General features: G+C 52.7%; 49 protein-coding genes and 1 tRNA gene (1 of these 50 running past the window's edge). 10 read left to right on the top strand and 40 right to left on the bottom strand.

The window, feature by feature from the left end; translation table 11 throughout:
* Positions 1-137: 137 nt before the first annotated feature.
* Genes ESZ91_RS10690 through ESZ91_RS10675 form a run of 4 tightly spaced genes read right to left on the bottom strand, consistent with a single transcriptional unit; the run spans position 138 to position 2,837 of the window.
* The gene (locus tag ESZ91_RS10690; protein WP_129227108.1) at positions 138-599 is read right to left on the bottom strand and encodes a nucleoside deaminase; all 462 of its coding nucleotides are present in this window, start codon (positions 597-599) and stop codon (positions 138-140) included.
* On the bottom strand, positions 584-1,411 hold the full coding sequence (locus ESZ91_RS10685; RefSeq protein WP_129227106.1) for a M14 family zinc carboxypeptidase: 828 nt from the start codon (positions 1,409-1,411) through the stop codon (positions 584-586). Before ESZ91_RS10685 ends, ESZ91_RS10690 begins: the two co-directional genes overlap by 16 nt.
* A gap of 44 nt (positions 1,412-1,455) precedes the next feature.
* On the bottom strand, positions 1,456-1,893 hold the full coding sequence (locus ESZ91_RS10680) for a 23S rRNA (pseudouridine(1915)-N(3))-methyltransferase RlmH (protein ID WP_129227104.1): 438 nt from the start codon (positions 1,891-1,893) through the stop codon (positions 1,456-1,458).
* The gene (locus ESZ91_RS10675) at positions 1,893-2,837 is read right to left on the bottom strand and encodes a CPBP family intramembrane glutamic endopeptidase (protein ID WP_129227102.1); all 945 of its coding nucleotides are present in this window, start codon (positions 2,835-2,837) and stop codon (positions 1,893-1,895) included. Before ESZ91_RS10675 ends, ESZ91_RS10680 begins: the two co-directional genes overlap by 1 nt.
* 92 nt (positions 2,838-2,929) lie before the next feature.
* Between ESZ91_RS10675 and ESZ91_RS10670 the strand changes: the two genes are divergently transcribed.
* Entirely contained in the window at positions 2,930-3,769 is an 840-nt protein-coding gene (locus ESZ91_RS10670; protein WP_129227100.1) for a fumarate hydratase, read from the top strand.
* Between the two features lie 58 nt (positions 3,770-3,827).
* Positions 3,828-4,352 (top strand): Fe-S-containing hydro-lyase, encoded by a 525-nt coding sequence (locus tag ESZ91_RS10665; RefSeq protein ID WP_129227098.1) that lies wholly within the window; start codon positions 3,828-3,830, stop codon positions 4,350-4,352.
* A gap of 231 nt (positions 4,353-4,583) precedes the next feature.
* Here ESZ91_RS10665 and ESZ91_RS10660 read toward each other — a convergent pair whose 3' ends face one another.
* The 9 genes from ESZ91_RS10660 to ESZ91_RS10620 form a co-directional block, all read right to left on the bottom strand.
* The gene (locus tag ESZ91_RS10660; RefSeq protein ID WP_129227096.1) at positions 4,584-5,471 is read right to left on the bottom strand and encodes a sensor histidine kinase; all 888 of its coding nucleotides are present in this window, start codon (positions 5,469-5,471) and stop codon (positions 4,584-4,586) included.
* A 36-nt stretch (positions 5,472-5,507) separates the two neighbouring features.
* Entirely contained in the window at positions 5,508-6,326 is an 819-nt protein-coding gene (locus ESZ91_RS10655) for an ABC transporter permease subunit (RefSeq protein ID WP_129227095.1), read from the bottom strand.
* The gene (locus ESZ91_RS10650; protein WP_129227093.1) at positions 6,323-7,237 is read right to left on the bottom strand and encodes an ATP-binding cassette domain-containing protein; all 915 of its coding nucleotides are present in this window, start codon (positions 7,235-7,237) and stop codon (positions 6,323-6,325) included. The genes ESZ91_RS10655 and ESZ91_RS10650 overlap by 4 nt, the downstream gene beginning before the upstream one ends.
* An 80-nt stretch (positions 7,238-7,317) precedes the next feature.
* Positions 7,318-7,989, bottom strand: a complete 672-nt coding sequence (locus tag ESZ91_RS10645; protein WP_129227091.1) for a response regulator transcription factor — start codon at positions 7,987-7,989, stop codon at positions 7,318-7,320.
* A 52-nt stretch (positions 7,990-8,041) separates the two neighbouring features.
* Complete coding sequence (locus ESZ91_RS10640; protein WP_129227089.1) at positions 8,042-8,548, bottom strand: dihydrofolate reductase; 507 nt, start codon at positions 8,546-8,548, stop codon at positions 8,042-8,044.
* Positions 8,549-8,607: 59 nt separating this feature from the next.
* Positions 8,608-9,438: a thymidylate synthase gene (gene thyA / locus ESZ91_RS10635; RefSeq protein ID WP_129227087.1), complete on the bottom strand. Its 831-nt coding sequence runs from the start codon at positions 9,436-9,438 to the stop codon at positions 8,608-8,610.
* Complete coding sequence (locus ESZ91_RS10630) at positions 9,435-9,908, bottom strand: hypothetical protein (protein WP_129227085.1); 474 nt, start codon at positions 9,906-9,908, stop codon at positions 9,435-9,437. Before ESZ91_RS10630 ends, thyA begins: the two co-directional genes overlap by 4 nt.
* A 1-nt stretch (position 9,909) precedes the next feature.
* Positions 9,910-11,397, bottom strand: a complete 1,488-nt coding sequence (gene glpK, locus ESZ91_RS10625) for a glycerol kinase GlpK (RefSeq protein ID WP_129227083.1) — start codon at positions 11,395-11,397, stop codon at positions 9,910-9,912.
* Between the two features lie 12 nt (positions 11,398-11,409).
* Positions 11,410-12,219 carry an SDR family NAD(P)-dependent oxidoreductase gene (locus ESZ91_RS10620; RefSeq protein WP_161971149.1) on the bottom strand — a complete coding sequence of 270 codons (810 nt, stop codon included), beginning with the start codon at positions 12,217-12,219 and terminating at the stop codon, positions 11,410-11,412.
* 165 nt (positions 12,220-12,384) lie between these two features.
* Here ESZ91_RS10620 and ESZ91_RS10615 point away from each other — a divergent pair, with 165 nt between their 5' ends.
* The 3 genes from ESZ91_RS10615 (at position 12,385) to ESZ91_RS10600 (ending at position 14,671) form a co-directional block, all read left to right on the top strand.
* Positions 12,385-13,203, top strand: a complete 819-nt coding sequence (locus ESZ91_RS10615; protein WP_129227079.1) for a pyridoxamine kinase — start codon at positions 12,385-12,387, stop codon at positions 13,201-13,203.
* A gap of 351 nt (positions 13,204-13,554) precedes the next feature.
* Positions 13,555-13,629: transfer RNA gene (locus tag ESZ91_RS10605), tRNA-Glu, on the top strand.
* A gap of 73 nt (positions 13,630-13,702) precedes the next feature.
* Complete coding sequence (locus tag ESZ91_RS10600; protein WP_129227077.1) at positions 13,703-14,671, top strand: ROK family protein; 969 nt, start codon at positions 13,703-13,705, stop codon at positions 14,669-14,671.
* A gap of 32 nt (positions 14,672-14,703) precedes the next feature.
* On the opposite strand, the gene ESZ91_RS10595 is transcribed toward ESZ91_RS10600, so the two are convergent.
* The 3 genes from ESZ91_RS10595 to pgmB form a co-directional block, all read right to left on the bottom strand.
* A complete protein-coding gene (locus ESZ91_RS10595) occupies positions 14,704-16,062 on the bottom strand; it encodes an FAD-dependent oxidoreductase (RefSeq protein ID WP_129227075.1) in 1,359 nt (452 codons plus the stop codon).
* Between the two features lie 17 nt (positions 16,063-16,079).
* Positions 16,080-16,502: an RrF2 family transcriptional regulator gene (locus tag ESZ91_RS10590; protein WP_129227073.1), complete on the bottom strand. Its 423-nt coding sequence runs from the start codon at positions 16,500-16,502 to the stop codon at positions 16,080-16,082.
* A 131-nt stretch (positions 16,503-16,633) separates the two neighbouring features.
* Entirely contained in the window at positions 16,634-17,272 is a 639-nt protein-coding gene (gene pgmB, locus ESZ91_RS10585; protein WP_129227071.1) for a beta-phosphoglucomutase, read from the bottom strand.
* Between the two features lie 132 nt (positions 17,273-17,404).
* On the opposite strand from pgmB, the gene ESZ91_RS10580 reads away from it, so the two are divergent.
* The 3 genes from ESZ91_RS10580 to ESZ91_RS10570 are packed head-to-tail and all read left to right on the top strand — an operon-like array spanning position 17,405 to position 19,530.
* Entirely contained in the window at positions 17,405-18,010 is a 606-nt protein-coding gene (locus tag ESZ91_RS10580; RefSeq protein WP_129227069.1) for a recombinase family protein, read from the top strand.
* A 54-nt stretch (positions 18,011-18,064) separates the two neighbouring features.
* Positions 18,065-19,009 (top strand): L-lactate dehydrogenase, encoded by a 945-nt coding sequence (locus tag ESZ91_RS10575; RefSeq protein WP_129227067.1) that lies wholly within the window; start codon positions 18,065-18,067, stop codon positions 19,007-19,009.
* Between the two features lie 35 nt (positions 19,010-19,044).
* Positions 19,045-19,530, top strand: a complete 486-nt coding sequence (locus ESZ91_RS10570; protein WP_129227065.1) for an amidase domain-containing protein — start codon at positions 19,045-19,047, stop codon at positions 19,528-19,530.
* A 38-nt stretch (positions 19,531-19,568) separates the two neighbouring features.
* Here the strand turns inward: ESZ91_RS10570 and ESZ91_RS10565 are convergent, their stop codons facing one another.
* From ESZ91_RS10565 to ESZ91_RS10535, 7 genes are all read right to left on the bottom strand, one after another.
* On the bottom strand, positions 19,569-19,790 hold the full coding sequence (locus tag ESZ91_RS10565; protein ID WP_129227063.1) for an acyl carrier protein: 222 nt from the start codon (positions 19,788-19,790) through the stop codon (positions 19,569-19,571).
* Positions 19,791-19,794: 4 nt separating this feature from the next.
* On the bottom strand, positions 19,795-20,934 hold the full coding sequence (locus ESZ91_RS10560) for a diaminopimelate decarboxylase family protein (protein WP_129227061.1): 1,140 nt from the start codon (positions 20,932-20,934) through the stop codon (positions 19,795-19,797).
* Positions 20,931-22,442, bottom strand: a complete 1,512-nt coding sequence (locus ESZ91_RS10555) for an amino acid adenylation domain-containing protein (RefSeq protein WP_129227059.1) — start codon at positions 22,440-22,442, stop codon at positions 20,931-20,933. Before ESZ91_RS10555 ends, ESZ91_RS10560 begins: the two co-directional genes overlap by 4 nt.
* Positions 22,439-23,413, bottom strand: a complete 975-nt coding sequence (locus ESZ91_RS10550; RefSeq protein ID WP_129227057.1) for a hypothetical protein — start codon at positions 23,411-23,413, stop codon at positions 22,439-22,441. Before ESZ91_RS10550 ends, ESZ91_RS10555 begins: the two co-directional genes overlap by 4 nt.
* A 13-nt stretch (positions 23,414-23,426) precedes the next feature.
* Positions 23,427-24,980 carry an MBOAT family O-acyltransferase gene (locus tag ESZ91_RS10545; RefSeq protein WP_161971148.1) on the bottom strand — a complete coding sequence of 518 codons (1,554 nt, stop codon included), beginning with the start codon at positions 24,978-24,980 and terminating at the stop codon, positions 23,427-23,429.
* Between the two features lie 160 nt (positions 24,981-25,140).
* Positions 25,141-26,442 (bottom strand): replication-associated recombination protein A, encoded by a 1,302-nt coding sequence (locus ESZ91_RS10540; RefSeq protein ID WP_129227053.1) that lies wholly within the window; start codon positions 26,440-26,442, stop codon positions 25,141-25,143.
* A gap of 7 nt (positions 26,443-26,449) precedes the next feature.
* Positions 26,450-27,241 (bottom strand): patatin-like phospholipase family protein, encoded by a 792-nt coding sequence (locus tag ESZ91_RS10535; RefSeq protein ID WP_161971147.1) that lies wholly within the window; start codon positions 27,239-27,241, stop codon positions 26,450-26,452.
* A gap of 31 nt (positions 27,242-27,272) precedes the next feature.
* Between ESZ91_RS10535 and ESZ91_RS10530 the strand changes: the two genes are divergently transcribed.
* The gene (locus tag ESZ91_RS10530; RefSeq protein ID WP_129227048.1) at positions 27,273-28,256 is read left to right on the top strand and encodes a nucleoside recognition domain-containing protein; all 984 of its coding nucleotides are present in this window, start codon (positions 27,273-27,275) and stop codon (positions 28,254-28,256) included.
* On the opposite strand, the gene ESZ91_RS10525 is transcribed toward ESZ91_RS10530, so the two are convergent.
* From ESZ91_RS10525 to ESZ91_RS10495, 8 genes are read right to left on the bottom strand one after another with little or no spacing between them, the layout of a single operon-like run.
* Entirely contained in the window at positions 28,250-29,047 is a 798-nt protein-coding gene (locus ESZ91_RS10525) for a prephenate dehydratase (protein WP_129227046.1), read from the bottom strand. The two genes, ESZ91_RS10530 and ESZ91_RS10525, sit on opposite strands and share 7 nt — an antisense overlap.
* Positions 29,048-29,050: 3 nt before the next feature.
* The gene (locus ESZ91_RS10520; RefSeq protein ID WP_129227044.1) at positions 29,051-30,073 is read right to left on the bottom strand and encodes a 3-deoxy-7-phosphoheptulonate synthase; all 1,023 of its coding nucleotides are present in this window, start codon (positions 30,071-30,073) and stop codon (positions 29,051-29,053) included.
* Positions 30,074-30,562 carry a pantetheine-phosphate adenylyltransferase gene (gene coaD, locus ESZ91_RS10515; protein ID WP_129227042.1) on the bottom strand — a complete coding sequence of 163 codons (489 nt, stop codon included), beginning with the start codon at positions 30,560-30,562 and terminating at the stop codon, positions 30,074-30,076.
* Between the two features lie 9 nt (positions 30,563-30,571).
* Positions 30,572-31,102 carry a 16S rRNA (guanine(966)-N(2))-methyltransferase RsmD gene (gene rsmD / locus ESZ91_RS10510; protein ID WP_161971146.1) on the bottom strand — a complete coding sequence of 177 codons (531 nt, stop codon included), beginning with the start codon at positions 31,100-31,102 and terminating at the stop codon, positions 30,572-30,574.
* Positions 31,099-31,689, bottom strand: coding sequence for a hypothetical protein (locus tag ESZ91_RS11675; protein WP_161971145.1), 591 nt, complete (start codon positions 31,687-31,689; stop codon positions 31,099-31,101). The genes rsmD and ESZ91_RS11675 overlap by 4 nt, the downstream gene beginning before the upstream one ends.
* 7 nt (positions 31,690-31,696) lie before the next feature.
* On the bottom strand, positions 31,697-32,230 hold the full coding sequence (locus tag ESZ91_RS10505) for a 5-formyltetrahydrofolate cyclo-ligase (RefSeq protein WP_161971144.1): 534 nt from the start codon (positions 32,228-32,230) through the stop codon (positions 31,697-31,699).
* A 2-nt stretch (positions 32,231-32,232) separates the two neighbouring features.
* Positions 32,233-33,279, bottom strand: coding sequence for an alanine racemase (gene alr, locus ESZ91_RS10500; protein ID WP_129227036.1), 1,047 nt, complete (start codon positions 33,277-33,279; stop codon positions 32,233-32,235).
* A gap of 55 nt (positions 33,280-33,334) precedes the next feature.
* Positions 33,335-33,934, bottom strand: coding sequence for a helix-turn-helix domain-containing protein (locus ESZ91_RS10495; protein ID WP_129227034.1), 600 nt, complete (start codon positions 33,932-33,934; stop codon positions 33,335-33,337).
* A gap of 302 nt (positions 33,935-34,236) precedes the next feature.
* Here ESZ91_RS10495 and ESZ91_RS10490 point away from each other — a divergent pair, with 302 nt between their 5' ends.
* Positions 34,237-34,956, top strand: a complete 720-nt coding sequence (locus ESZ91_RS10490) for an SGNH/GDSL hydrolase family protein (protein ID WP_129227032.1) — start codon at positions 34,237-34,239, stop codon at positions 34,954-34,956.
* Positions 34,957-34,989: 33 nt separating this feature from the next.
* Here the strand turns inward: ESZ91_RS10490 and ESZ91_RS10485 are convergent, their stop codons facing one another.
* The 9 genes from ESZ91_RS10485 to ESZ91_RS10445 all read right to left on the bottom strand — a co-directional run.
* Complete coding sequence (locus tag ESZ91_RS10485; RefSeq protein WP_129227029.1) at positions 34,990-35,496, bottom strand: hypothetical protein; 507 nt, start codon at positions 35,494-35,496, stop codon at positions 34,990-34,992.
* Positions 35,497-35,506: 10 nt separating this feature from the next.
* Entirely contained in the window at positions 35,507-35,788 is a 282-nt protein-coding gene (locus ESZ91_RS10480; RefSeq protein WP_129227027.1) for a YerC/YecD family TrpR-related protein, read from the bottom strand.
* The gene (locus ESZ91_RS10475) at positions 35,785-36,660 is read right to left on the bottom strand and encodes an amino acid ABC transporter ATP-binding protein (RefSeq protein ID WP_129227025.1); all 876 of its coding nucleotides are present in this window, start codon (positions 36,658-36,660) and stop codon (positions 35,785-35,787) included. Before ESZ91_RS10475 ends, ESZ91_RS10480 begins: the two co-directional genes overlap by 4 nt.
* 3 nt (positions 36,661-36,663) lie before the next feature.
* The gene (locus ESZ91_RS10470; RefSeq protein ID WP_129227023.1) at positions 36,664-37,314 is read right to left on the bottom strand and encodes an amino acid ABC transporter permease; all 651 of its coding nucleotides are present in this window, start codon (positions 37,312-37,314) and stop codon (positions 36,664-36,666) included.
* Between the two features lie 17 nt (positions 37,315-37,331).
* Positions 37,332-38,198, bottom strand: a complete 867-nt coding sequence (locus ESZ91_RS10465) for a transporter substrate-binding domain-containing protein (RefSeq protein ID WP_129227021.1) — start codon at positions 38,196-38,198, stop codon at positions 37,332-37,334.
* 140 nt (positions 38,199-38,338) lie between these two features.
* Positions 38,339-40,288, bottom strand: coding sequence for a fructose-1,6-bisphosphatase (locus ESZ91_RS10460; RefSeq protein WP_201270907.1), 1,950 nt, complete (start codon positions 40,286-40,288; stop codon positions 38,339-38,341).
* 82 nt (positions 40,289-40,370) lie between these two features.
* Positions 40,371-41,195, bottom strand: coding sequence for an amino acid ABC transporter ATP-binding protein (locus ESZ91_RS10455; RefSeq protein ID WP_129227120.1), 825 nt, complete (start codon positions 41,193-41,195; stop codon positions 40,371-40,373).
* A gap of 25 nt (positions 41,196-41,220) precedes the next feature.
* A complete protein-coding gene (locus tag ESZ91_RS10450; RefSeq protein ID WP_129227017.1) occupies positions 41,221-41,925 on the bottom strand; it encodes an amino acid ABC transporter permease in 705 nt (234 codons plus the stop codon).
* Between the two features lie 5 nt (positions 41,926-41,930).
* On the bottom strand, positions 41,931-42,082 hold the final stretch of the coding sequence (locus tag ESZ91_RS10445) for a transporter substrate-binding domain-containing protein (RefSeq protein WP_129227015.1). Its footprint extends 709 nt past the window's final position; 152 of the gene's 861 nt are visible here — the last part of the coding sequence; its start codon lies beyond the right edge, outside the window; its stop codon occupies positions 41,931-41,933.

Raw genomic sequence — 42,082 nt, 5'->3', positions numbered from 1 at the left:
CTCGCAAGGACGGGATTATTGAAGCATAAGGACGGTATTATTAAAAAATTTTGTAGAAATTATTAAAAAGTCATTGACAAATCAGCACAAACGTTTTGCACGCGCTTTCGCCCGTAAAAAATTTATTGTGCATTTTGTCACTTTTCTTTGGAAGCGCTCCGCATGGTTTTGAAAAACCCGCTCAGGATCGCGGAACATTCCTCTTCCAGGATCCCGCCCTCCGCTTCGAGCGTGTGGTTCAAAAGATTGCTCGCCGCAAGTTCCGCCGTCATCGAGCGGCCCTTCTGTTCGTACGCGCCGAAATACAGGTTTCTGATGCGCGCGTTGAGCATGGCGCCCATGCACATGGGACACGGTTCGAGCGTCACGTACAGATCGCAGTCGCAGAGCCGCCAACTTTTCAGTTTTCTGCACGCGCGGTCTATGGCGTACATTTCCGCGTGCGAAGTCGCCATCTGCGTCTTCGTGCGGCGGTTATATCCCGACGCGATGACTTTCCCCTCATATACGATCACGGCGCCCACGGGCACCTCGCCCTGCGAAAGCCCCTTTTTCGCGCGCTTTAACGCCTCGCGCATGAATTTTATCTTTTCGTCCATAACAATTCCTCCGCAAGCGTTGCGGGTACGTATTTATTCTGCGCCGCGATGCGGCCGAGTTGCGACAGTCCCACGGGATGCTCCAACCCGTCCGAACCCACCTCGATGGTGAACGACGGAATATGCAGCGCGCGGATACACCAGTCCTTGTAGCCGCCCGCGCTGCCGGGCGTATATGCGGGCGCGTAGCCCGTCGTGGCGGCGAGCGCCCGCGCAATGCGGAAATCACGCTCGCAGTCGCCGGGCTCCTGTTCGAAATACCAATAGATCTCTTCGCCCTTGGAATGATAACTGACAGTCGCGTCGGGGCAGACGTTTTGGGTAAAGGCTGCGAGCGCGCGCGTTTCAGGCTCGCTCTCGGGCGAACTCCCCACAAAATTTTCGCGCGCGGGAGAAAACACGTTTTTTATCCCCGCACCCCACCGCGCGTCGAAATTCACGTTGAGGTCCACGCCGTTCGCATTGGCTTTCCAGAGAGAAAAATCTTCCCCGCCGTTCAGCCCGCGTAAAAAATCCGCGCGGGATGGCTCTTTTACCGAGGACAGACCGCTAAGAGCCAGCGCCACGCCGTCGGGATTGGTCACGGGCAGAAAATAAAAGGTGCCGCACGACGAAAAATTCGAAATATGCGAAAGCGCCAACAGCGAAGTGATCCACTCCCTGGCGTGTATCGCGTACTGTACGATGACGAAGGGCCGCCCCTCCCCGCATTTCATACAGGGAATGTCCCTTCCCAAAACGCTCGTCCCGACGGAAAACTTTTCGCCCGCAAAGGCCCGGTAAAAATCGTAAACTTCATTGAGCGCGTCCATAAAATCATATATACGCGCGACGGGCCCGATGTGTTCCCGAAATCCTATTTATGATACTCGCTGCCCGCGTTGATCATGAACGCGCGGTAGATCTGTTCGCACAGTATGACGCGCATGAGTTGATGCGGAAAGGTCATGTCCGAAAAGGAAAGTTTCCAGTCCGCCGCCGCTTTCACGCGTGCGTCCAGCCCGCAGGACGAGCCGATGACAAAGGTCAGTTCTTTGCCCGCGTCCAGAAGCGTCCGCATTTTTTTGGCGAGCGACAAACTGTCCGCTTTTTCCCCTTCCACGGCGAGCGCGACGACGTAGCCCTTCAATGCCTTTAAAATGCTGTCGCACTCCTTTTGCGGCGTTTCGCGCTCGCATAGTTCCACAACCGAAACCTTTGCAAAGCGCGACATGCGCTTGATATATTCGTTGACGGCGTCCGTATAAAATTTTTCCTTGATCTTTCCGACGCAGACGATATTGACTTTGTTCATTACGCGAAATAACCCGCCAGAACGGTAAACCACATGACGGCGTTGATGATGATGCCCGCAAGAGCAAAAATGACGAGCGGCTTGATCGCCCCCTGCTTTTTGCGGTTCGTCTTACGGTCGACGAAGATCAGATAGCCGAGGGACAAGACGAGCGCGACGCCCGCCAACACGTACAGGACGATCATTGCGGGATCGCTTGCCTTTGCGAGCCAGCCGAAACGGGTATCGAAAATGATGAACGCGTTGTTTGCGAAATGCACTAAGATGGCGGGAAGAATGGAATCGGCGCGGATGGCGAGCAACGTGAAGACCGCGCCGCATACGAACTGATAGACGGTCTGCATGGGGTTCTGGTGAAAGATGGAAAAGAGCAGTCCGCCCAAAAGGCACGCCGCGACCGTTCCGATATCCTTGATCCCCTCCAAGATGATGCCGCGGAAGATCGTTTCCTCCAAGATCGCGGGGAGAATCGCGACCACAAGAAGAACGCCGAAAAGCCCGCCCCCTTTGAGAGAAGGCAGCGAGATCTCGGGCAGCACGCCGCCCATTTTTTCGATGGCGAGCGCAAAGAGATTGTTCATCCAGTTGAGCCCGAACAGCAGCCCGAATCCCAGAACGATCGCGATGATATAATATTTCCAGTGCGTCTTACGGTAGCCGAATTCGCGCGGTTTATTCTTATAGATGCGCGCAAAGGCGAAAATGATCGCGATATATACGATCTGATACAGAAAGTAGGAAAGATATTTGTACCAATCCGCATCGGCAAAGGAAGCCGAATCCACGCCCAAAAGCCGCGCGACGGCGGCGAGGGTAATGGCAAACAGCAGGCTGATAATGACCATGCCGATGATGGTGCCCGAATAAACGAGACCGCTCACAGCCTTGCGGGGCTGATTCAAAAGCCCGCTTTTCGGCGCTTGATTGTTCGTCTGATTTTCCATAACGCCATTATTATAGCGTAATTTTCGTTTTTAGTAAATAAAAATCTTTTCCTTTTCGAAAATTTTTGCTATAATGAAAGCGAGGTAAATTCATGAGAAAGATACGAACGGAAGAAATCGAACAAGCGGTGTACGAACTGGCGAAAAAGGCGTGTTTGAACCTTACGCCCGACTGCGTGAAGGCGATCGAGAACGCGGCGATCTCCGAAACGGGCGAGAGCGCGAAATTTTCGCTCGACACAATTTTAGAGAACGCGCGCATCGCCGCGCGGGAACATATGCCCGTCTGCCAGGATACGGGCATGAGCGTCATACTTGCCGAGATCGGACAGGAAGTCGCTTTCGAAGGCGGATTGTTTACGGACGCGGTGAACCGCGGCGTGCGGCGCGCGTACGAAGATTTTTGTTTCCGCAAGAGCGTTTGCGATCCCCTCACGCGCGTCAACACGGCGGACAATACGCCCGCCGTCGTACATACGGAATTGGTGCGGGGAGATCGGATCGATCTCACCTTTCTTCCCAAAGGGTTCGGCAGCGAAAATATGTCGCGGCTGTATATGCTCACACCCTCGCGCGGCGTCGAAGGGATCGTGGAGAGCATCGTGGAAACCGTACGGCTCGCGGGCAGCAAGCCCTGTCCTCCCGTGTACGTGGGCGTAGGCATCGGCGGCACGTTCGACACGTGCGCCCTGCTCGCCAAAAAAGCGCTCGCGCGAGAGATCGGTTCCGCTCACCCCAGAAAGGACGTTGCGGACATCGAAAAAATGGCGCTTCAAAAAATCAACGCGCTCGGCATCGGCGCGCAGGGGTTCGGCGGCAAAACGACCGCGCTCGGCGTCGCCTGCGAGATCATGCCCACGCATATCGCGGGGCTGCCCGTGGCGGTCAATATTCAGTGCCACTGCGTGCGCTGCGGGCATATAACCCTTTAAAATCAGCGATTTATGCGTAACATAGTACTTTCTATACAGCGAAAAAACAGGTGATCGTATGAAAAAAATATTTCTTCCTTTACAGGACGCGGACATTGAAAATTTAAGGGCGGGCGAGAGCGTTTTACTCTCGGGAACGCTCCTAACGGGGCGCGACTGCGCGCACAAGCGCATTTGCGAGTTTTTGGACGAGGGGAAAGAACTCCCCTTTTCCCTGCGAGGAGAAACCATTTACTACGCGGGCCCTTGTCCCGCGCCCGAGGGAAAGGCGTGCGGCAGTTGCGGCCCCACGACGAGCGCGCGCATGGACACATTCGCGCCGCGCCTTCTCGATCTGGGACTGAAAGGCATGGTCGGAAAAGGCGAACGCAGCGACGAGGTGACCGAGGCGATCGTTCGGAATAAGGCCGTCTATTTCGCAGCCGTCGGGGGCGCGGGCGCGCTGTACGGAAACGCCATCGTGAAGAGCGAGATCGTGGCGTTTCCCGATCTTTTAAGCGAGGCGGTGTACCGCTTCGAGATACGGGATTTTCCCCTCGTGGTCGCGATCGACAGCCGCGGGGAAAGCGTCTATAAAAAATAATGGAAACGGCGGCCGGAATTTCTTCCGACCGCCTTTGAAAATTCGCTTTTTCAGGCGATTTGTATGGTGCAGACGCCCCGCCGAGTCAAACGGAACATCCGTATTTGATTGTCTATACTATACCCCATCCGTATTACAGCCGCATGACGGATTGTGAAAAGAAAGTAAAAGACGCGAAAAAAATCCGCGTCTTTTACTTTTTTAAGATTTATAAGGAAAAATACTGTGTGATCATTTTATAAATTTCAACTCGATGACCAGTTTGCCCTCTTCATACCGCGCGAAAATCGTTCCGCCCATCTTCTCGGTAAGGATCCTCGCAATCGACAGCCCCAGTCCCGTGCCGCCCCGCGCGCTCTCTACGGTAAAAAATCTGTCGAACAGTTTGCCTACCGTCACTTCGTCCAGCCCGTCCGCGGTATTAAAAAAGACGATCGAGCCGTTTTCTTTCAGCGTCACGCCGAAATCGCGCTCGGCGTATTTGACGGCGTTGTTGATAATATTCCCGAAAATGCGCGACAAAACGTCCCTGTTCAACGTGCGCACGACGGGCTTTTCCGCAATATCGATCTGCGGCTCGATGCCGCGCTCGGTAAAGGCGGTGTAAAACTGCGTGAGCGAATCCTCGAGAGCGTCGCCCAGATTGATCGGTTCCGTCTCCGTCGTACCGTTATCTGAAACGATGACGGAATAGGCAAACAGTTCTTCCGTCAGTTTTTTCATCGCCTCCATGCGCCCCTCGACGACCGCAAGGTATTCCCGCTGTTTGTCGTCCAGCCTGCTCTTTTTCAAGAGCCCGATGTAGCCCGCAGCGGAAGTGAGCGGCGTTCTGAGATCGTGCGAAATGTTCGTAACCGATTCTTTCAGTTCGCGGTTGCCGCGAGCGTACTGCCGTTTCAGTTCGTCCATTCTCGCAAGCGAGCGATTGAGCCGCCGCACGAATCGCCTGACGTCCCTGTCGCCCGACTCCAACAAGATCAAAAGGTTCGTGTCGGTATCCAACTTCCGTTCCGCCTGTTCGTTGACGTCTTTGAGCGAATATTTGATTATAAAAATTTTCAGCGACAATGCGATGATCACGATCGCGGCAACGCCGAGCGCGACAGACAGCCAGACCATATGCCCTCACAATCATTTATTTGATATCCGTACGGATCATTTCAGATCCATTTTGCCGAACGTCCAAGCGCCGAGCGAAGCGGAAAGAACGATCCACAGAGCGGACAGCGGCATCAACTGCCACAGGACCGCTTCGCCCGACTGCAACAAGACCGCCTGCCCCGAAGGGAACAGCCGCACGGCGAATTTCGCCGCGTACTGTAAAAACGCGGGCCATTGACAGGGTACGAAGATCGCCCCGTCGGGATCGTTCGGGTCGTGCACATAGTGTCCCGCAAGCCCGCCTAAGATCATCTGTACCATGAACAGCACGACGAGCGTCCCCACGATGCCGACGATGATGCCCGTCATAGAACTGCGGGAGATCATGACGACCGCGGTGAAGATCGAGGCATACGCGCACGTCATCAAAACGCCGGCAAAAAAATCGCCCGCGACCGTCGCGGCGGACGCCCCTCCCCCCCAGCCGAGGATCGCGGTGCCCAAAGTGAAATTGACGAGATGATATCCCGCATAGATCAGCACGCACAGCGCGCAGGCGGTAACGAGATTGCACCAATACAGTTTCGCGCGGCCGCTGCCGACGATGACTTTGTTCCGCATGGCACCCGAAGTAAATTCCGTACCGACAAAAATACTGACGGTGAGCGCGGACAAAATTCCGATCAGGCTCATTCCGCCGCCGAAACCGCTATAGAATATGCCCAATGCGGATACTTCGTATCCCGAAGGACGCAGGGAATATGCCTGATACAGGCAGCCGATCAGCGCGACGGCGGCGTTGACGATAAGACACGCGAAAAAAATCTTGCTTTTCAGAGCGCGGTACAGAGAAGAACGAAAAAGTCTGATCATTTCGCCCCTCCCACCAGATTGATGAAATATCCCTCCAGATCTTCATCGCGTTCGCTCACCTTCAAAAGGTCGATCGAACCTTCCGTCAAAGCGGCGGCAAGGTCGGAAATCTTGACGTTGCAATACAGTTCCGCTTCTGTTTCCGAAAAGATCTTATAATCGTACAGCATCAATTGCCGTTCGAGAACGAGCGGCAGACGGCTCGTCGAACTGACCGTAATATGAATGCTTTTACGGCACGACCGTTCCAGTTCCTCCGCGGATATCTCCTTGATGAGGACGCCCTTTTCGATAAAGCCGTAACAGGTGGCAAGTTTGGAAAGTTCGCTCAAAATGTGGCTGGAAATCAGTATCGTGATGCCGCGCTCGCGGTTCAGACGCAAAAGAAGTTCGCGGATCTCCACGATGCCCTGCGGATCGAGCCCGTTTGTCGGCTCGTCGAGAATGATGAAATCCGGATTGCTCACGAGCGCCATTGCAATGCCCAGCCGCTGGCGCATGCCGAGCGAAAAATTGCGCGCCGTTTTATTGCCGGTATCGCTCAATCCGACGAAGTGTAACACTGCGTCGATCACCTCGTACGAGGTGACGCCCATGACAAGACATTGTTCGTACAGATTCTGCCGCGCAGTCATCCTGGGATACACGGACGGCGTTTCGATGATGGCGCCCGTACGCCTGCGGCTCAGATTGATCTTGCGTTCTTTATCCTCTATGCCGAACAGGCGGTAAGAGCCGCCGCTCTTTTGCACGAGCCCGCACACAAGGCGCATCACCGTGGTTTTGCCCGCGCCGTTGCGGCCGACGAACCCGTAAATTTCGCCCCTCTTCACGTGCATATTCACGCCGCAGACCACGTCGGTCTGTTTATAGCGCTTATACAAATCGTGGGTTTCGAGTACGTATTCCATTTGATCGCTCCTTTTCCCGAAAGATGAGAGCAGTATACTCCCGCCGATTTAAATTTCGCTTAAAATACCTTTAAGAAAGTTTAAAGATGTTCCCCGTCGAACTGAAAGCCTATGCCCCACACCGTGCGGATATAATTTCTGTCGCTCGCCTCTTTGAGTTTGTTGCGCAGGTTGCTGATATGGACGCTGACCGAGGATTCTTCCCCGTCGGGCGTATAGTCGCTGATATAATCGAGGATCGCCGATTTGGAAAAAACTTTTTTGGGGTTGAGCAAAAACATTTTCAGAATGGCAAATTCCGTCTTTGTAAGTTTCAGAGGCTTTCCCTCCACCGTGACCGAATAAGTATCCGTATCCATTACGATGCCCGCGCGGGATACGACACCGTCCGCGTGTGCCTCGCACCTTCTTAGAGCGACGCCTACGCGGGCGAGAAGTTCGTCGTTGTCAAAAGGTTTTGTAATGTAGTCCACCGCACCCGCATTGAGATTTTTCACTTTGCCGCTCACTTCCGTTTTCGCGCTCAGGATCATAACGGGCGCGAGTTCGGAAATATTTTGCAACACCTCTTCCCCGCTCATGCCGGGGAGCATGAGATCGAGGATCACGAGATCGGGTTTACTCTTTTCCAAAAGAAGCAGACCTTCCGTACCCGAATAGGCGCGGATAACCGAATAACCGCTCTCCGTCAAGAGTTCTTCCAAAACGTTACCGATGTAAATATCGTCTTCGATGACTGCTATCGTCTTCATATTTCCTCCGCAAGACAAGCGCCCCGTATCATGTGAACGGGGCGCGTTTTTATTATACAGGCAACGGCAGCGCCCGATCGTTCCGATAGGTAATAAAACGAATGGTATAGCCGTTAGTCTCCAAAGGTTCGCTTTCGGAAACGATACGGAAATTTTCCATCTCGTCGAGATTTTTAAAAAACACTTCCGCGCCGCCGTTTGCCGCGACCTTCGTCACGATCACTTCGCTGCAATAGCCGAGCATCGTCGCGTACATCATCGCGCCGCCGACCACGTACACGTCGTCCGCGGGATACTTTGCGATCTCTTTAAACACCTCGTCCAACGTTTCGAAAACAAGGCAGTCCTCCCTCTTTTCACCGCCCGGCCAGAGCACGATATTCACGCGCTTGGGCAAGGGTTTTGCCCCCGGAAAGGAAAGCAACGTATTGCTTCCCATCACGACGACTTTTTCCCGCGTCGTTTCCCGAAAATGTTTCATATCCGCAGGCAGGGAAAATAAGAGATCGTTGCTCCTGCCGATGCCCCAGTTCTCGTCCACAACTACGATTGCCTTCATGCCAATCCTCCTCTTTTAATCGAATTATGTCACGCATAGTACTACGAAAATGCCGTTTTTTAGATTGCAACGGGTATTTTGATGTCTAAATCGGTATATTGATAGTTTTCCAAGCGAAAACTATTTTTTGTGAATCGATAGAAATCTTTGACCGTTTCGTCGACGATCAGGCGCGGCGCAGGGTACTGCGGATTGCGGATGATCTTTTCCACGATGGGTACGTGCCGATCGTAAATATGTGCGTCCGCGACCACGTGCACCAACTCCCCCGCTTCGAGCCCGGCGGCTCTTGCAAACATCATCAGAAGAACGCTGTACTGCACCACGTTCCAGTTGCTCGCAGCCAGCATGTCCTGGCTGCGCTGGTTCAAAATTCCGTTGAGCGTATTGCCGCTCACGTTGAACGTCATCGAGTAGGCGCAAGGGTACAGATGCATATCTTTGAGATCTTCCACATTGTACATATGCGCGATGATGCGGCGGCTTGCGGGCGTATGTTTCAAGTCGTACAAGACCTTGTCTACCTGGTCGAAAACGCCTTCGCGAAATTCGTATTTTTTCCCCAACTGATAGCCGTACGCCTTACCGATCGAGCCGCTCCCGTCCGCCCAACTGTCCCAGATATGGCTGGACAGATCGTGAATGTTATTGCTTTTTTTCTGCCAGATCCATAAGATCTCGTCGATTGCGGATTTCAGATAGGTGCGGCGAATCGTGAGGATCGGAAACTCCTCCCGCAAGTCGTAGCGGTTGACGATACAGAATTTTTTGATTGTATGCGCGGGCGCGCCGTCCTCCCAGCGGGGGCGCACTTCCCTGTCCGTATCCCACACGCCGTTCTCTAAAATGTCCCTGCAATTCGCAATAAAAATTTCGTCTGCCCTGCTCATAATATCTCCTTTGGTAATATTTTCACCGTTAATTTGGCTCTAAATGGAAATGCCAAAGTACTATTTGACTTCATCGAAAAACAAATTTCATATGTACCTACTTCAAAAATCCAATTACTTGGTTTATAATTAATTTCCCCTTCTGGAGAAATGTAGTGCATTACATCACAATCTATCCTGTTTTCATCTGTTAAATGTTTTATACTACCATCCTCAAATAAGGCAAGCACCATAAAATGTCTGTATTTTGCGTCAAACTCAATTTCTATCGTCTTATGGTTTTCTTGCTCGGTCAGTTCACAATAAGCATCTTCTCTTTTATCATACTCATGTTCGACGATCAGCATCGTTATATGTTGCCGATTCGGATACGGATCTTTTTCGCAAGCGGTAAAAAGGAGTGCGCTGAAAAATACGATCGACGCGATCATAACCGATCGCCCCGCTGATAAAATTCTTTTTACTTTCATTTTATTTCCCTTTAAACAATTCCCGTTGCAGCGCTTCTTCCCACAGCCGCAGTTTTTCGGTGCGGGCGGCGTCGCTCATGCGGGGGCGGAACGTATGCGCGCCCTCTGCGCAGTCTTTCAGTTCTTCCAGATCGCGGAAATATCCGCTGTACAGTCCTGCCAGATACGCGGCGCCGAGCGCGGTCGTCTCCGCGACGGCGGGACGAACGACCTGCGCGTCGAGAATATCCGACTGAAACTGCATTAAAAAGTCGTTGGCACTTGCGCCGCCGTCCACACACAGGCGGCCGATGCTCTTTCTCACGTCCTGTTCCATGGCATGCACCACGTCGAAAACCTGAAAGGCGATCGCTTCCAGCGCGGCGCGGACGATATGCGCACGGTTGGTGCCGCGCGTGATGCCGTAGATCATGCCGCGGCAGTCGGAATCCCAATGCGGCGCGCCCAGCCCCACGAACGCGGGAACGAAACAGACGCCGCCCGTATCGGGCACAGATCTTGCGATCGCATCCGTTTCCGCCGCGTTGGAAATCAGTTTCATTTCGTCGCGCAACCACTGCACCACCGCCCCGCCGATGAACACGCTGCCTTCGAGCGCATAACTCGGACGGGAAAGCGACGCCGCGAGCGTGGTGATCAGCCCGTTGGAGGACTCCACCGCGCGTCCGCCCGTATTCATTAAGAGGAAACAGCCCGTGCCGTAAGTGTTTTTCACGTCCCCTTCCCGCACGCAAAGTTGCCCGAACAGCGCGCCCTGCTGATCGCCCACCGCGGCGCACACGGGTATTTCCGCGCCCGTGACGCTCCTGACGCTCGTGCCGAAATCGCCCGCCGAGGGCAAAACTTCGGGCAAGACCGCAGCGGGAATATCGAACAATTTTAAAAGGTCTTCGTCCCATTGCAGCGTATGGATATTGAAGAGCATGGTGCGCGAGGCGTTCGTGTAATCGGTCGCGTGCACTTTGCCGCCCGTCAGCCGCCAGATGAGATAGGTATCCACCGTACCGAACAACAGATCCCCTTTTTGCGCGCGCGAGCGCGCGAACGGAACGTTATCCAAAATCCAGGCGATCTTCGATGCGGAAAAGTAGGCGTCGATATTCAGTCCCGTGCGCTCGTACACGAAACGCGCGTGACGTTTTTTCAGTTTTTCGCATTCCATCGAAGTCCTGCGGCACTGCCATACGATTGCGTTGTAGACGGGTTTACCCGTGTATCTGTCCCACACGATGACCGTTTCGCGCTGGTTGGCGACGCCGATGGCGGCGATCTCTTCGGGCGATACGCCGCCCTTTTCGAGCGCAAGCCGAAAACTTTCCAACTGCGAAGAAAAAATATCCTCGCAGTCGTGCTCCACCCACCCCGCTTTGGGATAGATCTGCGGAAATTCCACGTGCGCTTTGGAAACGACGCGGCCCCGCTTATCGAATATAATCGTGCGCGAACTCGTCGTCCCCTGGTCGAATGCGGCGATATAGCGTTTCTCCATTTTCCCCTCCGATCAAAAAGCGTCTTTTTCGAGATTGCGCCAGCGCCGCGCGATAAAACGCATGCGCCAATTCTGCGGAACGATCTTCGGCACGGTCGCCAAAAATTTATTCCAGAATCCTGGAATCAGTTGTTTTCGATTGCGGCGCACGGCTTGAAGACTTTTTTGCGCGATATATTCGGGCGTTTTTGCAGACATTTTACCCCAAAGCCCCTGTCCCTCGATATCCTTGACGATATCGGGGCGGGTATAGACGCCGCCCGGCAATACCGTGGTGATCTTTACGCCGCTGCCCTTAAGTTCAGATCTGAGCGATGAAAAAAAACTGACGAGCGCCGATTTCGTGGCGCTGTACAGCGCGAAATACGGCATGGGATAGACGCCCGACATACTGGAGATCGTGACGATCTCCAACGCGTCCGCGCGGCGCGACAAAACGAACCGCGTCACCGAAAGGGTCGCTTCGAGATTGACGCGGCATTGAAAGACGATCTTTTTCTCCGTATATTTTTCGAAAGCTTTCTGAATATCCGCGCCCGCCACGTTGCAAAGCCTGTCGAACACGACGCCTTGCGCGTCTATTGTTTTATACATTTCGGCGCGGGATCTTTCGTCCGTCAGATCGCAGGCGAAGACGATGAGGCGCAGGGAGGGATATTTGGAAGAAAGTTCTTCTTTCAGAGCGTTCAGTTTATCCGCACTGCGCCCCGTCAGAAACAGATTTTGCCCCTTTGCCGCCAGAGTTTCGGCAAAAGCCCTGCCTATGCCGCCCGTAGCGCCCGTTATCAACGTGTAAAAAAGTTTTTCCGACGAATTTTCCATTGGTTTTATTGTATCATAAAACAGACCTTCTGTAAAGTGCCCGCCGTCATACTTTTTTATTAAGTCGCCCATAAAAAAGCGTTATGTTGCTGCGATGCGGATTTTATTGACAAAAACGCCCGAAAAGTCTATAATCGCAAACAGAAACCTATACGAGGTGCGATCATGAGAATTTTAGCGATCAACGATATTTCCTGCGTAGGAAAATGCTCCCTGACGGTGGCGCTCCCCATCATTTCCGCCGCGGGTTACACCTGCGACATTCTGCCTACCGCCATACTTTCCACGCACACGGGCGGCTTTACGGGGTACACGTTCCGCGACCTGAGCGAAGATATACCTTCCGTTTTAAATCACTGGAAAAGTCTCGGACTGGAATACGATATCATTATCAGCGGCTATCTGGGCAGCGTCGAGCAGGTGGAGATGGTCAAAGAGATCAAGGGCGCCTTTTTAAAGAGAGGCGGCACAATGATCGTCGATCCCGTACTCGGAGACAACGGAAAACTTTACGCGCATTTTGACGAAAACTTCGTCAACGAAATGAAGGGACTGTGCCGCGTGGCGGACGTCATTGTTCCAAACCTTACGGAGGCTTGTTTTCTGACCGATACGCCCTACCGCCCCGACGCCGAATTTCAGAGCGTGCTTGAAAAACTGAACGGACTCTGCCCTCACGCTTCGATCACGGGCTGCGAGGAAGGCGCGTCGAGCACGGTCTATTATACGGACGAAACGGGCGCGCTGCGCCGCTATTCCACCGAAAAAGTGCAGGGACAGTTCCACGGCGCGGGCGACGTGTACGCGGGCGCCTTCGTGGGCGCGCTCGCCAACGGACTAAGTTTAGAGGACGCCGTGCGCGTTTCCGCGGATTTTACCAAGCAGGCCATAGAACAGACTGCGAAAGACAAAACAGAGGCGCGCTACGGGCTGAATTTCGAAAGCAAACTGTTCGGATATCTGAAAGCGCTGGGAAAGAGGTAAAATTTTTCACAAATTTTTTGCCTCGAATCTGTTGTAATTTTCCGAAAGGATTGTTATAATAGAATCAAGATCTGCGGTGTTCGGAGTTCGGATTATCTTAATCCACATTTTTAAACCGGGAGCGCTTTATCGTAAAGTCTTGGCCGATAGGCAAGGTCTGTTTATGAACGGAAAGTCTGACGCGGCGAAGCGGCGCACCCACCTGCGAGAAGCGGGTTAACACTTTTTCGTTCTGCGGCACAGGCGGGTCGATATTTTTGTAATAATGCCGAAAATATTCGGTTTTTCCCCTATAAAAAAGTTGCCAAGATATTTCGATTATGCTATAATATTATAGTAACTTTTTGACACGGCCTCATGGTCAAGCGGTTAAGACGCCGCCCTCTCACGGCGGAAACTGGGGTTCGATTCCCCATGGGGCTACCATTTTAAAGACGGAAATTGCAGTATTTTATACTGGGTTGTCCGTCTTTTCTTTTACGTATTGAAGGAGAAACACATGAAATTAGCGGGTTTTGACATCGGCGGCACAAAGTGCGCCGTGATACTGGGCGAAGAGACCGCGAACGGGTTCGACTTTTTATCCCGCATCGAATTCAAAACAGAAGGCTCGCCCGAAACGGTCATAGAAAAACTCGTCGGGCTGCTGCATGAAGAAATGCGCTTGCACGGCTGTACCGCCGAAGATCTCAAATCCGTCGGGATCTCCTGCGGAGGACCGTTGAACAGCAAGGCGGGCATGATCTTATCCCCGCCCAACCTGCTCGGCTGGGACAACGTCCCCATCGTGAAACTCGTGCAAGACGCGCTCGGCGTGCCGACGTTTTTATGCAACGATGCGGACGCCTGCGCATTGGCGGAATGGACGTACGGCGCGGGAAAAGGCTACGAAGATATGATTTTTCTCACGTTCGGCACGGGGCTGGGCGCGGGATTGATCTTAAACGGCGCACTCTATACGGGCAAGAGCAACTCCGCCGGTGAAGTCGGGCATATCCGCCTCGCCCCGTTCGGTCCCGTGGGGTATGGAAAGAGCGGCTCTTTCGAGGGATTCTGCAGCGGCGCGGGGATCGCCCAACTTGCCCGCATCCGCATTCTCGAACAACTGCAGATCGGCAGACCTATCCCCTATACGATGCAAGACGCCGAAACCATGACCGCCAAAAAACTCGCCGCCGCTGCGCACGGCAAAGAGCCTCTGGCGCTTGAAATTTTCCGCGAGGCGGGAGAATATCTGGGGCGCGGTCTGGCTGTTTTAGCGGATATTCTCAACCCCGAATGCATCGTCATCGGCGGCGTGTTCATGCGCGCGGGGCAATATATGGAAAGCGCGATGCGGGAAAGCCTAAAAAGGGAAGCGCTGAGCGTGAACGCCGATTTAAAAATCGTGCCCGCGGCGCTCGGCGAGCAGATCGGCGATTATGCCGCGCTGACCATTGCAAAGTACAATCTCGAAAGAACAATATAAAAGGGGCGAAGGATTTGCCTTCACCCTTTTTTTTATTTCAGATTTGCAAACAGATCGTTGAACGATTCGCTCATGGTCGGATGAGTATAGATCGCATCTCGCAAAACCGTATACGGCAAGCCTGCGTCGATGGCGAATTTGATCAGGTTCACAAGTTCGTGCGATTCCTCGCAAAAAAGGTCTGCCCCGAGAATGCGCCCCGATTGCTTTTCGACGACGGCTTTCATCAAGCCCCGAGGACTTTTCAGCACATGCGCTTTGGGAATCGCGGCGACGGCGAGCCTCGCCGCAAGCACCTCTTTCCCCGCCGCTTTCGCCTGCGTTTCGTTGAGCCCAACGTGAGAAAACGGAGGGTCGATAAAAACGCTGTATGGGATCGCGCCGCGATTTTCGGCAGTCCTGTCGCCGCCGAATAACTGCGCGCGCACGATCCTTGCATCATCGAGCGAAATATATGTAAATTGCAAGCCGCCCTTGCAGTCGCCCATCGCCCAGATATGATCGGCGGTCGTTTTCAAATGTGCGTCTGTACGGACGGCGCCGTTCGGCAAGGTTTCCACGCCCGCCTTTTCCAGATGCAGATCCGCGGTTGCGGGACGACGGCCCGTGGCGATCAGAATCGCATCGGCGTCCAGCGCGCGCATTTCGCCGTTTTCCAGCCACTCGAGCCGCGTTTTATTCCCTATTTCGCGGATCGACCGGATCTGCGCGCCCAATCGGAAATCGATCTTTTCGGAAAGCACCTTGAAAATTTCAGCGGCGATCTCGCGGTCTTCGCGCGGAATAAATTCGCTTTCCACTTGCAAAACGGTCACTTGCGAACCGAAATTCGCATACATGGAGGCATATTCCAATCCGATGTATCCTCCGCCGACGATCGCAAGTTTTTCAGGCAGTTCTGTGACGTCCATCAAAGTTTCGCTGGTATAAACGCGGGAAGAATGTATGCCTTCTATGGACGGCAAGAAAGCATTCGAACCCGTATTAATAAAAATTTTTTCGCCGTAAAGTTCCTGTTGACCGTCTTTTCCCCGAACCAAAAGCGTGTGGGGCGACATAAACTCCGCATGCCCCGTGATCACCTCCGCATTGGGCGCGTCTGCGATTTTCGCATAATTTTTAGCGCGGAGCATGGCAGTCAGGCGATTTTTTTCCTCGACCGCGCGGGCATAATGCGTACGCTTTTCCGCAAAAGAAGAAAGCCGTTTCGCCTCGGCGGCGCTGTTGACGAGCGATTTTGTGGGAATGCACCCGACGTTGATGCATGTTCCGCCGTACATTTTATCCGACTGTTCGATCACGGCGACTTTTTCGCCCCGCGCAGCCAGTTCTGCCGCCAATGTTTTTGCGCCTTTTCCGAAACCGATCATGACCGCATCGAAACGTTTCATAAAAATCTCCTTTTCATTTAAATATTCGCCCTTTCCGTGAGCGATCTTTCCACATCCGCCACTGTGATCTTTTCAAGTATTATTTTGCACATATCGTCGAGTTCGCTGCACAGCCCCTCGATATACGAGGACATTCCCGAAGCGATGCGGCACTCTTTATCTTCGCCGCCGCTGCGATAACCCGCCTCTACAAGCGTACAAGCCACCGCTTCGGCGATCTGGCGCAAATTCACCGTACGCGTCTTTTCGTAGCGATAGCCGCCACCGCTGCGGCCCGCCCTGGTTTCCGCAAGTCCGCGCTTGCAGAGTTTCGACATCACTCGGCGCACGCATACCGCATTGGTGCAGATATTGTCTGCCAGTTCCTCGCTCGTGACGCGCCCCCCCTTGTGGTGAAGATAGACCATCGCGTGTACGGCCGTGACAAATTCTCCGTTCATGCTTCCTCCGATATTTTGTAACTTATTTGGTTACATTTTATACCGTAATCATACCACTTACGGTTTCTTCTATCAAGCGTTTTCCCAAAAAAAAGCGGGGCTGCAAAATGCGGCCCCGCGATCGGTTTCGGTCAGTCAACAATTTTCAAAAGATCTGAAAATGTAGTTAATTTATAATCGGGTCTGTCGTAATTGGTCGCCTCACCGATGGCGGCGGTGCGAAAACCGCCCGAAAATCCCGCGTCGATGCCCGCGACCGCGTCTTCCACCACGAGGCAATCGGCAGGCGCGAGATTCAGAAACTGCGCCGCTTTTAAAAACACTTCGGGATCGGGTTTGGAACGGGTGATATTGTTACCGTCGCTCACCGCGTCGAAATACTGTTTCATGCCCGTCTTTTCTAAAATGAGCGGCGTATTGCGGCTCGAAGAACCGATGGCAAGCAAAACGCCTCGCGCCCTGAGTTCCGAAAGCGTATCGCGCACTTCTTCGGACACGTCGGACTTACCCATGTTCTCCAACAACGCGCGGTAGGCGTCGTTCTTTTCCGCAGCGAAACTCTCTTTTTCGGCGTCGGAATAGGCGCGCGCGCTCTTTTCAAGGATGATTTCAAGACTAGCCATGCGTGAAACGCCGCGCAGTCTGTCGTTGATCTTTTCGTCAAACTCAATGCCGAGCCTGTCCGCCAGTTTCTTCCACGCCTGATAATGGAATTTATCCGTAAAACAGATAACTCCGTCGAGATCGAAAATAACGCCTTTGAATTTCATAACATTTTTTCCTTATATAATATATTATTATAGGCATTATTATAACAATTTTAGAAAATTTTGTAAAGCGTGTTCGCCGTTTTTGATGACATTACGGAAAAAATCGTTTATGATAATACTATGGAGGATGGAATGAAGATCTATGCATATGCGCGCGTGTCGGCGCGCGATCAAAATCTGGACAGACAACTGAAAGCATTCGCAGACTTCGGCGTGTCGGGCAATCGTATTTATGCGGACAAAAAGAGCGGAAAAGATTTCGAACGGAAAAACTATTCGAAACTTTTAAAGCGGCTGCGCGCGGGCGATTTGCTCGTTATCAAGTCCATTGACCGCTTAGGGCGCAACTACAACGCGATCATATCCGAATGGTCGAAGATCGTGAATACGATCGGCGCGGATATCCTCGTGCTCGATATGCCCCTTTTAGACACGCGGACAAAATCCAACACGCTCGTGGGAAAGTTTATTTCCGACATCGTACTGCAGGTGCTTTCCTTTGTCGCGGAAAACGAGCGTGAAAATATCCGCGCAAGACAAGCGGAGGGAATCGCCGCCGCAAAAAGCCGCGGCGTGCGGTTCGGCAGGCCGCGGACGGTTTACTCGAAAGAATTTCTGGAAACGGTGCGTGCTTTCAAACTGAAAAACATTTCTTTGAAAACTGCCCTCGCCTGCACGGGCATGAAACAGGGAAATTTTTATTATCACCTGCACCAATGCGAGCGGCTTAGCGCGTGAATCCGTATCAAAGCCGCCCGAACGCGCATAATAAACGAAAAGGAGATTTGATTTATGAACGTTAACGTCAGAAAAGTTGCCATTATCGGTTGCGGGTTCGTGGGTTCGACCTGCGCCTACACGCTGATGCAGCACGGGTTGTTTTCGGAAATGGTGCTGCTCGACGCCGACCGCGCCCGCGCCGAGGGCGAAGCGATGGACATCAGCCACGGCCTCTTATTCGCAAAACCCATGAACATTTACGCGGGCGATTACGACGATCTCAAAGACGCCGCCGTCGTCATCATCACGGCGGGCGCCAATCAGAAACCCGGGGAAACGCGGCTGGATCTCGTGCGCAAAAACGCGAAGATTTTCCGTTCGATCATCCCCGAACTCAACGCACGCGGGTTTGCGGGCATTCTGCTCATCGTAGCCAATCCCGTAGACATTCTGACCAGGCTGACGCAACAAATCTCCGATCTGCCCGAAGAGCGCGTTTTCGGTTCGGGAACGGTGCTTGACACGGCGCGGCTCAAATATCTTTTGGGCGAACACCTCTCCGTGGACAGCCGTAGCGTGCACACCTTTATCATCGGCGAACACGGCGACAGCGAGATCCCCGTTTGGAGCAGTTCCAACGTATCGGGCGTGCCCCTGCACGATTTCTGCGAAATGCGCGGCTTTTACGATCACGACGGCGCCATGGAAAAAATCGGAGAATCGGTCAAAAACAGCGCTTATGAGATCATCGAGCGCAAAAAAGCGACCTATTACGGCATAGGCATGGCGGTACAGCGCATCTGCGAGGCGGTCGTGCGTGACGAGAAGTCCATTCTGCCCGTATCCACCGCCCTGCACGGCGAGTTCGGCGTGGACGGCGTCACGCTGAGTATTCCCGCCATCGTGGGTTCGGACGGCGTGGAGCGCATCGTGCCCATCGCTCTCAACGAGCGGGAAAAGGAACTTCTGCAAACATCCGCCGAACTTCTCAAAAAGACAATGCGGGAAATCGAATAGCGTACCTTTTTGAACCGCGGCGCATAGAATATAGCATGAAAATCATTGCGTATGACAGAAAAGCCGCGGTGGAATACGCCCGCAAATGGGCGTACGGGCGCAATCCGCAATATTATAATTTCGACAGGCTGGGCGGCGACTGTACCAATTACGTTTCGCAGTGCCTGCACGCGGGCGGCGCCGTAATGAATTACCGCCCCGTCACGGGTTGGTTTTACCGCTCCGCGAACGACCGCACAGCCTCGTGGACGGGCGTGGAATACATTTACCGATTTCTTACGGAAAACGACGGTTTGGGACCGTTCGGACAGGAATCCCCCGTGGAAGAATTGCAGGAAGGCGATCTGGTACAACTGGGAAGGGATACGGGAGATTTTTACCATACGCCCATCATCGTCGGATTTTCGCGCGGGCCTCTCGTTGCCGCCCACACTTACGACGCGTACAACAAACCTCTCTATACATACTATTTCGAACGGCTGCGCGGGATACACATTCTCGGCGTCCGCGTTCCCGACTGAAAAAGAGGCGTTGAATTTTCAAATTCAACGCCTCTTTTTTACTTTAATTTTTCGATCATCGCCCACAGCGCCGCCGCGGAATTGAAATTCGCGGGCACGATATCGGCGGGAGAAATGCTCACGTCGAAACGGTCGGTGATCTCGGCGACGATCTCCATAATGTCCAGAGAGTCGAGTACGCCCTGATCGATGAGCGCCGTGTTGTTTTCGAAATCCACGTCGGGGCGGATCTCTTTCAAAAGTTGTATCAGTTCTTTCATTTTTTTACTCCTTACTGTTGATTTTATCCGTTGAAACCGCATCCCTGCGCAATACCAGGGAGCCGTCCTCCGTCCTTACATACACGCGGGGCATATCCCTGCTCAAAAAGAGATAGATCCCCTCCGTCACCGAATACGCGCCCGCCTTTTCGAACACGAGTTCGTCGCCGACAGCGGCGCCCGCCAGAGGCAGACTGCGCACGAGCACGTCCGCCGTGGTGCACAGGGAACCGCACACCGTCCATAAATTTTCGGCAGCATCTCCGTTCGTTTTATGATGGCGGATATACGGCAATTTCATCGCCATCGTCTGCCCGTAATAATTGAGATGATTGATACCGCCGTCCACGATGCAATATCGCATACCGTCCGTATATTTGATATCGACGATCTTCGTGTGATATTCGCCGCACGACGCCGCGATAAACCGTCCCATCTCCAGAACGAGCCCGCAGGGCAGATCTTCGAATAGCGCGCAGAAATCGCGAAGCAACGCGGTTTCGTCGACGGGCGCGTCGCTCTGAAAATATCCCACGCCGAATCCCGGGCCGTATTCCAGCCTTTTCGCGGCAAACCCGTAATTTTCTTTCAGTTCGGAAAGAAAGGCTTTGAGCATTTCCGCCTCTTTGCGGATCTTTTCAAACTTTTTCTGGGTACCCGAATAGTATTGAATGCCCTCGATATCGAGCGGCAACTCGTTTCTTTTTTCCACGATGCGTCCGATCGCCGCTTTGTCCATGCCGAACTGATTGCCGCTCGAAAGCCGCAGGCAGACGGGCAGGCGCAGCCCGCAAGCGCGCGCCGCGTCGGAAAGCAGTTCTAACTGCGACGGCGATTCGACCGTATAAGTCGCCTTGTCGCCGCATTGTCCGACGATGCGGAAAATATCGGCCCTTTCCTTATATACGCCCGACAGAACGATCTGCGCAGGCGCGATTTTCAAACGCTCGCAGATCCTGTACTCGCCGGGAGAACAGACCTCGAATAAGTCGACGCAAGAGGCGAGGCTCTCCACCAGAAAGGGATTGGCTTTCATCGCGTAGCATAATTTTGCCGAAGGCAGGTGTTCGCGGAGAAAACCGATCCGCGCGCGCAGCGCCTTTTCGTCGAAAACATAAGCGGGAGTCGGCAGCGCATCTGTCATATGCCGTACTCCTCGCGTAAAAGCCTGCGGTTGATTTTTCCGTTTTCGGTGAGCGGGAATTTTTCCACCGCGATATATTTTTGCGGCACCATGAAAGGAGGCAGTTTTTCGCGGAGGCGCGAGGCGATCTCTCCGCTTTCCGCCGCGCCCTGCGTGAGTGCCCAGATCTTATCGCGCCTCTGATCGAACAGACACACAGCGCGCTCCACGCCGCCGACGGCGAGAATGGCGCTTTCGATCTCATTGAGTTCGATGCGGTGCCCCATGTGTTTGATCTGAAAATCCCTGCGCCCGACAAAGCACAGTTCGCCCTGCCCGTCGTAATAGCCCAAGTCGCCCGTGCGGTACATCGTCTCGCAATACGCGCCGACGAGCGGATTGCGCACGAACGCTTTCGCCGTTTCCTCTTCGTTGTTATAATATCCGAGCGAGAGCGCCGAGCCAGCGACGCAAATTTCGCCCGTGACGTTCTTGTCCTTCACGAGCGTTCCGTCGTCGCCCAGCAAAAACACGCGCTCGTTGGGAAACGGCCGCCCGATCGGGAGCGTATCGCCCGTAAATTCGCCTTTTTCCAATTTATAATAGGTACAGTTGCAGGTGATCTCCGTCGGACCGTACAGATTGACGAACGTCGCTTCGGGCAGATACTTTTTCCATTCGTTGAGTTGCCTGATCGGCATCACTTCGCCGCTGAACAAAACTTTTTTTACGTCCGCAGGCACTTTATAACTGAACGCGCGGTAAGAGGAAAGTATGCAAAGCGCCGAAACGGCCCAGATGAGCGTGGTGATTTTCCGTTCGATCAGATAGTCGATGAGAATGGTGGGAAAGGAAAATTTTTGTTTGGGAATGATCTGCATGGTCGCGCCCGCCGAGATCGTCGAGTAAATATCCTTGACGGATACGTCGAAATCGAAAGGCGCCTGATTGCCGATGATCTCCTCCGCACCGATCTCGAAAATGTCCGTAAATTTGTCGATAAAGTCGAGAACGGAGCGGTGCGCCACGGCTATACCTTTCGGCTCCCCCGTCGAACCCGAGGTAAAAAGCACGTACAAAGGATCGGTATCCGCATGGTTTTGGCGTATGTCCGCAAGCAACGCGGCGTCCTCTTCCTCTTCCGCCTCATCGAATAAAATCGCATCGCTGATTCCCGAAGGAATCAGCGAAACGCATCCTTTTTGCACAAGGATGCGCGGATCCCCCAGCGTTTTCAAAATTTGTTTGCGCCGCTCTTCGGGGTGCAGCGGATTGAGCGGCACGTAAAAACAGCCCGCATATACGCACGCGAAAAAGGCCGTCACCGTTTCCACGCTCTTTTCGCCGAGCACCGCCACGGGACTTCTCGGCGGGCAACGCTTTGCAAGCCCCGTCGCCATGCGCCGCGCGCGCCGCACGAATTCGCGGTATGTGATTTCCTGCGTCTCGTCCGCAAAGACGGCTTTATCGGGATATTTCGCCGCGCTTTCCTCTAAAAATTCCAGAACATTATCCATTCTACGGTTCATTTTTTGTTGACCTCTCTCTCGATCATCTTTTCGTACTTACAAAGGTCCTCTTCCCAGGAAGCGTATTTTTCGTCGCCCTTGCGGCTGACGAGCCCGTACGTATCCTGCAAATATTTGCCGAGATAATCGGAAACTTTGACCGCGCCCGAATAATTGAGATGATCGCCCTTATCGCGCGAATCCGTTTCCCAATCGAAACCGAACTCTTCCAGGATCTGGTTCATATCGATAAACGGCAGCCCCTTTTCTTCGGATATCTTTTTGACGGCGTTGAATTTGCTGTAATCCCATTTTTTCGTCGAGGGCACTTCCAGCAAAAGAACGGGAATGTCGTTTTCTTTGCACAAATCGCAGATATCTTTGAACGGACCGAGATGGGACTTTTTGATCTTATACGCCTTGTCCGTGGGTTTCCAGTTCTTGTTTCCCTTAAAAGGTTTCACGTCTTTGGAAAATTTATAGCCTTTCGTGATGCTGCGCTCGCGCTTTTTGCCCTTGTTGAACCAGTCTTTCCAGGCGACGTGATTTTTTAAGATAGGCACGAAATTATGCACCAAACTGCGCCCGAAACTTTCCGCGATATTTTTACCCGCGTCGTAAAACAACTGATCCGTTTCCAGAACGAGTACTGCGGGCTTTTGCACTTTCAGCACCGCTTTCAGCATTTCCAGCGATTCCCAGGGGAGTTGGCGCGCCTGCGAAAAATCATAGGAAGTGAAACCGTATTTTTTATAGATTTCCATCGGCGAAATGCCGCTGTAAACGCCGCTGTGCCCCAAAAAGATGACGTCGATGGAATTTTCCCGTTCGTCGAAAATGCGGTTGGCCTCCACCGAGCGCTCGTCCGAATAGCGTGCAGCGTGCTCGGGATGAAGAAAGAGCGTAACGACGCCGATCAACGCGATTGTCACCAGCACGAACGAAACGATCTTCACGATTATTTTGATGCGATTGGATTTTTCCTGATCCATAATTTCCCTCCCGTCAGAAATTTCCGTAAATAAACGGGACGAGATTATACATATCGCCGTAAGCGCCGAAAACAAGAATGACTAAAATCAAAGACATATACGACGCCCAGCGCACAGGCAGCGCCACCGACGCCACTTTGTCGCGGATGCCGATGCCCTTTTCCTGTACGATACCCACGCCGAGCATCAATAAAAGCGCAAGGCACGCCACCACGATCTCCTGCAAGTCCATTCCCAGCGAGAAGATCGAGCCGTGATACGGCCTGAAAACCGAAGATAATATCATGAACGCGTCGCCCAACGTGTTCGCGCCGAAGATCGTTTCCCCGATAAATATGATGAGTAAAGTCCGGATATGCCGAAAGACGGTGAACGCTTTGCCGTCGGGATTGAGATGAATTTTCTGATACAGTTTTCTGAACAGAGGTTCCAGCATCATGCCGCTGACGATGATGACGAAATAGTATAGGCCGTAGACGATATATTTCCATTCGGGTCCGTGCCAAAGTCCGTTGCACAGCCAGACTGCCAGAAGCGCGATTGCCGTGGGCAGCATTTTCGTAAAGTGGTTGCGCCAGCGCTTTTTGAGTTTACCGCAACTTTTGACGACTTTCGGGGAGAGCGCCACCGAATAAAAGACGTACTCTTTCAGCCACACGCCGAGCGTGATATGCCAGCGTTTCCAGAACTCCTGCGCGCTCTTCGCAAAAAACGGACGCTTGAAATTTTCGGGAAGTTTGACGCCGAACAACTCGCCGCTGCCGATGGCGATATCGATAAAGCCCGAAAAATCGGCATAAAGTTGCAATGTATAACAGAAAATAAACAAAAGGCTCGCATACCCCGAAAAGTTTCCGGGATTGTCGGAAACGGTCTTGACCAAAAGGTACAGACGGTCCGCGACGACCATTTTTTTGAACAGCCCCCACAAGATGCGCTGCAATCCGTAGGTGATGCCCTTATAATCCGCCTTGTGTCCCTCATACAGTTGGTCGGCGGTCTGATCGTAGCGGCTGATGGGCCCTTCGAGGATCTGCGGAAAAAAGATCAAAAAGAGCGAAAGTTTGCAAAAATTCGTTTCCGCCGCGTACTTTTTGCGATATACGTCGATGAGATACCCGATCGCCTGCAAGGTATAAAAGGAAATCCCCAGCGGAAGCAATACTTTCATAGCGGGAATTTTCGCATCGATGTGCAGTAAAGAAAAGAGCGAATTGAGCGTACCGCCGAAAAAATTATAATATTTTAAAACCCCGATGATCGCCAGGTTAAAGACGATGATCAGGGCAACGGCCGTTTTATTCTGTTTTTTTACTTTTTTCGCGTTCGCGGCCAGATCCTCGCCCGCGGCAACGGGAGCGTCGTTGGATTTTTGGATATAGCGTGCGCAGAAATAGACGCTGAGCGTCGTGCTCGCGATAAATACGAATAGATATGTACTGTTCACAGCATAAAATACGATGCTGAAAGCAAGCAGCGCGATCCATCTGCGTTTCAGAGGCAAAGCGTAATAGACGATCACGGTTGCCGCCAAAACCAGAAAATATATCATCATAACTTTATTCATTCGTTCCCATCCTACATTTTCACGAAGACGCGATTTTTTCGCAGACCTTCGGTTTCTCATTTGAATTAAAAATACGAATAATTATTTTCTCGAAACATTATATCACAATTTATCGCGGATGTAAAGCGGGATTTTTATCCTGATTTAAATATCGCAATTCCTACTCCATTCCCTTTTTGACGCGGATCTGACGCACGGTTTTTTCGTAGCCGCGGTCGGAGGGTTTATAAAACTCGGCGTCTTTCAGGCTGTCGGGCAGATATTGCTGTTTGACGTAACCGCCGTAATCATGCGGGTATTTATAGCGTCGGCTCTGCGCTTTTGCCGCCGCGTCGCCGTAAGAATTGTCTTTGAGATAGGGCGGGATATTGTCATCGCGGATCTCCGTGGCGGCTTTTCTCGCCGCGCCCATCGCCGTAATGACGGAATTGGATTTTTCCGCTTCGCAAACATAAATAATGGCGTTTGTCAGAGGGATCAGCCCTTCGGGCGGACCCATGCGTTCGAACGCGTAAAGCGCGGAAGTCGCCACGACGAGCGCCTGCGGATCCGCCATACCCACGTCCTCGCTGGAATGAGCGATCAGGCGGCGGAAGATGAGAATCGGATCGCAGCCTCCTTCGATGAGGCGGAAGGCGTAATAGAGCGCGGCGTCGGAATCGCTCCCCCGCAAACTCTTGCAGAACGCTGACAACAGATCGTAATACACGTCCTCGTTGTAGGAAAGCGCCTTTCTCTGGATGGACTGTTCCGCGTCTTCGAGCGTCACGCGCACGGTGCCGTCCGACTGCGGCTGCGTGGTGACGACGGCGAGTTCCAGCGCGTTATACGCGGCGCGAAGATCTCCCCCGCACATATTGGCGATATGTTTCAAAGCGTCTTCGGACACGTCCGTCTTGTATTGGTACAATCCCTTTCTGGAAGTGAGAGCGGTTTTCAAAGCGCCCGTGATCTCCTCTTCCGAAAGGCGCTTGAATTCGAACACGCGGCAGCGCGAAACGATGGCGGGCGTCATCGAGGCGTAGGGATTTTCCGTAGTGGAACCGATAAATATGATCGTTCCCTGCTCGATGGAAGGAAGGAGGGAATCGGATTGCGTCTTATTGAAACGATGGCACTCGTCGAGAAGAAGATAAGTCTTCTTTCCGTACATTTTCAAACTGTTGCGCGCCTCTTCCACTGCCTTTTTCACGTCCGCGACGCCGCTCTGCACGGCGTTCAATTTGACGAAATTACCGTTGGTCGTCGAAGCGATGATGTGCGCGAGCGTCGTTTTGCCGCAGCCGGGCGGTCCCCAGAAAATACAACTGCCAAGCCGGTCCATAGAAATAGCGCGGCGCAGCAGGCTGTTGGGTGAAACGATGTGTTTTTGCCCGATAAAATCGTCCAGATTGCTGGCACGCATTTTTTCAGCGAGCGGTTTCGCCTCGTATTCGTTGTTATTGAGATCGAATAAATCCATAATTTTATTACTCTGAGATCAATTCTTTGATCTTTTCGGCGTTTTCTTTGCCGATCCGATAGCCTGCCTCGTAGGCGGCTTCGATATTTTTCACTTTGTACTGGCTCACGTCTTCCATTTCGGGTTCCAGCCACAGATCGATCTTGCGGCTGTGCTTGGTATGCACCGTCTGCGTGCGCTTGCAGTCCATGATATCGTAAACGCGCGTCACGAGCGAAAGCACGTTCGGCACCTTGTCGAGTTTTTCAACTTTCCCCAGAACGTCCACGGCGACGACCACGTCGGCGCCCATCTTTTTGACTTCTCTGACGGGAACGCGGCACAAAACGCCGCCGTCGACGAGAAGCATACCGTCGATCTCCACAGGACGGAAGACCGTAGGCATGGCGCTGGACGCGAGAACCGCGTCCACGACGCTGCCTTCGGAAAAACATTTCAGTTCCGCCGTCTTTAAATCCACCGCCACGCAGCAAAAAGGAATATGCAACTGTTCGAAGGTACAATCCTCCAAAAAGCCCGATATAAGTTTCCTGACGCGGACGGATTTTAACAGTCCCAGTTTCGCCAGAGCAATGAGGCTTACGTCCAGGATATCCGTCGTCTTCAACTCAAATGCGATGTCGCGCATTTCGTCGCAGGTCATGCCCTTGGAATAGCAGGCTCCGACCACGCTTCCCATAGAAGAACCCGCGATATAGTCGGGGCGGATATCCGCCTCTTCGAGAGCCTTCAAAAACCCCACGTGCGCGATGCCGCGCGTACCTCCCGCGCCGAGCGCAAGACCCAATGTTTTACTCATAATTGTATACTCCCGTAACATAAATTACTGTATGACCAAATCGAAAAAAATTTTGTACGCCTCCCTTTCGGCGGCCATACTTGCCATCATCGTACTTTTGGCAATGTTTCCCGAACGGTATGCGAAATGCTGTCTGAGCGGATTGGAGTTGTGGCTGTATTTCGTGCTCCCCTCGCTGTTCCCTTTTTTCGTTCTGACGGCGCTGCTCACGAAACTGGGCGTCGCCGAGCGCGCCTCGCGCGTCCTGTCGCCGCTGTGCGAAAAGGCGTTCAAGATGCCGGGCATCGCCTCCTACTGCTTTGCGATGAGCGCGCTGTCGGGCTATCCCGTGGGCAGCCGCATGCTTGCGGACCTTCGCGAAAACGGCTTGATCACCGACGCGCAGGCGACGAGGATGAGCCCGCTGTGTTCCACTTCGGGACCGCTGTTCGTCATTGCGAGCGTCGGCGCCGCCATGTTCCACAGTCAAAAGATCGGACTGATCCTTTTCTGTTCGCATATTTTCGCGGTCGTGCTCGTGTGCCTGGTGTTTTCCGCTTTCACAAAAAAGCAACCCGCCGCCCAACCGCCTCAAAGAAGGCTCGTTGCAGCCGACAATATTTTGTACGAGAGCGTGTACGGCGCGGTGACTTCCATCCTCGTGGTGGGCGCGTTCATCGCCGTATTCTATATTCTGGCGCAGATCCTTTCGGACTTTTATCTGCTCTTACCCGCAGAATCGCTGTTCTCGCTCGTTTTATCGCCCTTCGACAAGAGCGGACAACTCGCCGCCGCCTTTACGCAGGGGCTCATCGAGGCGACGCACGGCTGCAAACTGCTGGCGCAAAATCCGGGAATGCTGTCCGTTTCCCTCGCCGCATTCGTCATTACATTCGGCGGCGTATCCATTCTCGCCCAGCAGATCTGTTATTTCAAAAAAGCGGGCGTCAAACTTAAATATTTTCTGCCCGTTAAAATCATACAGGCGTTTACCGCCTTTGCGCTGTGCCTGCTGTTTTGTTTTCTGTTTCAGTAACAACCTAAAAGTTTGAAATTTTTGGTATACTCCTGCAGGCGGCTGAGCGCCGCGCGGACGCCGTTTGCCGCGATATCGCCCTCGAATTCGATAAAAAAGTTATATTCGCCCGGCGAATCTTTTTTGGGGCGGGATTCGATCTTCGTCATATTGAGATCGTACACCGCGAGAATTTGCAGCATCTTTAAAAGCGCGCCCGGTTCGTGCGGGCAGGACGCCGCAAAGTATACGCGTCCGGAATGCACGGGGAGATGTTCCTCTCCCCTTTTTACGAGCAGGAAATGCGTAAAATTTTTCTTTTCGTCGGCAATGTTTTCCGCAGAAAGTTCGTAGCCTTCGCGCGCCATATGCGCGCCCACGATCCCCGCGTCCGTTTCCTTTTGCATGACGGACAAACTCTCCGCCGTCGAGTCGGTATAGACGATCTTCGCCTGCGGCAGATTTTCGGAAAGGAATTTCCCGCATTGCAGTATGGCCTGTTCGTGAGAAAATACCCGCTCGATACGGGAAAGATTTACGCCGCGGCGGAATATCAGGCGATGGTCGATCTGCAACAGGTATTCCTTTACGGCGAATAATTCGGCGCTGGCATATAAGAGATCGAGGTTTTGCGCCACGGCGCCCTGCAACGTGTTTTCCACGGGCAGAACGGCGCAGTCCGCCTCGCACGCGAGCACGCAGGAAACCGCCGCATAAAAACTTTTGCGGGGCAGATACTCTGCCGTCGGGCACAATTTGCGGGCGGCAAGCGACGAATAACTCCCCTCGGGGCCGAGATATGCGGTCTTCATCTTTTATACCTTGTCCGCGATATCGAGCACGAGCCGCTCGGTATCTTCCCACCCCAGGCAGGGATCGGTGATGGATTTTCCGTAGACGATATCCTCTCTCTGACAGCCCTCTTCCAGAAAACTTTCGATCATGAAGCCCTTGACGTACTTTTTGAAATCCTTGTCGTACAGGCGGTTGTTTAAAACCTCCTCGACGATACGGATCTGCTGTCTGTGCTTTTTGCCCGAATTGGAATGATTCGCGTCGATCACGATGGCGGGGTGTTTCAGCCCGCTCTTTGAATAGCCCTCGATGACTTTCATCACGAATTCATAGTGAAAATTGGGAATATCGTTGCCGTAATTGTCCACCGCACCGCGCAGTACCGCATGCGCCAATTCGTTGCCCGTCGTTTTGACCTGATAGTTCTGATATTTGAAGATCTGCTCGCTCTGTGCGGCGTAAATGGAGTTGAGCAGCACGGGAATGCTGCCGCTCATGGGATTTTTGATCCCTACGGGAAGTTCGATGCCGCTGGAAACCAGGCGGTGCATCTGGTTCTCACTTGAACGTGCGCCCACCGCGATGTAGGTCAGCAAGTCCTCCACATAGGCGTAGTTTTCGGGATAGAGCATTTCGTCCGCCGCCGAAAGCCCGCTGATGCCGATGGCGTCGATATGCAGTTGACGAAGCGTCTTGATCCCCTTTAAAATATCTTCTTTACCATTGGGGTCGGGCTGAGTGAACATACCCTTGTAACCCACGCCCTTGGTGCGCGGTTTATTGGTGTAGATGCGCGGCACGATGACGATTTTATCCTTGACGCGCTCGTTGAGTTTTCCGAGTTTTTCCACGTAGTCCAAAACGGGTCTGCTCTCGTGCGCCGAACAGGGACCTATGATGAGCAACAACTTGTCCGTATCGCCGCGGATAACTTCGCCTGCGAGTTCGTCGCGCCCGCGCTTTATTTTCCGTAAATTTTCGGGCAGCGGCGTTTCGGCAATGATCTCTTCCGCTTCGGGAATCCTTTCTTCTCTTCTGAACATTTATCTGACCTCTGTATCTAGTAATTTCCGAATGTCCCCGCGGATCTCGGCGGGGACGTAATCGTCTACGTTTTTATGAAACCTGAGCGCGTCTTTTACAAGACTGGAACTGATATGCACGAGATTCTGCCGCGTAGGCAGAAAAATGGTGATCATCTGCTTGTACATATCGCAGTTGATGTAATTGAGTTGGTTTTCGTAATCGTAATCTGTACCGTTCCGAATGCCGCGCACGTAAAATTTGGTATTCTCTTTGCGCAGAAGATCCACCAAAAGTCCGTCGTACGCGACGACTTTGACGTTCGGGTGTCCCGAAAAAACCTTTTCGAGCAGCATAAGCCTGTCTTCGGTTTTGAAAAGCGGCTGTTTGTTGGGATTGATCATCAAAGCGACCACGACTTCGTCGAAAATTTCCAAACATTTCAGAACGATATCCTGGTGCCCGATGGTAGGCGGGTCAAACGTGCCCGCAAAGACGCATTTTTTCATAATAACTCCTCAATCGGGGGTAAAAAACGTGAGATAGGTACTGCCGTACTTGCGCTCGTCGTATTTCACGAGCGACGCGATCTCCCCTTCGAATGGTTTATCGCTCTCGAATACGGCGACGCCGCCCGTCGTCAGCAATCTCCGTTCGCCGATAATCGAAAGCGCCTCCGCGCCGAAACCGCTTTTATACGGCGGGTCGATATAAATGACGTCGAAAGTCATATCCAAAGATCCGAGCAGCGATCTGAAATCGCAGTTGTAAATTTTCGCGTCCGTCTTTAAAAGAGACAGATTCTTTCTGAGCACGGCGAGGCTGTCTTTGGAAACGTCGTTGAACACCACGTAATCGGCGCCGCGCGAGATAGCTTCCAGCCCCACGTTGCCGCACCCGCAGAATAGATCCAACAGATTTGCGCCGTGAATTTCGGGCGCGAGAATATTGAATAGAGATTCCTTTACCCTGTCCGCGGTCGGGCGGATATCGTTTCCTTTAAAACCCGTAAGCACTCTGCCGCGGAATTTTCCTCCGATGATCCTCAATTTTTCTTCTCCATTTCGGAAATAGCATTGGTTTTTTTCAACAGGATATAGTGTTGCAAGCGCCCCTTTTCGCCGCCGATGATATAGGAAACGCCGAACAGCGTCAGCGCAACGGCGAACACGATCAGACAGAAAAACAGATTGGCTTCCAGACTGATGGCGACGACGGGAAAATACAGCCAGCCGTAAACGATGAACAGCGCGATCTTCACGCCGTTCGAGCCGGTCATCTGCGCGGCGACGATCAGAACGATAGCGAGCGCCATGGTGATCAGCCCGATCAGAAAGCCCTTATATACGCGGTATTCCTTGCTGATATGATAGGTGGAATGCCCTTCGGGCGCGCCGCTCGGCTTATTCCTGCGCTTCGCCTCGCCAATGACGCTCATCTTGAAATCCTGTTCTCCCGCGGAACGCATGAGGAAAAAGTCCAGCGCGAACATCGCCGCCAGCATGACAAAGACGATCGCAACGCGCGCCGCCACGTTATCGAGCGCGAATACGAGGAACATCGTGATCCCGAACAGAAAATTCATAATGAGCAGCGTGCCCACGCGTTTGGTATATTCCCATGCCCATTGCAACATTTGCGATTTACCTCCGATATAATACTTCCCGCTCGGTCGCGACGGCGTCCAAAAAAACGTCCGTCGGCTCCGCAGGCACTTCGTTTACGATCTGAAAAGAATAGGCGAGCCCGACTTTGCACAACTGCTTGTCCATAAAAAACCTGTCGTAGTATCCCCCGCCGTAGCCCAGCCGCGCACAGCGCCTGTCAGCCGCCAGAAGCGGCGTCAGGCATACGTCGGGCACAATTTCTTCGGCGTCCCCTTGCGGTTCCATAATGCCGAACGCGCCCTTTTCGAGCGCTTGTCCGACGTAGCGGACGCACTGCATCCGTTGCCCCGCCACGCGGGGTAAAAAGACTGTTTTGCCTCGTTTGAAAAGTTCCTCTATGATGCGCCGCGTATCCGCCTCGCTCCCGAAAGAAACGTAGACGAAAAACGTTTCCGCATTCATAAAGGGTTGGGAAAACAGATTTTCGAATATGCCGTTATCCCGCGCCCGCCGATCTTCGCAGGCTGCGCGCAGCGCTTTCATGCGGGCGCGAAGTTGTTGCTTTTGCATCGTCATTCCTTATTTTTCTGCTCCAAGCCGCGCACGTACACGAATTCGGCGCGCTTTGTGACAGAGCACAGAGCCTCGTACGAAATGGTGTTATGCCGCCGCGCGTATTCGTCCGCGTCGGCGAAAACGAGCACGGGCTCGCCCTTAGCGTGCGCGCCCGACACCACGCATGCGTCCATACACAGATTGTTGATATTCCCGATCCCGCCCGCACGGAAAAACCCGTCCCCGTAGCCGATGCGGAGCGTCGTCAGATCGCCCGACCTGCCGTTCGCACGGCCGTAGGCGATGCCGCCGAATTCGTATTTTCTGCCCGCCGCCGCATGCGTGTATACGCAGAGCGCCGGCAAAAAACGCTTATCCGATCTGATGCCGCGCGGCAGATAGCCGTATAATGCGATGCCGCAGCGCACCATGTCCATATGATAGGCGGCGTCGGCAAATACGCCGCCGCTCGCCGCAATGTGTTTGGTAAGTTTTCCGAACACCCCTTCCGCCACGCTGCAAAAGCGCAGGAACAACTCGTACTGCGCGCGCGTTTCCGATCTGCTTTCGGGAAGATAAAAGTGCGAATACACTCCTTCCACCGAAATATCCGTTTGCTTTTTCACGAGCAGACAGGAATTGAGGAACTGCCAGTATTCATAGCCCAGGCGGTTCATGCCCGTATTGGCTTTCAGGTGCACGCGCACGCGTACTCCGAATTTTTCGCACGTCTTTTTCACGAGCAAAAAGTCGTTGTCGTCCGCGAGCGTGAGGATCATGTTGTAAGCGGCAGCGCGCAGAACTTCCGTTTCGTCAAGCGCGGGCTGCAATACGAGGATATCCTCGTCCACCCCCGCCGCGCGGATCTGCGCGCCCTCGTCGACGAGCGCCACTGCAAACGAGTCGCATACCCCGTGCAGGGCGTTCGCGATTGCGGCGGCGCCGTGGCCGTAGCCGTCGCACTTGACGACCGCGCATAGTTTTGCCGAACCGATGACCGAGCGGATATTTTCCGCGTTGCGGACGACGTTGTCCAAATTGACCAAAGCGATATTTCTCTGCATACTTCCCTCCCGACGTACATACCATTGTATGCGGGTTAAGAAGAGCGGGGTGACTTTATTTGTTCTTTTGACCGCGCAGGATAAACCAGAAGATCGTTAAAAGTTGCAACGGCACCGCGATGACGAATACGAGCCAGATGTTCTGCACCATGGGAACGGACAGATAGATGGAAAGCGCCAGCGTCCATACGAGAAAGGAAACGGACGCCGCCGTGCAGTATTTGTTCGCCCACAGAGAACTGAAAACGATCAGAATAACGCCCGACGCGGGCATGGCGTACACAAACACCAGCCACACGCGGTAATTTTCGACGCCGCACATCAAGAGCATGGAAAAGACGAAAGTCGCCAAAAGCCAGACAAGCCCGCAGCATATGAGGGTGATCAAAATGCGTTTGCGTACTTCCCGCGTGACCTGTTTTCGCGTTTTGGGCGGTTTGCCGCCGCGGTCGGTCACGAGATAGTCCAGCGTGACGCCGTACAATTTCGCGAGTTCGCACAGCACGGTAATGTCGGGGACGCTCTCACCGCGCTCCCACTTCGAAACTGCCTTATCCGAATAATTCAATTTTTCCGCGAGTTGCAACTGCGTCAGATTCGCCGCCTTGCGGCAATCCGCCAGGTTCCGCGCGATAATCGTTTTGAGATCGTCCATATCCCTATTATACCATATTCCGCGCCGCTTGTAAAAAGTATTTTTCGGCTATTTTGTATTTATATACAAATATTTTCGCGGATAACCTCCTTTCTCCCGTTTTCAAACAGACTACATTGTGTGATTATTGCAACACTCTACTTTCGGTAGAGGCGAAAAACGTCGACTCTACCGCCTCATAAATAAGAGTATAACGCAAATTCGGCACGGTAGGTGTACTTTTGCGAAAAATTGCACTAAAATAATATTATAGATCGTTTAAGACGCCGCAAAAACAGGCATAATGGAAAAGGAGGACGACTATGACTATGCTCAATGATTTCGACATCACCGTGATGGGAGATTCCATCGCCAAGGGATTATTTTTAAAGGATAATAAGATCATGCGAATCGAGCGCAACACCGTAAAACTGATGCAGGAACATTACGGGGTTTCCATCGAAAACTTTTCGCTGTTCGGACAGACGCTGAAAAAGACGGTGCAAAAAGGATTTTTCGATACGTATCTGGAAAACAACGCGCACAAACCCAACAAAGTTCTGGTCATCGCACTCGGCGGCAACGACTGCGACTATAACTGGAAGGAAGTAGGCGAACATCCCGACGCGCAGCACGAACCGAACACGCCGCCTTCGGAGTTTTTCTCCCTTTTGAACGAAAACGTACAAAAACTGAAAAAAGGCGGGATACACACCTATCTCGCGGCGCTGCCGCCCGTGTATTCCGACCGATATTTTCAAAATATCATCGCCGCTCGTGCGGATAAAGACGCCGTGCTGCACTTTTTCACGGGCGACGTGACCAACATTTCCCGTCATCAGGAATGCTACAACAATTTAATTTTGCGCGCGGCTCTCTTGAACCGCTGTCCCTTTATCGATTTCCGCACGGATTTTCTTTTGAAAAACAATATGCCCGACTATATCAGCGAGGACGGGATCCATCCCAACGAAATGGGACACGAACTCATGTTCCGCCGCATACAGGAGTTTACAGAGCAATCGCTGCCCCTATACGCTTAGAGAGGGAACCCCGGTCGGGGTCCCCTCTCTTTTTTATTCCGAATATACAGGTTGTTCTCCGAAACGCACCAACGCCTCGTCCAGTTCCGAAAGGTCGTGGTTATCCGTCTGCAAAAAATATTGTACGATGATATCCGTCGTATCCGCATCGGACAAAGAATAACCCGCCCGCGCGAGAAGATCGCGCGCCTGGTCTTCGTTGAGCGACAGCGCAAAGGCAAACAGGATCGCCGTGCGCTTTTTGGGCGTGTAATTCGCGTCCGAACGGATCTTGGAAAACAATTTCCGATCGACGCCCGCACGCTTGTACACGTCGCTGTCCTTTTCGCCGCGCGCGTCGATCCAGTAAAAGAGCATTTCCGAAAACGTCTTGCCCCGCTTTCCGATCCTTTCGCGCAGGGCGTTTTCGTCCGTTTCCGCCGCGCCGCACAAAGCGCGCGGTTCGCATTCTGCATCGATTTTGAACGCCGCCCGCAGTACTTTGCGGGGCGGCGTTCTTTTCGCCTCTATAAAGCGTTTAAGCGCCTCAAAATCGATCATAGCCGCCGCCTTATCGTCCGTCGCGCGGAATCAGCCGCGCATAGCCGCCGCTGCCGTGGTGCACCGCGCGGGAAACGCGGGAAAGCGTAGCGGAAGATATTTCCGTGCTGTCCATAATTTCAGCATACGTTTTCCCTTCCAGCAATAATTTAGCCGCCGCGACGCGCTGCGCCATCTGCTCCTGTTCCTGAAAGGTGCATAAATCGGAAAGAAGCGCGAGGCAGTCCTCTTCCGTCTTGCAGTTCAGGAGCGTGCGGCAGAGAATTTTCGTCATATCCCCGTTTTCGTTCATAGCGTCTGCTCCAATGATTTTTGCAGGAACGCGCGCGTCTTGTCGCTCTTCGGGAAATCGAATACTTCCGCGGGCGTGCCCATCTCCTCGATGACGCCGTCCGCCATAAAGATGACCAGATCCGCCACGTTGCGCGCGAATTCCATTTCATGCGTGACCACGATCATGGTGCTGTCCGAAGATTTCAGCCCCTTGATCACTTTCAGCACCTCGCCCGTAAGTTCGGGATCGAGCGCGCTCGTCGGCTCGTCAAAACAGAGGATATCGGGATTGAGCGCGAGCGCACGGGCGATCGCCACGCGCTGCTGCTGCCCGCCCGAAAGTTCGTACGGGTAGGCGTTGCGTTTTTCGGTCAGCCCTACCCTGTCCAAAAGGGAATTCGCCTTTTCCTCGGCACGCGCTTTTTGCGTGGAGCGGATCTCCTGCAATACGCGCTTTTGTTCTTCTTTTTTTTCTTTACGCTCGTCGGGACCGCACTCTTTTAAAGACGCGCGCAATTCTTTCTTCTGATTTTTGAAATTTTCTTTGTCCAAAAGGTTTTGCGCCAGCGTGATATTCTGAAATACGGTGTACTGCGGAAACAGATTAAACGACTGGAACACCAGCCCGAAATGCAGGCGCTTTTTGCGGATATCCTTCACCGCTTTTTTACCGAGTTCGGCAGCGTCGAACAGTTTTTCACCGTTTAAATACAATTCGCCCGCGTCGGGTATCTCCAAAAAATTCAGACAGCGCAAAAGCGTGGTCTTGCCGCCGCCCGAAGAGCCGATGACCGCGAGCACCTGTCCCTTTTCCAGCCCGAAAGAAATGCCTTTGAGCACCTCGTTCTCGCCGAAATTTTTCCGATAATTTTTAATTTCCAAAAACGCCATACGCTACACCCTGAAATAATTGAGTTTCTTTTCCAGCCACCCGAACAGCAGCGTCAGGATGCCGATAAACGCAAGGTAAAATACGCCCGCATATAAGATCGGAAAGATGATGTTGACCGCGTAGGTCGAGGAGATCGTCGTTGCGACGCGGATGATCTCGATAACCGAAATAGTATTCGCGAGCGACGTGTCTTTGACGAGCGTCATGACTTCGTTGCTCATCGGCGCGAGCACGCGGCGGATCACTTGCAGCAACACGACGCGCATAAAGATCTGCGAACGCGTCATTCCCAAGACCTGCCCCGCCTCGTACTGCCCTTTGGAAATGCTCTGGATCCCGCCGCGGTATATCTCGGAAAAATAACACGCGTAATTGATGACGAACGCGATGACAGCCGCCAAAAAACGGTTGCTGAACGCGGGCAACCCCAAAAGCCCCGGGCCGTAAAAGATGATCAGAAGTTGCAACATGAGGGGCGTTCCGCGGACTACCCAGACTATCAGTTTGAAGAGCATACGTAGCGGGTAAAATCTGGACATGGTGCAGAATGCGACCAACAGCCCGAGCGGCAGAGCGAAAACGAGCGTCAGGGCAAACAATTCCAAAGTGGTAAGGAACCCCAACGCCAGTTCGCCGATAATTTCGATAAACATTCTGAACTCCGGACCGATCAGCCTTTATACGCCATGGGCGCGAATACCGTATAGCCGACAACGAATTTTTTCGCTTTCAATACGGCCGCATAATCGCCGTCCGTAGGGAATTGGTAGTTTTCGTCGTATTCGCCGAATCCGTTGACGAGCACGTCCTGCAAACCGTATTTTTCGCCGATCTTACGAATGGTCCCGTCTGCCCATAATCCCGCGAGGACGTGGTTGAATACGGCGGGAAGATTGCTTTTTTCGCGGCAACCGACCGCATAGAATTCTTTTTCGACGCCCTCGATCTCCACGACCGACAGAGATTCGTGATAGGCGCCCGTTTCAGAGGTGATATAGTACCCTGCCATCACCGCATCGATCACGCCGACGTCGCTCGCACCCGAAGATACTTCGGTGAATATATCCAACTGTTTTTTCGCGGGAACAGGCTCCTTTTCGAACACGTCCTGAATTGTCGTAAACCCTGCGGAGCCGGCCTCTGCGACCATGGATTTAGCGCTCTTCAAACCTTCCAGCGTGCCGAACTTTTCGGCGTTCTCCTTTTTGACAACGGCTACCTGCTTATTTTCCATATACATTCCCGTAAAATCCAAACCGCCGATCTGCTGGTTTCTGTCCTCGTCGAAGTATCCTTCGTCGCGCGCTTTCGTGTAGGTAAAGCCGTTCCACGCCGCGTCAATGCTGCGGTTATCCAATTCCGCCTCTTTGGTGTCCCAGTTGATCTCCACGAAACTGACACCCACGCCCAGTTTATCCGCGACCGCTTTTGCGAGTTCGATATCGAATCCGATCAGTTCTTTGCTGCAGCCCGACATGGTTACGCCGATCGCAGCCGTCATTACGAGCGCGAGCAGCAGAGTGAAAAATTTTTTCATGTGCAAACTCCTTGTTACATTATAAATTTCTTATCCATTATACTTTAACGCGCTAAATTAGTAAAGTAAATCGACGAAGTTTTTACAAAAAATTTTATAAAAAAATCCCCGAGCCGCTTTCAGCGGTTCGGGGCGAAATATCAGCAATCGGTGGGACGATGATTCCGGAAATATTCCAACAGCGCCTGCAAACCGTCGATCTGGCAGGAGATCCCACGCCCGATGTCGGTGTCGCGTACAAGGAGTCGGTTTTCGCGCGTTTCGAATACGGTCACTTCGGAATGAATGTCGCTACGCGTTTCGATCGCCTTTTCCACGGAGTCGAAAGGTTCGTGCGCGCACAGTTTCAGACCGTGCGAATTGTAGATGAGCGTATAGCCTGCGATGCCCGTCTTTTCGTGGTACGCCTTGCAGAAACCGCCGTCGATGACGATCAGTTTCCCCTCCGCCTTGACAGGGCTCTCCCCGTCTTTTTTCTTGACGGGGACGTGCCCGTTGACGATATGGCTGTATTTTCCGTCAATGCCGAAATCGCGCAGTATTTTTTCGCAGAACGCCTTGTCGTTGCAGTAGCGGTAATAGGCGTTGCTCTTTTCCTTATGGTATTTTTCGTCGTCTATGTAAACGCGCTCGAAGGTGGTCAGTTTTTCGCGGCCGAAAAGAGGAGAGCGCTTTCCGCACCAGAGATACCAGGCAAAGTCCAGCGCTTTTTCGTCCGTTTCGCCCTTTAAAAAGGCGTTGTACGCCGCGCGGACTGTGTTGTCGGCATAAATCATCAGTTCCTTGCCCCTGCGTCCCTCGAATTCCATGTAACTGCCGTCGGCATTGAGCGGGATACAGCCGTGAAAAATCAGGTTGTCGTTGAAAATCTTAAAGGACGCGCCCTTTTCGAACATGAACGCAACGTGGCGCGTCAGTTTTTCGCTATGCGAAAAGGCGCGTTTGAGCCCGTCGAGCACTTCCCGTTCCGCCGCAGTGTACGTAAGAGGCGCGGCAGGGTCTACCGTGATAAAGTCGCAGCGGTTGAGTCTGACCTCATCCCCGTCTAAAACGACGGTGCCCTTTCGGTAATCGATGTGCGTCAAAACCTGGCGGTCGTCCATATCGTATTCGGGGCGGCGACCGATGATCTGCCCTTCCGCTTTCATGAGCATGAAAAAGACTGCCTTGCGCATTTTCGCGATCGTCGCGCGGTCCCCGTCGCCGTCCAGACCGTCGGTTTCCACGGGATAAAAGCGCGCGTCCTCGTCCATACAGTTTTCGGCATACACCGCAAGTTTTCGGAGGGATATGCCGTAGCATTCTTCCAGAACGTCGATATTGCAGTATTTGAGGGAAATATCCACAACGGTGAGAATACATGCCTCGTTGCCCATATGCGCGCCCATCCAGGATATATCGTGATTGCCCCATTGCAGATCGGCATTGTGATGCTGCATGAGAAGATCCATGATCTTATCGGGATTTTCGCCGCGGTCAAACAGGTCGCCCACGATGTGCAGCGCGTCCACCGCCAGCCTCTTTATGACGTCCGTGATTGCGACGATAAAATCCTCTGCGCGGTTCAGTTCGATAATGGAGGCGAAAATTTCGTTGTAATACGCCTCTTTGTTAAAGTCGGTGCGGTCCATATTGATGAGTTCGTCGATGATATAATCGAAATTGCGGGGCAAGGATTTTCGCACCTTGCTTCGCGTATATTTGGAGGCGACCGTCTTGCACACTTCCAAAAGCCTGTGAAGTTGCACCGCGTACCATTCTTTGAGTTCTGCAACGCCCTTGGCTTTCATCTCAGCGATGATCGCCGCGGGATAATAGATGAGGGTCGCGAACTCGTCGCGCTCGCTCTTGGTCATCACCTTTCCGTAAAGCGCCTCTATCTTTTCCCGGATAACGCCCGAGCAGTTGTTCATGATATGGCAGAACGCCTCGTACTCGCCGTGCACGTCGCTCAGAAAGTGCTCGGTGCCCTTCGGTAGGCGCAGGATCGCGTCGAGGTTGATGATCTCCGCCGCCGCCGACTGAAACGTGGGATATTTTGCGGACAACACCCGCATATATTCGTTAAAATATTGTTCGTTGTTTTCCATACGCATTATTGTATCACGGAACGCGCCCCGCGTCAACCTTTCGCGAAAAAAACCCGCATTCTATCAGAAATGCGGGTTGAATTTAAAGTACTTTGGAGAGAAAATCCTTTAAGCGTTGATTCTGCGGATTCCCGAAAATCTCCGCGGGAGGGCCCTGTTCAACAATCTTGCCCCCGTCCATAAAGAGAACGCGGGTGGCGACCTCGCGCGCAAAACCCATCTCGTGCGTGACGATGACCATGGTCATGCCCTCGTCGGCAAGTTCCTTGATGACTTCGAGCACTTCGCCCACCATTTCCGGATCGAGCGCGCTCGTCGGCTCGTCGAAAAGCATGACTTTTGGGTTCATGGCGAGCGCGCGCACAATGGCGATGCGCTGCCGCTGTCCGCCCGAAAGCGTGGAGGGATATACGTCCGCCTTATCCGAAAGACCGATGCGCTCCAACAGGCGCATGGCGGTCGCCTCGGCGTTTGCTTTCATCTCGCTCACCGTATACGGCAAATCGAGGAGCGGCTTTTTCTCCCTGCGGAATACATTGGCGATCCTCGTAAAGAAATTTTTTCTTTTGACGGTCCGTATCTTCTTTTTGCCGATATGCACGGGCGCCATCGTGATGTTCTTTTTCACGGTCATGTTGTTGAACAGATTAAACTGCTGGAACACCATGCCCATTTTCTGGCGGTGCAGATTGATGTCGACTTTCAAATCGCACAAATCTTCGCCGTCAAAGATGACTTTGCCCGACGTAGGGTCTTCGAGAACGTTCAGACAGCGGAGATAAGTGCTCTTGCCGCTGCCCGAAGGCCCGATGATGCAGACCTTTTCCCCTTCGTACACCGTATCGGAAATATCGTCCAGAACGACTAAATCGCCGAAATGTTTGGAAAGGTGCACAACGTCGATCATATGCTTTTTTTCCGCAGAAACGTTGTCAGCGTTTTCTTTCACTCTTACGCAACCTCCTTTCCACAAAACGGATCAAAACCGTAGCAAGTAAAACAAGAATCAGATAACATACAGCGAGCATCAAATAAGGAACCATATATTCGTATGTTTTACCGGGAATAAGCGTAAACGCCTTTGTAAGATCGACTACGGTGATAAAGCTCGCAACAGAAGTATCTTTCAAAAGCATAATCAATTCATTGCCGAGCGTAGGCAAAACATTTTTTATAGCCTGCGGAAAAACTATGCGCACCATCGTAGACGTATATCCCATACCGAGCGTCCTTCCTGCCTCGTATTGCCCGTTATCCACAGACAATATGCCGCCGCGCATGATCTCCGCAACGTAGGCGCTGCTGTTCATTCCGAACACAAGAACAGCCTCTATCACCGCGTTCAGATTGATGCCTAAAACGGGAAAAACGATATAATGGAAAACAAGCAACTGTACGACGATCGGCGTACCGCGGAATAACGCAGTATAGATATCGCCGATACGCGCAAAAACTTTAGCGATCGTATTCCGATTCTCCGCAACTTTAATAGCGGCAATCAGCGTTCCGATAATGATCCCGATGAAAAGGCCCAAAATGGCGATGATCAGAGTATTTCTCAGCCCGATCAAGATATTGACATATGCTCCGTTAATCAATTCGTCAACGAAGATGTTCCACATTTTCCCAAACGACATACAGATTAACCGTTAATACCCTTTACGACCAATCCGAGCGTAGTACCGTCGGCGACAACGAAATCAATCTTTCCGTTTGACAGATCTTTGACTGCCAAGCCTATGGAATCGTAAGATTTCGCATCTATATTCTTGAATCCGGTAAAGCCGAACCCTT

Origin of the sequence: Candidatus Borkfalkia ceftriaxoniphila (assembly GCF_004134775.1) — a bacterium.
GTDB lineage: Bacteria > Bacillota > Clostridia > Christensenellales > Borkfalkiaceae > Borkfalkia > Borkfalkia ceftriaxoniphila.
The sequence above is the reverse complement of the archived record's forward strand: the minus strand, read 5'-3'. Positions and strand labels throughout refer to the sequence as shown.

Excerpts from the sequence above, each read along its gene's own strand:
- ESZ91_RS10690 (WP_129227108.1), bottom strand. The coding sequence starts at position 599 with ATGGACGAAAAGATAAAATTCATGCGCGAGGCGTTAAAGCGCGCGAAA.
- ESZ91_RS10685 (WP_129227106.1), bottom strand. The coding sequence starts at position 1,411 with ATGGACGCGCTCAATGAAGTTTACGATTTTTACCGGGCCTTTGCGGGC.
- ESZ91_RS10680 (WP_129227104.1), bottom strand. The coding sequence starts at position 1,893 with ATGAACAAAGTCAATATCGTCTGCGTCGGAAAGATCAAGGAAAAATTT.
- ESZ91_RS10675 (WP_129227102.1), bottom strand. The coding sequence starts at position 2,837 with ATGGAAAATCAGACGAACAATCAAGCGCCGAAAAGCGGGCTTTTGAAT.
- ESZ91_RS10670 (WP_129227100.1), top strand. The coding sequence starts at position 2,930 with ATGAGAAAGATACGAACGGAAGAAATCGAACAAGCGGTGTACGAACTG.
- ESZ91_RS10665 (WP_129227098.1), top strand. The coding sequence starts at position 3,828 with ATGAAAAAAATATTTCTTCCTTTACAGGACGCGGACATTGAAAATTTA.
- ESZ91_RS10660 (WP_129227096.1), bottom strand. The coding sequence starts at position 5,471 with ATGGTCTGGCTGTCTGTCGCGCTCGGCGTTGCCGCGATCGTGATCATC.
- ESZ91_RS10655 (WP_129227095.1), bottom strand. The coding sequence starts at position 6,326 with ATGATCAGACTTTTTCGTTCTTCTCTGTACCGCGCTCTGAAAAGCAAG.
- ESZ91_RS10650 (WP_129227093.1), bottom strand. The coding sequence starts at position 7,237 with ATGGAATACGTACTCGAAACCCACGATTTGTATAAGCGCTATAAACAG.
- ESZ91_RS10645 (WP_129227091.1), bottom strand. The coding sequence starts at position 7,989 with ATGAAGACGATAGCAGTCATCGAAGACGATATTTACATCGGTAACGTT.
- ESZ91_RS10640 (WP_129227089.1), bottom strand. The coding sequence starts at position 8,548 with ATGAAGGCAATCGTAGTTGTGGACGAGAACTGGGGCATCGGCAGGAGC.
- thyA (WP_129227087.1), bottom strand. The coding sequence starts at position 9,438 with ATGAGCAGGGCAGACGAAATTTTTATTGCGAATTGCAGGGACATTTTA.
- ESZ91_RS10630 (WP_129227085.1), bottom strand. The coding sequence starts at position 9,908 with ATGAAAGTAAAAAGAATTTTATCAGCGGGGCGATCGGTTATGATCGCG.
- glpK (WP_129227083.1), bottom strand. The coding sequence starts at position 11,397 with ATGGAGAAACGCTATATCGCCGCATTCGACCAGGGGACGACGAGTTCG.
- ESZ91_RS10620 (WP_161971149.1), bottom strand. The coding sequence starts at position 12,219 with ATGGAAAATTCGTCGGAAAAACTTTTTTACACGTTGATAACGGGCGCT.
- ESZ91_RS10615 (WP_129227079.1), top strand. The coding sequence starts at position 12,385 with ATGAGAATTTTAGCGATCAACGATATTTCCTGCGTAGGAAAATGCTCC.
- ESZ91_RS10600 (WP_129227077.1), top strand. The coding sequence starts at position 13,703 with ATGAAATTAGCGGGTTTTGACATCGGCGGCACAAAGTGCGCCGTGATA.
- ESZ91_RS10595 (WP_129227075.1), bottom strand. The coding sequence starts at position 16,062 with ATGAAACGTTTCGATGCGGTCATGATCGGTTTCGGAAAAGGCGCAAAA.
- ESZ91_RS10590 (WP_129227073.1), bottom strand. The coding sequence starts at position 16,502 with ATGAACGGAGAATTTGTCACGGCCGTACACGCGATGGTCTATCTTCAC.
- pgmB (WP_129227071.1), bottom strand. The coding sequence starts at position 17,272 with ATGAAATTCAAAGGCGTTATTTTCGATCTCGACGGAGTTATCTGTTTT.
- ESZ91_RS10580 (WP_129227069.1), top strand. The coding sequence starts at position 17,405 with ATGAAGATCTATGCATATGCGCGCGTGTCGGCGCGCGATCAAAATCTG.
- ESZ91_RS10575 (WP_129227067.1), top strand. The coding sequence starts at position 18,065 with ATGAACGTTAACGTCAGAAAAGTTGCCATTATCGGTTGCGGGTTCGTG.
- ESZ91_RS10570 (WP_129227065.1), top strand. The coding sequence starts at position 19,045 with ATGAAAATCATTGCGTATGACAGAAAAGCCGCGGTGGAATACGCCCGC.
- ESZ91_RS10565 (WP_129227063.1), bottom strand. The coding sequence starts at position 19,790 with ATGAAAGAACTGATACAACTTTTGAAAGAGATCCGCCCCGACGTGGAT.
- ESZ91_RS10560 (WP_129227061.1), bottom strand. The coding sequence starts at position 20,934 with ATGACAGATGCGCTGCCGACTCCCGCTTATGTTTTCGACGAAAAGGCG.
- ESZ91_RS10555 (WP_129227059.1), bottom strand. The coding sequence starts at position 22,442 with ATGAACCGTAGAATGGATAATGTTCTGGAATTTTTAGAGGAAAGCGCG.
- ESZ91_RS10550 (WP_129227057.1), bottom strand. The coding sequence starts at position 23,413 with ATGGATCAGGAAAAATCCAATCGCATCAAAATAATCGTGAAGATCGTT.
- ESZ91_RS10545 (WP_161971148.1), bottom strand. The coding sequence starts at position 24,980 with ATGAATAAAGTTATGATGATATATTTTCTGGTTTTGGCGGCAACCGTG.
- ESZ91_RS10540 (WP_129227053.1), bottom strand. The coding sequence starts at position 26,442 with ATGGATTTATTCGATCTCAATAACAACGAATACGAGGCGAAACCGCTC.
- ESZ91_RS10535 (WP_161971147.1), bottom strand. The coding sequence starts at position 27,241 with ATGAGTAAAACATTGGGTCTTGCGCTCGGCGCGGGAGGTACGCGCGGC.
- ESZ91_RS10530 (WP_129227048.1), top strand. The coding sequence starts at position 27,273 with ATGACCAAATCGAAAAAAATTTTGTACGCCTCCCTTTCGGCGGCCATA.
- ESZ91_RS10525 (WP_129227046.1), bottom strand. The coding sequence starts at position 29,047 with ATGAAGACCGCATATCTCGGCCCCGAGGGGAGTTATTCGTCGCTTGCC.
- ESZ91_RS10520 (WP_129227044.1), bottom strand. The coding sequence starts at position 30,073 with ATGTTCAGAAGAGAAGAAAGGATTCCCGAAGCGGAAGAGATCATTGCC.
- coaD (WP_129227042.1), bottom strand. The coding sequence starts at position 30,562 with ATGAAAAAATGCGTCTTTGCGGGCACGTTTGACCCGCCTACCATCGGG.
- ESZ91_RS11675 (WP_161971145.1), bottom strand. The coding sequence starts at position 31,689 with ATGTTGCAATGGGCATGGGAATATACCAAACGCGTGGGCACGCTGCTC.
- ESZ91_RS10505 (WP_161971144.1), bottom strand. The coding sequence starts at position 32,230 with ATGCAAAAGCAACAACTTCGCGCCCGCATGAAAGCGCTGCGCGCAGCC.
- alr (WP_129227036.1), bottom strand. The coding sequence starts at position 33,279 with ATGCAGAGAAATATCGCTTTGGTCAATTTGGACAACGTCGTCCGCAAC.
- ESZ91_RS10495 (WP_129227034.1), bottom strand. The coding sequence starts at position 33,934 with ATGGACGATCTCAAAACGATTATCGCGCGGAACCTGGCGGATTGCCGC.
- ESZ91_RS10490 (WP_129227032.1), top strand. The coding sequence starts at position 34,237 with ATGACTATGCTCAATGATTTCGACATCACCGTGATGGGAGATTCCATC.
- ESZ91_RS10485 (WP_129227029.1), bottom strand. The coding sequence starts at position 35,496 with ATGATCGATTTTGAGGCGCTTAAACGCTTTATAGAGGCGAAAAGAACG.
- ESZ91_RS10480 (WP_129227027.1), bottom strand. The coding sequence starts at position 35,788 with ATGAACGAAAACGGGGATATGACGAAAATTCTCTGCCGCACGCTCCTG.
- ESZ91_RS10475 (WP_129227025.1), bottom strand. The coding sequence starts at position 36,660 with ATGGCGTTTTTGGAAATTAAAAATTATCGGAAAAATTTCGGCGAGAAC.
- ESZ91_RS10470 (WP_129227023.1), bottom strand. The coding sequence starts at position 37,314 with ATGTTTATCGAAATTATCGGCGAACTGGCGTTGGGGTTCCTTACCACT.
- ESZ91_RS10465 (WP_129227021.1), bottom strand. The coding sequence starts at position 38,198 with ATGAAAAAATTTTTCACTCTGCTGCTCGCGCTCGTAATGACGGCTGCG.
- ESZ91_RS10460 (WP_201270907.1), bottom strand. The coding sequence starts at position 40,288 with ATGGAAAACAACGAACAATATTTTAACGAATATATGCGGGTGTTGTCC.
- ESZ91_RS10455 (WP_129227120.1), bottom strand. The coding sequence starts at position 41,195 with ATGATCGACGTTGTGCACCTTTCCAAACATTTCGGCGATTTAGTCGTT.
- ESZ91_RS10450 (WP_129227017.1), bottom strand. The coding sequence starts at position 41,925 with ATGTCGTTTGGGAAAATGTGGAACATCTTCGTTGACGAATTGATTAAC.